The organism is Kitasatospora sp. NPDC056531 (assembly GCF_042794375.1).
In the GTDB taxonomy this organism is placed as follows: Bacteria; Actinomycetota; Actinomycetes; order Streptomycetales; family Streptomycetaceae; genus Kitasatospora.
The window spans coordinates 1-57,671 of the sequence record NZ_JBHTTU010000007.1; the positions used below are offsets into that span (position 1 = coordinate 1).

Below are 57,671 nucleotides of genomic sequence, written 5' to 3' on the forward strand. Positions count from 1 at the left end.
GAACCCCAGCTCCTTGAACACCCGGAACGCCCCCACCGCCTCCGGCCCCGCAAACCCCAACACCGCCGCCGCATGCCCCCGCACCAACTCCAGCAACACACCATCCCGCTCCACCTCCGACAGCCCCACCAGGCGGTCCGCGAGCGTCGAGCGCTCAGTGGTGCTCGCCCGGCGCAGTGCCGCGGGCACGAGGGCGCGGAACATCGGCGGAAGCGTTCCGGCGTTCGCCTGGGCGTGCAGCGCGGCCCGGCTCACGTGGGCCGCCATCAGCGCGGGCCGGTTCGCGGTCAGGGCCGCGTCGAAGAGCGCCAGACCCTGCTCGTTCGGCATCGGCGCGAGCCCGGAGCGGCTGAGGCGTCGTACGGTCTCCTCGCTGAGGTACCGTCTCATGCTGGTGTCGTCCGCCCAGGCGCCCCAGGCGATGCTGGTGGCGGGCAGCCCCAGGTGCCGGCGGTGGTGGGCGAGCCCGTCGAGGAAGGTGTTCGCGGCCGCGTAGTTGGCCTGGCCTGCTGCTCCGAGCGTGCCGGCGATGGAGGAGAACATGACGAACGCCGCCAGGTCCAGCCCGGCCGTCAACCGGTGCAGGTGCCATGCCGCGTCGGCCTTCGCCCTCAGGACGGCGTCGAGTTGACTGTCCGTCATGGTGCTCAGCGGAGCGAGGTCGATGACAGCGGCGGTGTGGATCACGGCCGACAGCGGATGCTCCTCCGGTACCGCCGCGAGCAGCTCCTCCAGTGCCTGCGCGTCCGCCACGTCGCAGGCCGCCAGGGTCACCGTCGCGCCGAGCTCCGTCAGTTCGGCCCGCAGCGCCTCGGCGTCGTCGGCCGCCGGACCGCGACGGCTTGCCAGCAGCAGGCGCCGGACACCATGACGGGACACCAGGTGCCGGGCGACCAGGGCGCCCAGGGCACCGGTGCCGCCGGTGATGAGGACGGTGCCCTCGGGCTCCAGCGGGCGGGCTGCGTCGCCGTCCGGGTCGCAGGGCGCGAGGCGGGGTACGAAGCGCTCGCCCCGCCGGAGGGCTTGCTCCGGCTCGTCCTCGGCCAGGGCTGCCGCGACCGTGTCGGGTCCGGTGGTGTCCGGGTCGGGGTCGAGGTCGAGCAGTGCGAGGCGATGCGGGTGCTCGATCTGGGCGCTGCGGATCAGGCCGAGCAGAGCCGCCTGGGTCGGGTCGGCGTCCTCGGACGCCGTGACGGCAACCGCGCCCCGAGTGAGGACGGTGAGCGGGGTGTCGACGAGACGCTCGTCGCCCAGCCATCCCCGCAGCAGGTCGAGCAGCGCCCGGGCGGCGGTGTGGACCTGCTCCGGTCCGGGCTCGCCGGCCACCGCCCGCGGCTGGACGAGGACCGCGTCATAGGCCTGGGTCCCCGCCGCGAGGGCGTCGACGAGCGCGGCCGCGTCCGGGTACTGCTCGGCGTGCACCCCGAGGCCCTCGGCCCGGCCAAGGACCGCGTAGCGCCGCTCGGCGGGCGTCGGCAGGCCGTGGGCCGGCGTCCATTCCACGGCGAACAGCGCGTTGCGGTGGGTGGGCCGGGGGTCGGGTACGGCCTCGGGCAGGGGACCGCGGCCCAGCGACTCGACCGTCAGCACGGAACGGCCGGCCGGGTCGGCGGCCACCAGGCGCACGGTGTCGGGGCCGGTGTGGCTCAGCCGGACGTGGAGGGCCTCGGCCTCGACCGCGTGCAGCTCGGCTCCGGTGAAGACGACCGGGAGCTCCGGTGTCCCGGTGGCGGTCTCCAGCGCGATCGGCTGGAGGGCCGCGTCGAGCAGTGCCGGGTGGATGCCGTATCCGGCCGGGTCGACGCCCTCCGGCAGGGCCACCTCGGCGTACAGGCACCGACCGTGTCGGCGGCAGTCGCGCAGGCCCTGGAAGGCCGGGCCGTACTCGAGGCCGAGGTCCGCCAGGTCGGCGTACGCCGTGCTCAGGTCGACCGGGCTCGCGCCGGCCGGCGGCGCGGCGCTCTCGTGCTCCGCTTCCGCGGCGCCGGACGGGCCGGTCAGCGTGCCGGAGGCATGCAGCGTCCAGGCGGCGTCGTCGCCGGCCTCGGCCCGGCGGGCGTGGATGCCGATCCGCCTGCCGGCGGCGGTCCCGGGTCCGGCGGACCGTACGGGCTCGACGGTGACCTGGAGGTCCACGGCGCCGGTCCGGGGCAGCGCGAGCGGTTGGTGCACCGTCAGCACGGCGACCCGTGGTGCCTCGGTGCACCGTCCGGCGTAGAGCGCGAGGTCGAGCAGGGTGGTGGGGGGCAGCAGCACAGTGCCGCGGACGAGGTGATCGGCCGTCCAGCCGTGCGCGCTGCCGGAGAGCCGGCCGGTCAGGACGGTGGTGTCGCTGCCGGCGAGGGTGACCGCGGCCTGCAGCAGCGGGTGGTCGGCCGGGTCCAGGCCGAGCCCGGCGGCGTTCCGCGGGCCGGCCGGGGTGTCCAGCCAGTACCGCCGGCGCTGGAACGGGTAGGTGGGCAGCGCCACCGGGCGGCCGGCGGCGGGGAGCGCCGGGCGCCAGTCGACGGCGACGCCCCGCGCGTACAGCTCCGCGGCCGAGGTGAGGAAGCGTGCGTACGAGCCCTCGTCCCGGTGCAGGGTGCCCGCGACGACCGCGCTGTCGGCGCCGGAGGCATCCAGGAAGTCCTGGACGCCGACGGCCAGGACGGGGTGGGGGCTGCTCTCGACGAACACCCCGTAGCCGTCCGCCCGCAGGACGGACAGGGCCGGCCCGAACCGGACGGTCTGGCGGAGGTTGCGGTACCAGTACTCGGCGGTCAGCGCGGCCGTGTCCAGCGGAGCGCCGGTCACCGTGGAGTAGAAGGCGATGGTGGACGTCCGCGGGTTCACGTCGGCGAGCGCGTCCAGCAGGTCCGCACGGATGCTCTCGACGTGCGCGGAGTGGGAGGCGTAGTCGACGGGGATCCGACGGGCCCGGATGCCCTCGGCGGTCATGCCCGCCAGCAGGGCGTCGAGCGCCTGGACGCCACCGGAGACCACGGTGGACGCGGGACCGTTGACGGCAGCGATGTCGAGGTCGGTGCCGTACCCGGGGAGGCGCTCGGCGACCTCGGCGGCGGGCAGCGGGATCGAGACCATGCCGCCGGTCCCGGCCAGGGCGAGCAGCGCCTGGCTCCGCAGCGCGACGATGCGTGCCGCCTCCTCCAGGTCGAGGGCGCCCGCGACGTGGGCGGCGGCGATCTCCCCCTGCGAGTGGCCGATCACGGCGTCGGGCTCGACACCGTGGGCGCGCCAGAGCGCGGCCAGCGAGACCATCACCGAGAACAGGACGGGCTGGACGACGTCGACCCGCTCCAGCGGAGCGGCATCGGGGGCCCCGCGCAGGACGTCGACGAGGGACCAGTCGACGTGCGGCGCGAGCGCGTCGGCGCACGCCTGGATCCGCTCGGCGAAGACCTCGGACCGGTCGAGCAGTTCGGTGGCCATGCCCGCCCACTGCGAGCCCTGGCCCGGGAAGACGAAGACGGTCCGGCCGGCGGTGCCGACGCTGCCCTCGACCAGCCGCGGCATCGGACGACCGCCGGCCAGAGCCTCCAGCCCGGCACGGAACTCGGCCTCGGTCGTGGCCACGACGACGGCGCGGTGGCCGAACTCGGCCCGGCCGGCGGCGAGGGCGAGTGCGACGTCCGCAGGGGCGAACGGCTCGTCGAGCCCGGCGAGCAGGCGTCCGGCCTGGGCCCGCACGGCGTCCTCGGACCTGGCCGAGATCAGCCACGGAACCACCTGGTCCGTCCGCTCCTCCGACGCCTCGTCGGCTTCGTGTGCTTCGTGTGCTTCGTGTGCTTCGTGTGCTTCGGCGGTTTCGTCGGGCTGGGCCTGCTCCAGGATCAGGTGGGCGTTGGTGCCGCTGATCCCGAAGGAGGAGACGGCGGCCCGGCGGGGCCGGTCCACGGCCGGCCACGGAGTCGGCTCGGTGAGTACGGAGACCGCGCCGGCCTCCCAGCGGATCCGGGAGGAGGGCCGGTCGACGTGCAGGGTCTGCGGCAGCTCTCCGTGCCGCAGCGCCATCACCATCTTGATGACGCCGCCGATTCCGGCCGCCGCCTGGGTGTGGCCGATGTTCGACTTGAGCGACCCGAGCCACAGCGGCCGCTCGGCGTCCCGGTCCTGGCCGTACGTGGCGATGACGGCCTCGGCTTCGACCGGGTCACCGAGGCGGGTGCCGGTGCCGTGGGCCTCCAGGGCGTCGATGTCCCGGGTGGCCAGGCCCGCGTTGGCGAGGGCCAGGCGGATGACGCGCTGCTGGGAGGTACCGTTGGGCGCCGCGAGCCCGTTGCTGGCGCCGTCCTGGTTGATCGCGCTGCCCCGGATGACGGCGAGAACCGGGTGCCCGAGGCGCTGCGCGTCCGAGAGGCGCTCGACGAGCACGAGACCGACGCCCTCGCCCCAGCCGGTGCCGTCGGCCGCGTCCGCGAACGACTTGCACCGGCCGTCCGGGGAGAGCCCGCGCTGCCGGCTGAACTCGACCAGGATGCCGGGACGGGCCATCACGGTTGCGCCACCGGCCAGGGCCAGGTCGCACTCGCCCATCCGGAGCGCCTGGCAGGCCAGGTGTAGCGCGACCAGCGAGGAGGAGCAGGCGGTGTCGACGGTCACGGCGGGACCGTGCAGCCCGAGGGTGTAGGCGATCCGGCCGGAGGCGACGCTCGCGGTCGTACCGGTCAGCAAGTAGCCGCCGGCCTCCTCCGAGGACTCGTGCAGCCGGGGGCCGTACTCCTGGGACATGGTTCCCGCGAAGACTCCGGTACGGGATCCGCGCAGGGCCGTCGGGTCGAGCCCGGCGCGTTCGAGGGTCTCCCAGGCCACCTCCAGCAGCAGCCGCTGCTGCGGGTCCATCGCGGCGGCCTCGCGCGGCGAGATGTCGAAGAACCCGGCGTCGAACTCGTCGGCCTCGTGCAGGAAGCCGCCCTCGCGGGCGTAGCTCTTGCCATGCGCGTCGGGATCGGGGTCGTACAGGTTCGCCAGGTCCCAGCCGCGGTTGGTCGGGAGCGGCGTGATGGCGTCGATGCCGTCCCGGACCAGGCGCCAGAGGTCCTCCGGTCCGGCCACCCCGCCGGGGTAGCGGCAGCCCATGGCGACCAGGGCGATCGGCTCGTCCACGGCGGTGACCGGGCCGGTCCCGGAGGCCACCGCCGTTTTCCGGCCGAGGAGTTCGGCGCGGAGGTGGTCGGCGACGGCGAGCGGGGTCGGGTGGTCGAAGACCAGGGCCTCGGTCAGCCGGAGCCCGGTGGCTCGGTCGAGGTTGCGGCGGAACTCGACCGCGGCGACGGAGTCGAAGCCCAGGTCCTTGAAGGTCCGTTCGACGTCCACGGCCTGCGGGCCGAGGTGGCCGAGCACGATGGCCATCTGGGCGCGCACCAGTTCGAGCAGCGTCCGGCGCTGCTCGGCCTCGCCGAGCTCGGCGAACCGGTCGGAGAGGGCACTCGACGGTTCCTGCGCCGGTTCCTGCCGCGGTTCCTGCTCCGGGGTGGTGACCGGCCCGATCGCGAGTGCGGCGGGCACCGCCGACGCCTCGTCGATCCAGTAGCGCCTGCGCTGGAAGGCGTAGGTCGGCAACGGGACGCGACGGGCACCGCGGCCGGCGAGGACCGCTTCCCAGTCGACCGCCGCGCCGCACGCGTGGGCCTGGGCGAGCGAGGCGAGGAAGGCCTCGGCGTCGTGCTCGTCGCGGCGCAGCGAGCCGATCGCCACCGGCCGGCCGGACGCGATGCCGGCGGAGTCGAAGGTCTCCTGGAGGGCGGCCGTCAGCACCGGGTTGGGGCTGGCCTCGACGAACAGGCGGTGGCCGTCGGCCAGTAGCTGCCGGACGGCGGGTTCGAACAGGACGGGGCGGCGCAGGCTCCGGTACCAGTACTCGCCGTCGAGTTCCGTGGTGTCCTGCCGGGAGCCGGTGAGCGTGGAGTAGAACGGCACCGTCGAGGGGCGCGGGCGAATCCCGGCGAGAGCGGCGAGCAGGTCGTCGCGGACGGCCTCGACGTGCCGGGTGTGCGAGGCGTAGTCGATGGGGACCCGACGGGTCCGGATCCCGGCGGCGGCGCACTCCTCGGCGAGTTCGTCCAGCGCCGCCGCGTCGCCGGAAACCACGGTGGACTGCGGCCCGTTGACCGCGCCGATGCACAACTGACCGCTCCAGCGGTCGATCAGTTCCTCGGCCCGGCCGGCCGGGAGCGGTACGAGGAGCATCCCGCCCCGGCCGCCGATGTCGAGCAGCGCCTGGCTGCGCAGGGCGACGATCCTGGCCGCGTCCGCCAGCGTGAGGGCGCCAGCGACGTACGCGGCGGCGACCTCGCCTTGGGAGTGGCCGACCACCGCGGCGGGCTCGACCCCGAGGGAACTCCACAGGGCGGCGATCGAGACCATCACGGCGAACAGCACCGGCTGGACCACATCCGTCCGGTCCAGCGACGGCGTGCCCGCGTCGCCGCGCAGCACCGCGAGCAGGGACCAGTCGACATGGGGGCGGAGTGCCTGCTCGCACTCCTCCAGCCGGCGCCGGAAGACCTCCGAGGAGGTCACCAACTCCCGTGCCATGCCGACCCACTGCGATCCCTGGCCGGGGAACACCAGGACGGTACGCCCCTGGCCGGCCACGCCCGTGGTCACCCCTGGGAAGTCGCGGCCCTCCGCGAGCGCGGCGAGCCGTTCGGCGAACTCCTCGGCCGTACGGGCGAGCACCACGCTCCGGTGTTCGAAGGCGGTGCGGGTGGTTGCGAGCGAGAGGGACAGGTCCGCGAGGTCGGACGCCGGTTCGTCGGCCAGCAGGCCCCGGAGGCGTCGGGCCTGGGCCCGCAGCGCCTGGGGACTGCGGGCGGACATCGTCCAGGGCAGGCGGTCGGTGACGAGCGGCCGTTCGGCGCCGGGCCGCTCGGCCGCGGGCGGCTCGGCGCTCGGCGCCTCGGTCAGCACCAGGTGGCAGTTGGTGCCGCCCATGCCGAACGAGCTGACACCGGCGACCAGCGGCTCGGCGGCGCGGGGCCAGGGGGTGAGCTCGCGCTGAACGTCGAGGCCCAGTTCGGCGAGCGGGATGCGCGGGTTGGGTGTCTCGAAGTTGAGGCTGGGCGGCAGCTCCCGGTGACGGATGCTCAGCGCGGCCTTGAGCAGACCGACGATGCCGGCGGCGCCTTCGAGGTGGCCCACGTTGGTCTTCGCCGAGCCCACCCGTAGCGCCGACCCGGCGGGCCTGGCCGAGCCGAGCGCGGCTCCCAGGGCTGCCGCCTCGATCGGGTCGCCGACCTTCGTCCCGGTGCCGTGCAGTTCGACGTACTGGACCTGGCCGGGCTCGACCCCGGCCCGGTGGTAGGCCCGGCGCAGCACGTCCTCCTGTGCCGCGGCGCTCGGGCGGGTCAGGCCTTCGGTGTCGCCGTCGTTGTTGACGGCGCTGCCCCGGATCACGCAGTGGACGGTGTCACCGTCCGCGAGGGCCTGAGCGAGGGGCTTGAGCACGACCAGGCCGCCGCCCTCGCCGCGGACGTAGCCGTTGGCCCGGGCGTCGAAGGTGTAGCAACGCCCGTCGGGGGACAGTCCACCGAAGAGGCGGGAGGCCCGCGTGGTCTCGGGCAGGATGGCGAGGTTCACACCGGCCGCGAGTGCCAGCGTCGACTCGCCGCTGCGCAGGCTCTCGCAGGCGAGGTGGACCGCGACCAGGGAGGAGGACTGCCCGGTGTCCACCGTGAGGCTGGGTCCGTTGAGGCCGAAGGCGTAGGACACCCGGTTGGCGATGATGCCGCGCTGCACACCGGCCATGGTGTGGCGGCCGATCGCCTCCGAGCCCGGTCGGACGGAGAGGGTCTCGTAGTCGTCCCAGATGGTGCCGACGAACACGCCGGTCCTGCTCGTCCGGACGGAGCCGGGCAGGATCCCGGCGTTCTCGAAGGCCTCCCAGGCCAGTTCGAGCATCAGCCGCTGACGCGGATCCATGGACTCGGTCTCGCGCGGGGAGATGCCGAAGAAGTCGGCGTCGAACGTGTCGATACGGTCGAGGTAGCCGCCGTACCGTGTCTCGGAGTCGATTCCCCGCCGGTCGGCGGGGAGCTCGGTGATCGCGTCGGCGCCGTCGCGCAGCAGCTTCCAGAACGCGGCGGGCTCCGCTGCGCCGGGAAGCCGGCATGCCATTCCGATGATCGCGATCGCGTCCTGAGACGTAGCCGCCGTCACGTTCCATCGCCTCCTGAGTTGGCCCGGCCCTAGCCTGCAACGGGGTCAACTCCGGTGTCTTCGCGCAGATTGCTGACTGTGACGCGTGGTCAGCCTGGTGTGCGGGGCGATGTACCGCAACGATGACGAGCCCGTGCCGCGGGGGTTCGGCACGGGCTCGTCGGTCCTGGTTGCTCAGGCGGCCTGCCCCTCCTGAGCGTTGTTGGTCATGACCACGTTGGACAGGTAACAGGCCAGCGCCACGACGGTCAGGACGGCCATCGACACGGAGGCGCCGCCGCCGCCCTTGTTGACGTAGGCCGCGCCGCTGAAGGCGGCACCGATCATGGAGAGCGCGCCGAGAATCGACGTCGCCATGAACACCGGGCGCTTGACCGCCATGGCCGACATCAGGGTGTGGATGGAGCCGCCCACGATCACCACGCCGACCCAGGCGTGGATCGCGAGGACCACCGGCGTGCTGGTCATCGCGTGACCGAAGGCCGCGAAGATGCCGTCCCCGTTGTGGTCGATCTTACCGGCGGCGAACACTCCCATTCCGATGGCGAACTGAACCATCGTCACGATCGAGATCCCAAGGCTGGCCTGCCGAAGCTTCTCGATCGGCGTGCCACCCTTACGCATCGTCATCATTCCCATTCCCGGCACCTCATCCTCTCAGGGCTTTCGCCAACCTGCTTGCACTGCAAAACGATTGCGCACCGATGCATCAGGTACGCCGACGGTATGCCCACACCGCCGAGGGGGCGAACACCACGAACAGCGCCACCGACCAGATCAGCGTTTCGGCCAGCGGCCGGGCGACCGGTCCACCGAGCAGCAGCCCGCGACAGGCGTCCATGGCGTGGGTGGCCGGGTTGATGTGCACCCATGCCTGGAGCCAACCGGGCATGCTGCTGGTGGGCGTGAGCAAATTGGTGCCGAACGCGAGCGGGAAAAGGGTCAGGACCGCCACCCCCTGGACGCCGCTGGGCTCCCGGATGACCACACCGGCCAGTACATAGGCCCAGCTCAGGCAGAAGGCGAAGCCGATCGCCACGGCGGAGGCGAACACGATGTTCACCGGGTTGGCGTGGATCCGGAACCCGATCGCGTAGCCGAAGCCGAACAGTGCGACCAGAGCGACCACATAGCGGATCATGTCGCCGAGCACCGAACCGATCAGCGGCGCCGAACGGGCGATCGGCAGGCTCCGGAACCGGTCGAAGACGCCCTTCTTGATGTCCGCGTTGAGGTTGATGCCGGTCGCCATCATGCCCGCCATGATGACCGTCATCACCATCGCCGCCGGGAAGATGGTCTGCAGGTACGCCTTCGTCGAACCGGAGACCGCCCCACCGAACAAGTAGACGAACATCGTCAGGAAGATGATCGGCAGGAAGACGGCGTCGGCCAGCCCCTCCGGAGTGCGGCCGATCTTGATCAGGCTGCGCCTGGCGAGCGCCAGGCTGTGCCGGGGCAGTCCGTACGGACGGAGCGGGGGGTGCCGACGCGTGGTCAGGCCCTCCCGGGCGGCGGTGACGGTGTCGGTCATGGGGCACCTTCTTCGAGGCCTTCGTCGAGCTGGTGCTGATCGGTGTGCTGCCCGGTGAGGGAGAAGAAGACCTCGTCCAGGCTGGGCAGCCGCAACGAGATCTCGACCACGCCGATCCGCGCGCCCTGGAGCCGGCGCACCGCTTCGGCGAACATGGCGTCACCGTCCACCGGCGCGGTCAGCATCGTCCGGCCCCGCAGGACGGGCTCACGCCCCGTCACCAGACGGACGATCGTGGCGGCTTCCTCGATCTGCTCCGGGTTCTTCGGGCGGACCTCGATGGTCTGGCTGCCGACCACGCGTTTGAGCTCGTCGGGCGTGCCGTGCGCGATCACCTTGCCGTGGTCGATGACCGAGAGTTCGTCGGCGAGGGCGTCGGCTTCCTCCAGGTACTGGGTGGTCAGCAGCACCGTGACGCCCTCGCCGGTGAGCGAGCGGATCACCCGCCACAGGTCCTCGCGCCTGGCCGGATCGAGTCCGGTGGTCGGTTCGTCGAGGAAAATCACACCCGGCCGGCCGACCAGGCTCGCGGCGAGGTCGAGCCGCCGCCGCATGCCTCCCGAGTACGTCAGCGCGCGGCGGCCGGCGGCGTCCGAGAGACCGAACCGCTCCAGCAGCTCCGCCGCCCGTACCTTCGCCCCCGCCTTGGGCAGGTCGAGCAACTGGCCGATCAGGACCAGGTTCTCCAAGCCGGTGAGGTCCTCGTCGACCGAGGCGTACTGCCCGGTGAGACCGATCATCCGACGCACCCCGGCAGCGTCCCGTACGACGTCCAGACCGCCGACCGTGGCCCGGCCCGCGTCCGGACGCAGCAGGGTGGCCAGAATGCGCACGGCCGTGGTCTTGCCGGCGCCGTTGGGCCCGAGGACGCCCAGCACCGTGCCCTCCCGCGCGGCGAGATCGACGCCGTCGAGCGCGGTCGTCCTGCCGAACCGTCTCACCAAGCCCTCTGCCTGGAACGCGTACTCCATGCCGGTCATGCTCGTTCCCGCCGCTCACAGACCGCACATAAACCGCTCGCACCACGGTGTGGGACGGTGCGAGCGGCGGGCTCGGCCGGCGTCCGCGACAGCGATCGATCAAGCCTCCCCAGCGGAACGGCTGCGCTAAGGTACCGGGTGAGTGGCCGTGGGAGTACAGATCTTGGGGGGGTCTGCTGATGCGGGTCGCAATCCTCGGGCCGCTTGAGGTCGTTGTGGACGGACAGGCCGTCAGGATCGGCGGCGCGCGGCTGCGGACGATGCTGATCCGGCTGGCGCTGGACGCCGGCCGGGTGGTCACCGTCGACTCGCTCACCTCGGCGCTCTGGCCCGACGGTGGGCCGACCGAGCCCTCCCACGCCCTGCAGTCCGTGGTGTCCCGGCTGCGCGTGACCATGAACGGCAGGATGCCGCTGCGATCGGCCTCCGGCGGGTACTGCCTGGACCTCCCGCCCGAGGCGGTGGACGTGCTCCGCTTCGAACTGCTGGCCCGCCAGGGCCGGCAGTCGCTCCGCGCAGGCGATCCGGACGGCGCCGTCCGCCTGCTTCGGGAGGCCCTGGACCTGTGGCGGGGCGAACCTCTGGCGGACGTCGCGGCCGCGCCGTTCGCGGCGGCCACGGTCGTCCGGCTCGAAGAGCTGCGACTCGCCGCGATCGAGGACCGGGTCGAGGCCGAACTGGAGACCTCCACCGGCCACCTGCACGCCGTCGCCGAACTCGATGAGCTGGTGGCCACGTACCCCTTGCGGGAGAAGTTCCGGGTCCTGCTGGTGCGGACCCTGCACGGGGACGGTCGGCAGGCCGAGGCGCTCGCCTCCTACGAGGCGTACCGCAAGCTGCTCGCCGAGGAGCTGGGCACCGACCCGGGGCAGGAGCTCCAGGAGGCTCACCTGGCGGCACTTCGCGACACCCCCGCACCGCCGCAGCGGCCGGCGGCCCGCCGCACCGGCAACCTGCGGGTCGCGTACAGCAGCTTCATCGGCCGGACCGAGGAGCTGTCCCGGGCCACCGAACAGCTCCGCCAGAGCCGTCTGGTCACCCTGGTCGGCCCGGGCGGTGTCGGCAAGACGAGGCTGGCGACCACCGTGCTGGCCGAGCTGGCGGACAGCACGCCCGGCGGGGTGTGGATGGTCGAACTGGCCTCGGTGACCGATCCCGACGGTCTCGTGCGGGCCGTGATGGGGGCGCTCGGGCTGCGCGAGGTTCGTCTGCTGGACGGCCGGGAGGCCTCCCCCGACCCGGTCGGCCGGCTGGTCGAGGCATTCGGCACGACCGAGGCGCTGGTGCTCCTGGACAACTGCGAGCACCTGCTGAGCGCCGCGGCCCGCCTGGTCGACGAGCTGCTCGGGCGTTGCCCCGGCCTCCGGATGCTCGCCACCAGCCGCGAGCCGCTCGACGTGCCGGGCGAGACGCTCTGCGTCGTGCCACCGCTCGGCCTGCCGGAGCCGGACACCTCCGACGCGATGGACTATCCCGCGGTACGGCTCTTCGCCGACCGGGTGGCCGCCGCGCGACCGGACTTCGAGATCACGGCGGACAACGTCGCCGCCGTGGTGGACATCTGTCGGCGGCTGGACGGCCTTCCACTGGCGATCGAGCTCGCGGCGGCCCGACTGCGGACCCTCCCGCTGGAGCAGCTGGCGGTCCGGCTCGACGACCGGTTCCGCCTGCTCAGCGGCGGCAGCCGTACCGCGCTGCCCCGGCACCAGACCCTTCGCGCGGTCGTCGCCTGGAGCTGGGACATGCTGGACGACACCGAGCGGCGTCTCGCGGCACGGCTCGCGGTGTTCCCCGGCGACATCACCCTGGACGGCGCCGAGGGCGTGTGCTCCCGGGGAGGACTGGCCGCCGACACCCTGCTCGACCACATCTCGGCGCTGGCCGACAAATCGCTGCTCCAAGTCCTCGACGGGCCCGACGCGCGCTACCGGATGCTGGAGACGATCCGGGAGTACGCCCTGGAACGGCTGGCCGACTCGGGCGAGATCGTCCAGGCCCGCCGCGACCACACCGCCTACTTCCTGGAGCTGGCCGAGCGCGCCGCGCCGGGGCTGCGCGGACCGGACCAGCTGACCTGGATCGTCCGACTCACCGCCGAGCGCGACAACCTGATGGCCACCCTCCACCGCGCCCTCGGCAGCGGCGAGGCCGACACCGCGGTCCGGCTCGCGGCGGCCCTCGGCCCGTTCTGGACCATCCAGGGCAACCACGCCGAGGCCGCCAACCGGATCTTCCAGGCGCTGCAGGTCCCGGGCCAGCATCCGCCTGACGCCCGAGCGATCGCGACCGCCTTCTACCTCTTCAACCGCCTCCTGGCCGGCGGCGGCGCCTTCAGCAGCCTCGTCATGGAGGACGCCTGGGCGCTGGCCTCGGACGTCTCCCGGGCCGCGCGCTACCCCACCGCCGCGCTGATCGAGGCCTCGCTGGCGCTCACCACCGACGACGCCGACTGGGGTCTGTCGGCGATCGACCGCGACCTTCCGCGCTGCGACCCCTGGGGCCGCGCCATGCTACTCATGCTCCGGGCCTTCTTCCAGAGCAACCACGGCGACATGCCCGGCAGCCGCCAGACGCTGTCCGCCGCGGCCACCGCGTTCCGCGAGGCCGGGGAACGCTGGGGGCTCTCGCTCACCCTGACCGCACTGGCCGACGCCCACTGCGTGCTCGGCGACTTCGACGACGCCATCACCGAGCTGAAGGAGGCCCTGCGGCTCCTGCGCGAGCTGAACCCCAAGGACGAGGCGATCATGCAGCGCACCGCACTGGCCGCGGCCCGGGCCCAGAGCGGCGACATGGATCGGGCCCGCGCCGAGCTGGCCGAGCTGGTACGGCCCGGCACCGGCCTGTCCTCCGCGCGGCATCACCTCATGGTCCGCATCGCGCTCGGCAACCTGGCCCGCCATGCCGGCGACATGGCCGAGGCGGCCCAGCAGTTCGACCACGCGTACCGGCAGCTCGGCCGACTCCCCGTCGCCGCACCGCTGTTCCGGGCCATTCTCGGCGCGGCCCTGGGGCAACTCGCGGTGGCCGAGGACGATCTGGACACCGCCCGGGCGCACCTGGAGGAGGCGTTCACCCTCGCCGCGGCCGTCCCGGACATGCCCGTGGTGGCCGGGGTCAGTGTGGGCGTCGCCGGGTTGCGGGCCGGACAGGGCGCCGCGGACGAGGCTGCGGAGATCCTCGGTGCGACGCACACGTTGCGTGGCGCACCCGACGCCTTCAACCCCGATGTGGTGCAGCTGGTCCGCGAACTGGTCGACCAGCTGGGCCGGGACGAGTACGACCGCGCCTACACGCGCGGCCGCGACCGCGACCGCGGCGCGGCGCTCGCGTTCATCCGGTCCCGGCTCGCCCCGACCGACTGACCGGGTCAGTCGCTCTCGGGCACCTCGCGGGTGATCTGGTCGATCCGGCTGAGCCGGCCGTCGGACGCGAGCTGACCGAACATGTAGATCTCGGTCCCCACCCTCGGCCCCTTCCGCATCTCGGCGAAGAGCGTGTACCTCGCCGCGACCCGGTCTCCCGTGGTCAGCGCTTCGTGCACCTCGACGCGGCAGTCGACGACGTTCTTCCGGGACGGGCGCGCATGGGCGATCAGCTTCGCGCGGTCGAACGGGACACCGTCGTTGTACTGCACGAAATCCGCGGTGAAGTAGCGGTCGAGGATCGCGGCGGGGTCCTCGTCGGTCATCGCCATCTCCTCGGGAAACATGACGAGGAAGGCCGTGAGGTCTTTCGCGGGCGTGCGGTCGGAAACCATGCTCATCAACTTCCTTCGGCACAGGGCCATCAGATGCACCATCAGTCTACCGACGGGCCACGCGAGCACCACCGCCTCGGCGTCAGCACCGGCCGGCGGCTGCCCGCCCAGCGGTCCGTCTTCCGCAGATGCTTGTGCGCCCGAACCGGCGCCAATGCTGTCACGCTGCTCACAGGAGGTCCCCTACCGCCCAAGCTTCTGACAGCCGGTCAGAAACTCGCGGACACCTGCGTCAAGGCCTACGTCGAGCGGCCAGCCTCCCACGCGGAGCACTGGAGCGACCACGCACCCGTCACCACGGTGTTCGACTTCGACAATAACTGACCTACCAGTAAAGGCAGTTGATCAGAACACAGAAGCAGCCCTGGCCGGCGATGTGCCTCCGGCCCAGGGCTGCTCGCATCGGCCAAGGAGGCCTGCACTCTCGCCCACGCTGGTGCACGACCGGCACGTCGCGGCGGAGGCCTCTGCACCGTCCACTGGGATCCCTCCCGCGGGTTTGTCGGCCGCCCTCTGACGCTCGGGGGGCCATTCGTGCCCTTGCGAGCGGGTCTGGGCGCGGGAGACGGTAAGAGCGATCCTTGTGGAAATCCTGTGACTTGCGTCGCGGCAGCTCGAGCCGGCGGCTGGTGCCGGTGACGGCTCGGCTACATTCGGGGACCGCGAAAGGGGAGGGAAAGAGCCCGGCCGGGGGCACCCCTGGCACCGGCGCTTTCACAGAGATCTCACAAGAATGCCTCGTACCGTGCCCGGACCTGCTGGCGTGAGACGGCGGCGCTCACGTCTCGACACGAGTGAGGACAGGTGCGATGGAACCAGGGCACGTCCTGGGCGGGCGGTACATGGTCTTGGCGCTCTTGGGGCGCGGGGGTATGGCAGAGGTGCACCTGGCTCGAGACCAGCGTCTTGACCGCCTGGTGGCAGTAAAAGCCCTCCGACCAGATCTGGCCACCGACCCCACCTCCCTGCTCCGGTTCCGGCGGGAGGCCCTCTCCACGGCTTCGCTCAACCACTCCTCGATCGTTGCGGTCTTCGACAGCGGCGAGGAGGCGCTGGGTGAGGGGGTGCTGCCGTACCTGGTGATGGAGTACGTGCAGGGATGCGCCCTTGACGAGATGCTGCGCCAGGGCCCGCCCTTGCCGGCCGAGCGGGCCCTGGAACTGACGCTAGGCGTGCTGGAGGCATTGGAACGCGCCCATGCCCAAGGCATCGTGCACCGTGACGTCAAGCCCGCTAACGTGATGGTGACTTGGGAGGGGCGGACCAAGGTCATGGACTTCGGCATCGCCCAACTCCTTACGACGGACGCGATGGCCCTGACCCAGGGCTCCGTGGTCATCGGTACGGCGGCGTATCTGTCGCCCGAGCAGGCGCGCGGCGAGTCGGTGGACGTGCGCTCAGATCTGTACTCCGCGGGCTGCCTGCTCTACGAGTTGCTGACCGGGAGGCCGCCGTTCACCGGCGAAACGCCCATCGCGGTGGCATGGCAACACGTCAACGAGGAGCCCCGGCCGCCCTCGGCGTACGCGCCGGAGCTGCCGGACGTGTGCGACGGTCTCGTGTTGCCGGCTTTGGCGAAGGACCGTCACCAGCGGTACCAGACCGCCACCGAGATGCGCATCGCCGTAGCCCACACGCTGGCCGCCGTCGTCGCCCGTACGCACGCGAGCGACGTGTTCACGACCTGTCGGACTCCGCCTGTCTCGGACCATGCCTCGGCACCGGTTGAGCCCGCGCCCGGTCGGGTCCAGCGCACCCGCGGTCCGCAGCGTGGCAGACGGGCGAGACGCGTCGTCCTTGCCGTGGTGCTGTGCGCAGCTGTGTGCGCGGCCGCCGGGGCGTACTCGGCGGCTGGATCGCCACCCGGGGGGCGAGCCGTCCGAATGCCGGATCTGGCAGGCAAGAGTGTCGCCGACGCCAGACTGAGCGCGCAGAGCTCCGGACTGCGGGTGTCCAGGGTGGTGGAGGGCGCCTGCCCCACACCGGGGCTGCCCGTTCGTCGCGTTTGTGGCCAACTGCCCGCCTCCGGCGACGCGGTCACCCGGGGCAGCGCCGTCGTGATCGACGTCCCCGCGCCGTCGAGCCCGGCCGCGCAACGGTGAACCGGGCAGGACGTCGCCCGAGTAGGTATTTTACGTAGGAGCGGCAGGCCGGTCGGCCGATACACCGCTTGGAACCCAACTACCACGAAGGAAAAGGCACACAACGATGCCGACGCACACCTTTCGGAGGCGGATCACAGCCCGCGAGGCGGCAATCCGGCGCTGGCTGCCGATGGCGTTCCGTACGGCGGGCTTCCTGCTGATGCCATGGATCGTCGTGCTCGCGATGTCGGTGAAGGGGCGCTTCGGCGCACGAAACCTCTCCAACTCCTGGGTGTGGCTGGACGTCATAGAGGTGGCGGCGCTGTTCCTGCTGGCCCGGCTGGTGCGTCGCCGCCACCCGGCCACCAGTCCGATGGCCTCGGCCACCGCCGTCCTGCTGGGCCTGGACGCGTTCTTCGACCTGTGGTCGGCACATCGCGGCTCCGACTACCAGCTCGCGCAACTGCTCGCCTACGTCGCCGAGTTGCCGAGCACAGCCGTTCTCGCCACGCTCTCCTGGTACGCGCTGCCGTGGGCCGCGCCCGCCGTGCCAGCCGCAGGCCCCGGCGTTTCGACGCCGCCGCGCCGGCGTGCTGTGGTGTAGTGACCTGCACAGCGCCGAGGGTCGCAGTCGCAACCGGCACCACTGCGCAGCCGGCGCCGCACTGCGATCGGCTGCGCCACCGCGTCGGACGTCGTGGTGAGCTGGTCGGGCTGACACTCCCCGTCACAGGTCAGCGCCAGTGCTACGCCGATCGCATCATCCGCAAGCCCGGGGCCGGCCGTCCTGCGGAACGCTCGGACCACAGCTTCGGGGGGGGGGTCTTTTTTGTGTTTCAGGGGGGATTGTTGGGTTGGGGGGGGTACCCTGGCTTCCCCCCCCCCGGGCACAACCAGCAAACCGGGGCCGGGCGTCCTAGGAAAAGTTAGGAACAAGATCTGCGCGCACCTTCCTGGAGGGGGGAAAAAGCCCCCCCCCGCGGCTGCGGAGGCGCCACCGGTCTCCACTCACACGGGCCCCGACTTCGATGAGAAGACTCTCATCAGCCCGTGCCATCGTGGGGCCCGGCAAACGGCCGGGCGGCAGCGAGGAGAGGGCCGATGGCGGTCGGTGACAGCACCGGGACGGTGCTGGTGGTGGACGACGACAACACGATCCGCCGGTCGCTGGAGCGCGGCCTGCGGCTGAGCGGGTTCACCGTGCGCTCGGCGGACGGCGGGCGGGCGGCGCTGGAGCTGGTGGCCACCGAGCCGCCGGACGTGCTGGTGCTCGACGTCTCGATGCCCGACCTGACCGGCACCGAGGTCTGCCGCCGACTGCGCGACCAGGGCGTCGACACGCCCGTGCTGATGCTCTCCGCACTGGACGAACTGGCCGACCGGGTGGCCGGTCTGCAGGCGGGCGCGGACGACTACCTGATCAAGCCGTTCGCACTGGAGGAACTGGTGCTGCGGCTGCACGCCCTGCTGCGCCGCCGCCCGCCCGCCGGCGCGGGTGCGGGCGGGCGACTCGACGGACCGGGCGGCGAGGTGCTGCGCGTCGGACCGCTGGAGATCGAGCCCGCCACCCGCGAGGTGCGCCGGGACGGCCGGCCGGTGCGGCTGACCCGCCGCGAGTTCGAGCTGCTGGAGTACCTCGCCCGCAACGCCGGCCTGGTACTGACCCGCGACCAGTTGCTGGACCGGGTCTGGGGCTACGACTTCGAGGTCCGCACCGATGCCGTCGACACTTTCGTCAGCTACCTGCGCCGCAAGCTGGAAGAGGGCGGCCGACCCCGACTGATCCACACCGTGCGCGGCGTCGGCTTCGTGCTGCGGATGCCGGAGGCGGGCCGGTGACCGGCGCGACCCCCGCCCTGCGCTCGATGAGCCTTGCCACCCGGATCGCGATCGGCGCCGCGCTGCTCGTCCCACTGCTGGTGCTGGGCACGGGCGCGCTGCTTCTCGGCCTGGTCACCCACGACCTGCGCGCCCAGCAGGACACCAAGCTGCGCGACCGCGCCGACGCCGTGCTGCCCGCCTCCCGAGCGCTGCTGAACGCGACGCAACAGGGCCGGCTCCGGGTCGAACAGAACCAGCGCCGCAACCTGCTGGACGACGCGCTGGACGTCGGCATCCGGGTGGCGGACGCGAACGGCAACCTGGTCACCCAGGGCGGCCCGATGCCGGGCCCCGCCTCGGTGCTGCCGCAGCCCGCCCACGGGAACACCGGCGGCCCGGTCACCGTGCACGCACAGGGCCGCGCCTGGCGGGTGCTGGCCCGGCAGGTGACCGACGTCGACCCCGGCACGCTCTGGGTCGTGGCGCCGGTGTCCGCGACGGACCCGCAAGTGGACGCGGTACGCGGACGGATCCTGTGGGCCGCCGTGCTGGCCGCACCGGTCTCCGGCCTGCTCTCCTACGCCCTGGCCCGGCGCGCCACCGCCCCGCTCAGCCGGCTCGGCCGCCGGGCCGCCGCCTTGGACCCGCGCGCCGGCGCCGCCGACTTCGGGCACCGGCGCAGCGGGATCCGCGAGGTGGACGAGCTCGCGGTCGCGCTGGAGAGCGCACTGGCCCGCTACGACGAGCAGGTCGCCCGCACCGGACAGGCGCTGGAGACCGCCCGCTCGTTCTCCGCCGCCGCCTCGCACGAGCTGCGCACCCCGCTGATGGGCCTGCAGACCAACCTGGACGTGCTCAGCGCGCACCCCGACCTGCCGCCGGGCGACCGTGCGGAGATCACCGCCGACCTGCGCGACGACCACCGACGGCTGCTCGACCTGCTGACCGCGCTGCGCACGCTGGCCCGCGGCGACCTGGTCGAGGAGGAGGCGTTCGGACCGCTGGACCTGGCCGAGCCGGCCGCGGCGGCGGTCGCCGAGCTTCGCCGACGGCGGCCGGAGCCGGCGGTCATCGCCCTGGCCGCTCCCGGCCTCACCGGGCCGGACGGCGGCGGGCTGCGGGTGCACGGCTGGGAGGCCGGGCTGCGGATCGTCTGCGACAACCTGCTGGCCAACGCAGCCGTGCACGGCCACCGACCCGGCTTGCCGGCCCGGATCGTGCTCGGGCTGCACAGGGAGGCCGGACAGGCGGTCCTGACCGTGGACGACGACGGGCCGGGCATCCCGGTCGAGGACCGCGCGGCGGTCTTCGACCGGTTCCACCGCCGCCGGGACAGCCCCGGCTCGGGCCTGGGGCTGACCCTGGTCGCCCAGCAGGTGGCCCTGCACCGGGGCACGGTCACGGTCACCGAGCCGCCGAGCGGTAGCGGCTGCCGCATCGAGATCCGCCTGCCCCTGGTCGCCCCGGACGCCCCGACCCTGCCCCTGCCGACCCGCCGTCACTGGATCAGGTCCACGGGGGCGAGCGGCTGAGCGGGCCGCGGCGGCTCGCGGACCCGGCGACTCACAAGGAGTCCACGGCTCACAAGGAATCCACAAAGAGGCCCTCTACCGTCCTGCTCAGCCGGGTCGCCCGACGGTCCGGCGGGATCTGCCACCCCTGCCAACTGGAGGACTCACCATGCGCTCCTACCGCAAGGCCGCCGCCGCGGCCGGTGCTCTCGCCCTCGGCGGCACCCTGTTCGCGTTCGCCGGCCCCGCCCAGGCGGCGACCACCAACGCCACCCCGGTGGCCACGGTGACCCCGAAGACCCTGCCCGCGCCCAAGGGCGACGGCGCGAAGGACATCTGCAAGCGCCTGCCCAAGACCGAGCAGCGGATCCAGAACGCGCTGAACCGCCTGAACGGCCCGAACACCGAGGTCGGCTCGGTCGCCCGTCTGGAGCAGCGGGTGGACAACGCCAAGGCCGCCGGGCACACCGCCGTCTACAGCTACCTCAACGACCGCCTGACCTACCGCAAGAGCCTGGTGCCCACGCTCACCCAGCGGCAGAACGACCTGAAGGACGTGGCCACCTGGTGCTCCTCGCAGGGCCTCGGCACCTCGACCGCGCAGTGACCGCTCGCACCATGACCGCCCGCGCAGCGGCCGCACGTCCGGCCACCGCTCGCCCGCTGCGGCGGGCCGCCGGTCTCACCGCCGCAGTCCTGCTCGTCTCGCTCGCCCTAACAGCATGCGGCGGGAGCGGCAGCGGGAACACGGGCGGGAAGGGCACCGCCTCCCAGCCGGCCGCCGCGCCCGCCGGCACCGCGGTCGGCGGTGACCAGCTCGGCGAGATGAAGCAGAAGGTGGACGCCGCCGAGAGCGCGGCCGCTGCCGCCGAGTCGGACGCCGCCCAGGACCCCTCGGACACCCCCTCGCCCTGAACCCTGCGGGACCGACCGAGTGCCTGATCCCCCTCCGCCACGCGCCGTCGGGCGCGCCTGGCCCGACAACGGGCCTGCGACGGAGGGGGATTACTCGGGTTGACGCAGTGTCCGCAATAGTGACGTTCTGCGATCGTCGCGGTGTGCCGATGGAAATGCTCCCGAGCTCAACCCGGCCGAGGGCATCTGGTCCCTACTCAAACGCGGCCTGGCGGACTTCGCAGCAGCCGGTCTCACACACCTCACCCGTGTGATCAAGCGCAAACTGAAGAAAATCCAGTACCGGCCTCACCTGATCAACGGCTGCCTGCCGCCAACACGAGTTCAACCTGAGCGACGGGTGAACCTTTTTCGAAAAGGCGTCGCTCCACTGGAGGATCGACCTCATCGTGACGACTCCGGGCATCGCGGGCAAATGCATCGAGGCCGCGTTCGACTTCGGAGATAACTGACCCACAGGCAGCTACAGTTGAGCATGACCCGGAGGCGACCCCGGCCTGCAGGACCCCCGGCTGGCGCGGGTCATCGAGGCCGGCGTCGGCCTCTTCCTCGCCGGTTACGACAAGGCTCCTGGCCGGCACGGCTAACGCGGCCGGATCATGGTGCGGGAAGACGGCCGCCAGCTACCCGACAGCGCGCGCCAGCGCGTCCGGGACGTCAGGGCGGTCGGCGAGGCCGTACCGCGCCGGCACCGGCAGCGGCTCCGCCTCGTGGGCTCGGACCAGTCCGGACCAGTCCGGGCTCCCGGTGGCACCGACGGTAGCGTCCAGCAGCGCCTGCGCGTCGATCTTCCCGCCACTCCCGACACCCCCGCCGCGGGCCTCCCGGGCCGCCACCTGCCGACCGTACGCCACTCTGACACGACGGCGCGGCCACCGGCATTCCGCCTCCGCCCGGGCGCGGGCCGGGGGCACGAAGGCGCGTCGGACGGGTCGTCGATCTGCACGCCGGCCGCGCCCCGTTGGCTGCCGAGCGGCGGTTTACGTCCGGGGCCCGGTGTGCCAGGCTGAAAGCGTGCGTGGGTTCCCCGCGCCCGATTGCGGGAGACCCGGCTTGGTGCTCGGGATTTAGTCACCGTCTGTCACACGGACCGGTGCGGAACAGCGGTGATGCTGTATGTCCGGGCTCCGGTCGGCCGGGCCCGGAAGTGGCTCCGGACGCAGCGGGCAGACCTGGCCCCGCGCTCACGCACCGCAGCCGTCGAGCGGGGCCGCCGGTGAGGTGGTGAGTGTCGTGAGCCTGGTTCAGATCGAAGGCTCCGAGGAGGTCCTGCGCGCCGTGCAGGGCATACCGGAGCTCCACCTGGTGCGTTCGAGCCTGGAGGCCCGCCCCGACCACCAGTACAAGGTCGCGGCGTACGCGTCCGACCAGGCTGTCGAGGCGGCGGTTGCGCAGGGTGCCCAGGTGACGGTGCTGCTCTCCTCCGAGGGCGTCGCCGAGCACCACGCCCGGATGTCGGCCGTGATCGGCCAGGGGTACGCCGAGCGCGGGGAGGTGTGAGCGATGCCCCCGCCCTACGCCACGCCGACCGTGCCGCAGACCCCGGCCCAGATCGAGGCGGCGCTCGCCGACCTCGCGGCGACATTCCCCGCCCTGTGCACGCTCAGTGAGTTCCCGAACCTCAGCGTCGAGGACCGGAAGATCCACTTCCTCCGCATCGCGGACGCACCGCAGAACGGCCGCCCGGCCGTGGTGCTGACGGGCGGTGTCCACGCACGCGAGTACGCGCCGCCGGACGCGCTGGTCCACTTCGCGCAGAACCTCCTGGTGAGCCGCACCACCGGCGCTGACATCGTCTTCCCCGCGCTGTCCTGCCTGCCGCTCCCGGCCGGGCCGGCGGTGGACTACCCCCCGTTCACCATCCCGGCCACCCAGGTGGAGCGGATCCTGAACGGGGTGGACCTCTACGTCGCGCCGCTGATCAATCCCGACGGCCGGCTGTTCGACCAGCTGAACCCGCCGACCGACCCGGTCAAGGCCGGCTGGCGCAAGAACCGGCGGCCCCATCCCGACCCGGCCAAGATGGGGGTGGACATCAACCGCAACCACGACATCGCGTGGAAGTTCGAGGACTACTACGACATGGCGATCTATCTGTCCTTCTACCGGGACGGCCCGGCCTCCACGGACAGCAGGCAGGAAACCTACCGGGGACCGTCTGCGGCGTCCGAGCCGGAAACCGCCAACATGCAGTGGCTCATCGACCACACCCGGGCTACGTACTTCGTCGACGTCCACCAGTTCGGCCGCAAGGTCCTGCTCTGCTGGGGCATCGAGGACAACGGCAGCGACCCGTCCATGAACTTCTCCTCGCCCGCCTGGACGGGCAAGCGCGACGGCCTCCGCCCGGGCAGCCCCGCCCTGCCGCCAGACCGCCTCGACTACCAGGAGTTCGTCACCAACTCCCCGCCGCACTTCGTGCGCAATACCCTCGGCACCATCGCCGGTGAGATGCGTGACGCCATCCTGCGCAGCGCCGGTGTGGACCCGACCGTCACCACCGCGAGCCCCCAGCGTGCACACTCCACCTACGCGGTCGGTCAGAGCGCATCGCTGTACCACCCAGTGGGCGGCCCGGTCACCGGTACCTCCGACGACTACGCCTTCCGCCGGCAGTTCGACGACCCGACCAGAGCGCCGGTCTTCGCCTTCACCATCGAGACCGGGCACGAGGAGGAGTCCGGATTCCACCCCGACTACGGCAGCCCGCCCGGGCATTACGCCAAGATCGAACGGGAGGTCCACGCGGCTCTTGCGGCCCTCTGCAACTTCGCGGCCTGAACGCCGAGTTGCCGGATCCGGAGCTCGCACCAGGCAGACCGCCGACGCATCTGGTGTGTCACCGCCGAGTTCGACTTCGGCGATAACTAACCCGCAGGCAGCCACAGTTGAGGCCACTTCGGATCCCCCAGTGGCACACTCTCACCGACGAGAATGCGCCACTGGGGAACGCCTCTGCTTCACATCACCTTGATCCGGGAGAGGCCGAAGCGCGCAGGTGGCCACGGGGGCGGACGTCGACGACTTCGCGGTTGCGGATCCGGGTGGCGGTCACACCGTGACCGGCAGACGAGTCACACCGCGCAGGCTGACCAGGCCGTTCCACTCGACCTTGCCGTTCAGAGCCATGGCGGGGAAGCGGCGGACGAGTTCGCCGAGGGCGGCTCTGCCCTCGATTCGGGCCAGCGTCGCGCCCAGGCAGTGGTGCATGCCGCCGCCGAAGGAGAGGTGCCGGCGGGCGTTCTCGCGTTCGACCTTCAGTTCCTCCGCGTCGGGGCCGAAGACCTCCTCGTCGCGATTTGCGCCGGCCAGGTTGGCGAGGATGAACGAGCCGGCGGGGATCTCGTGGCCGCCGACCCGGTAGGGCTGGAGGGTGACGCGGCGGCTGAAGTGCACCGGCGGCTCGTGGCGCAGCACCTCCTCCACCGCGTTCGACACCAACTCGGGCCTGGTGTATAGGAGTTCCCGCTGGTCCGGGTGGCGCAGCAGGGCGTGCGCGCCGGCCGAGATCAGGTTGACGCTGGTCTCGTAGCCCGCGACGTAGAGCATGGTGACCTGGGCGACCAGCTCGTCGTGGGTGAGCGTGTCGCCGTCGTCCTCGGCGGCGATGAGGGCGGTGAGCAGGTCGTCGCCCGGCTCGCGCCGCTTGCGGGAGACGGCGTCGCTGACCACCTCGAAGATCTCCGCGTCGGCCGCCTCGATCACCCTCATCACCTCCCGGTCCGGGGTGAGTTCGACCGAGCGCATCAGCAGCGTGGTGAGCATCCGCATGTGCCCGGTGTCGATCGGCGGGATCCCGAGCATGCGCGAGATGACTGTGAACGGCAGCGGGAACGCCAGCGACTCGACCAGGTCCCCGCCGCCCGCCTCGGCGACGCCGTCGAGCGCCTCGGTGACCAAGCCGTGGATCATCGGCTCCAGCGCGTTGACCGCGCGCACCGTGAACGCCTGGGTGACCAGCTTGCGCAGCCGGGTGTGGTCCGGCGGGTCCCGGTCCAGCAGGGCCAGCCCCTTCAGCCGCGGCTTGTCCGTCACCCCCGCCTTCGCGTAGGCGTCGCGGAACGGGCCAGGGACGACGCGGCTCTGCTCGACGGACAGCCCCGAGCGCACCAGCGCGGCCACGTCCTCGTAGCGCGAGACCATCCAGAAGCCGCCCGGGTGTTCGTGCACCGGCGCGTGCCGGCGCAGCTCCGCGTAGTGCGGGTACGGGTCCTCCTGGAACTCCCTGGTGAACGGGTAGAAGATCACGGGTTGGTCCTGCGAAGCGGTGCTCACGGTCCGGTGTCCCCCTTCGTGCGCGGTCAGTTGTCCTGGTTCGTTCGGGTGCCCTGGAGTGTCCGGAGGGCCTGGATCCGGGCGGTGACGTGGGCCGCCGCACCCGCCATCAGGACCTCGCCGACGGCCTCGACGGTGCGCGCCCGCCAGGGTTCCAGCTCGCTGCCGACGACCGCCTGGTTGAAGGCGCCCATCGCCGGCCCGCAGTGGACCAGGTAGTCCACCGTCTGGTCCGGGTCGCCCGCCAGCGCCAGGCGCAGGCCCCGGTCGAAGTAGCGGCGCAGCGGCTGCGCCGCCTCCGAGCGTGCCCAGGTGCCCGGTGCGGGATTCGTCCGCGGACTGGTCGGGAGGCGGTACTCGCCGCCCAGGTAGCGCTCCAGGATCCGGGTCCTGGTCGCCTCGTCCAGGTCGGCCGGCGTGGTGTTGCGGCGCCACAGCTCGTGCAGCGCGGACGCCCGCGCCGGGAAGAACAGGCCGCGCTTCAAGTAGCGCGCCCGCACCCCGAGTTCGAACTGGTACGGCGACGGCGCGGTGTCCACGTCGTACTCGTCCGCCTGCTGCAGGAGGTCCTTGACGCGGTCGCTGGTGGCCGCCTCGACCGAGCACTGGTTCACCGACCCGGTCAGCACGAAGTCCGCGCCCAGCAGGAACGCCGCGGCCGCCGCCTCCGGCGTGCCGATGCCGCCGGCGCAGCCGACGTGCACCCGGGGCCCCGGCGGCGCGATGGCGTCCCGCAGCCGCAGCACGGCCGGGAGCAGCGTCAGCGGGTCCGCGCCCGTGCACAGCCAGCCGCCGTCCGCCGTCACGCACAGGTCGTCGGCCATCGGGCGGGTGGCGGCCGCCGCGGCCTCGGCCTCGGTGACCGCGCCCGCCGCCAGCAGCCGTGCCACCAGGGGCGCGGGCGGCGGGGCGAGGAACGCCGCGGCCACGTCGGTGCGCGACACCTTCGCCAGGATCCGACCACCCTTGAGCCGGAAGCGCACGAGCTGCTCGGTCACCCGGGGGAAGCCGGACACCTCCGCCAGGGTCACCCCGTGGCGCAGCAGCAGGTCGATCAGGGCGGCCTCCTGCTCCGGCGCGTCGGGGCGGTGGAGGACGTTGACTCCGTAAGCGCTGCCCAGGTCCAGTTCGCGCAATCGCCGCTCCACCTCGGCGAGGTCGAGCCCACCGGTCCCCAGAAAGGCGAGCAGGCCGGCTTTCGTCGAGGCACGGACCAACTCCGGGCCCGAGACGCCTCCGAACATCGACCCCAGCACGTAGGCGCGCCGCAGACCGTAGCGCTCACGGAAGCCCCGGGCACCCAGGCCCTCGGCGGTGACGGCGAACTCGGCGCATTCCGGAGAGGCGACGGCCGAGGAGACGGGCGCAGGGGAGACGGGCGCAGCGGAGACGGGCGCAGCGGAGACGGCTACCGGGACGTCGGCCCCGGCCGTCGGCGCGGGCGGGCGGACCGCTGCGGCCTGAGAGAGCGGGGCGGCGGAGGCCCTGATGCGGGTGACGAGCTTGGTGAGTACCTGGCCGGGGCCCAGCTCCACGAACTCGAAGTCGCCCTCGCGCATCAGGGCGCGCACGGTGTCGGTCCAGCGCACCGGGGAGGCGATCTGCGCCGTCAGCCGCTCCTTGAGGGTCGCCGCCGTGTACGGCAGGGCGTCCACGTTGGCGAGCACCGGGACGGTCGGGGGGCGCAGCGTGAAGCCGTCCAGGAAGCGCCCGAACTCCTCGGCCACCGGGCGCATGTAGCGCGAGTGCAGCGGCGCGCTGACGGTCAGGCGCACGGTACGGGCGCCGGCCGCCTCGAACGCGACACAGACCGCTTCGAGCTCCGGCTGCGGGCCGGAGACCACGAACTGGTCCGGGGCGTTGTGGTTGGCGAGGTCCAGGACCTCGAACGCGGGGTCGGCGAGGATGCGGGCCACGTCCTCCTCACTGACACCGACCACCGCCGCCATGGAGCCACCGGGGGCGGCGGCCATCAGCTCGCCGCGCCGGCGCACCAGCCGCAGCCCGGTCTCGAAGTCGAAGACCCCGGCCGCGAACAGCGCGGCGTACTCGCCCAGGCTATGCCCCACGAGGTAGTCGGGCGCCACCGGGTCCTGTGCCGCGCGGTCCAGGTAGGCCAGGGCGCTCACCACGTAGAGCGCGGGCTGGGTGAACTCGGTGCGGCCCAGGCGGCGTTCGGGATCGCGCACGCACAGCTCCTCGATCGAGTAGCCGAGCACCTCGTCCGCCATCGCCGTCTGGGCAGGGAACCGTGCGAACAGCTCCCGGCCCATGCCGCGGCGCTGCGACCCCTGCCCGGGGAAGCCGTAGACCTTCGGCCGACCGGTGCCGTGCATGCCCTGCCCCTCTCGCGGTGCCGTGGCCTCCAACCTGCGCGATGTCGTGCGGGCCGCGCGCACGCGGACCCGCTCGAACAGGGTGGTGTCCTTCTCGAACTGGCTGAGCAGCGGCAGTGACTGCGCCCGGCCCGCCTCGGGAAGGAGCATGCGGGCGAAGTTGTGCAAGGTGCCCGAGGGCCCGAGGTCGAGGTAGAGGAAGTCGTCGCGCGCGCGTAGCCAGGCCATCGCCCGCTCGAACTCGATCGGCCGCCGGGCCACCTGCCGGAAGTGGTCCGCACTGGCCCGTTCCACCGGCTCGCCGGTCACGCAGGACACCCACGGGATCCGTGGCGCCGCGAACGCCACGCCCGCGAAGTCGGCCCGGCCCGCCTCCAGTGCCTGGTCCATCAGCCGGGAGTGGAAGGCGTACTCGACCGGCAGCGGCAGGTGCAGGACCCCGGCTGCGCGCAACGCGGCCTCCGCGCGGTCCAGTTCGGCCTGCGGGGCGGTGACCACGAAGCACTCCGGGTGGTTGCGCGCGGCGATCTCGCAGGCCCCCAGTTCGGGCACCCGCTCCAGCACCTCGGCTCCGGCGAGCACGGCGATCATCCCGCCAGGCGCGCTCGCGCGCAGTGCACCGGCCTGGCGCACCAGCAGCCGCAGGCAGTCGACCGGGTCCAGCGCGCCGGCGACGACGGCCGCCGCGTACTCCCCCAGGCTGTAGCCGAGGACGTAGTCCGGCTCGATGCCCTCGGCGCGCAGGGCGGCGGCCAGCGCGAGCTCGATCATGACGATGCCCGGGTGGGAGACCGCGGTGTCGACGAGGGGGTGGTTCCTCGGCTTCTCCTCGTCGAAGATCCGGGCCAGCACCGACACCCCGGACGCCTCGGCGACCACCGCGTCGTAGCGGCGCAGCTCGGTGCGGAACACCTCGTTGGCGTCGTAGAGCTCCCGGCCCATCCCGTAGTACTGGGAGCCCTGGCCGGAGAACAGGAACACGGTGGGCTGGTGGCCGCTCATCGGTAGCCGTCCCAGAACAGGCCGCCGGCGGCGGAGTCGGCTGCGGTGGTGCCTCGGATGACGATCCTCCGGTTCAGCGCGGGTTCGGGCAGGGGTTCGCGGGTGGGGCGGGCGGCTTCGGGAGCCGGAGCGAGCAGGACGTGGGCGTTGGTGCCGCCGTCGGCGAAGCAGTTGAGCGCCGCCAGTGGCGCGCGGTCCGGCCACGCCACGACCTCCCGGGGGAAGTACAGCGGCGATGACTCCAGGTCGAAGTGCTTGAGCGGTTCCTGTCCGGAGCCGAACGGCACCTGCTCCCCGTGCTGCAGCATCAGGACGACCTTGATGAACGCGGCGATGCCTTCCGCGCCCAGCGGGTGGCCGATGTTGGGCTTGACCGAGCCGAGCGCCACCGGGTGCGCCGGATCGGTGCCGTAGACCGCCTGGACGGCTTTGAGTTCGAGCAGGTCGGTGACGGTGGAGCCGGAGCCGTTGACCTCCACCCATCCGACCTGCCGGGGGGTGTGGCCGCTGCGCGCCAGTGTCTCGGCCATCACCTCCTTCTGCGCCTGGAGGTTCGGGGTGGCCGGGCCGGCGGTGCGTCCGTCGTTGTTGACCGCGATGCCCCGGAGGACCGCGAGCACCCGGTCCCCGTCGGCCTGCGCCTGCGCCAGCGGCTTGAGGACGACGACGCCGACCCCTTCGCCGAGGACGAGCCCGGCGGCCCGGCGGTCGAAGAGGTGGAACTCGGGGCCGGGGTTGAGGAGTCCGCGCTGGGCGAAGATCCGGTGCGCCCGGCCGTCGGCCAGCAGGTTCACCCCCGCCACCACGGCCGCCTCGACGGCGCCCGCCCGCAGGGCGTACACGGCCGTCTCCATCGCCACCAACGCGGAGGAGCAGGCGGTGTCCACCACGATGCTCGGGCCGCGGAAGTCGAAGAACTGGGAGATGTTCGCCGACAGGTAGTTCTGGCCGGTCGCCATCACCGGGTTCTGCGCCCGCTCGACCAGCGTCTCGTCCGGTGTGCCGGTGGTCCGGCCGCCGACGTACACGCCGATCCGCCGTCCCTTGAGCTCGGCGGGTCGGTAGCCCGCGTGGTGCACGGCCCGGTCGACCTCCTCGAGCAGCAGCAGGGCCTGCGGGTCCAGGGCGGCGACGTCCGCCTCCGAGAGCAGGAACGCCTCCGGGTCGAAGCGCAGTTCCTCGGGCAGCAGTCCGGCGTGGAAGCCGCCCAGGCCGGCGATGCGCCGTTCCGGGACGGGCCGCAGCGCGCTGCGGCCCTGCCGCAGCAGCTGCCAGTACTCCTCCGGGGAGCCCGAGTCCGGGAAGCGGCAGGACAGGCCGACCACCGCGATGTCCTCGCCCGCCCGCTCGTACGGTGCGGCGTCCGGGGCGGTGGCACGAGCGGTGATGTCGACCGTGGCCACCGGGGCGGCCGGGGCCTCGGACGCCGGGGTGCCGAAGGCGGCGGCGAGCTCCGCCGGGTGCTCGGCGGCGAGGTAGTCCGCGAACTCCTGAGCCGTCGGGTACTCCAGGAGCGAGGACGGGTCGAGCGACACGTCCAGCCGCTTGCCGAGGGTCTGCAGCAGCTGGGCCACCAGGATCGAGTCGATGCCGAAGTCCTGGACCGGCACGTCGTCGGCCAGCACGGCCCGGTCGAACCGCAGTTCCTCCGCGAGCCGGTCCAGCAGCCACGAGGCCACCGCCTCACGCGCGCCACGGCTGTCCCCAGACGGCGCCGCGGCCCGGTCGGGGGCGCTCTCCGGCGCTCGGCGGGCGGCCTGCGGCACGGCGGATCCCGTCGCCGGCTCGGCGCCGGTCTCCGGGCCGCCGTCCGTCAGCCGCTCCGGACTCCAGTCGGTGTCCGGCCGCACCCCGGCGGCCAGCACCACCCGTTCACCGGCGGCGAGCGCGCGATCGAGCATGGCCAGCCCCTGCTGGTCCGTCAGTGCGACCAGCCCGGTGGCCCGGTAGGCCTCGCTGCGCACCTCCCCCATGCCGGTGTCGCGCCAGCTCGGCCACTGCACGCTGACCAGCGGCAGCCCGTACCGACGCTCCTCGGCCACCGCGTCCAGGTAGGCGTTGGCCAGCGCGTAGTCGCTCTGCCCGACCGCCAGCCGGGGCACCGCGGCGGTGACCGACGAGTACAGGACGAAGAAGGCCAGCGGCTCGTCCCGGAAAGAGCGTGTCAACGCGTCGAGGCCGAAGACCTTGGGGCCGATCACCCGCGCCACGCCCTCCATCGGCTTGCGGACGAAGGCGGGGTTCTCGGAGTCCACGAACCCGGCGGCGTGGACCACCCCGCCCACCGGACCGAGCCGCAACTTGACCTCGGCCAGGGCCTTGGTCAGTGCCCCCTCGTCCTCCAGGTCGACGGCGAGCACCTCCAGTTCCACGCCCTGGGCGGCGAGTTCGGCCAGCGGGCGCAGCTTGTGGCCCAGCCCGGTGTCCGCGGCGATGTGCGCGGCCCACTCGGGCTGCGGCGGCAGCTCCTCCCGGCCGGTGAGGACCAGCTTGCGCACCCCGTACCGGGCGACGAAGTGGCGGGCCGTCAACAGGCCGAGACCTCGCGTACCGCCGGTCACCCAGAGCACGTGGCCGTCCGCGAAGCGTGGCGGGCGCGACGCGCCGTCCGGAATCTCGCGCAGCTGGGCCCGGTGCCGGACGCCGTCCGGATAGGCCACCTCGGCCTCCGGCCCGGCACTGGCGAGTTCGTCGGCCAACCACTCGACCGCCTGCTCGTCCGTGCACGTTCCCAGGGTGACGTGGCGCGAGCGCACGTGGCGGTACTCGCTCTGCAGCATCCGGTACAGACCCGCCCGCTCCGCACCGCCGCCGACACCGGCCGGCGTCTCCCGGGAGACCAGCAGCGCACGCAGGTCGCGCGGGCCCTGGTCGACCAGCCGCTGGAGCCAGCGCCACCAGGTGTAGAGCACGGTCCGGTCCGCCGGCAGCCCCTGCTCGGCGCATCCCGCCAGGTCCAGCACGGCGTCGAAGCGGTCCCAGCGGGTGCCGGCCAGAGCCAGGTCGGCGTCGAGCGCGGCGGTGGTGAGCACCTCGGCACCCGGCAGCGCGGCGGCCAGCGCGGCGGCCAGGGCCTCGGTGCCGGGGACGGCCAGGACGGCCGTGCGGCCGGGCAGGGCCAGCCGCGCGGCGGTCCCGGCGGGGACCCACTGCCTGGTGAGCAGCCGCTCCTCGGTCGCGGGGGCGACCGATACGGCTTCGGCCGACACGGCCGACACGGCCGAGGCGGGAGCGGCCTCGAGCGCGGCCAGTTCGGCGTCCGCGGCCGCGAGCCAGACCCGCTCGCCGCCGAAGGGGTAGCCCGGCAGCGACACCCGGCCGGGCCGCCGCCCACCGTGCAACACGGACCAGTCGACCGGCCGGCCCGTGGTCCAGGCCTCGGCGAGAGCGGCCGGATCGGCCGCCGGGGCGCCGCCCTCGGCCGGCCGGCGCGGATCGACCACGCCCGTCCAGCTCCCGGACGGCACCCGGCCGGCGGCGAACTCCTCCAGGCGGTCGGCCAGTTGGCTCACGTCCTCGAACTCCACCGCGAGCCGGTGGGCCATCGCCTCGCGCCCCGACTGCAGCGTCCAGGCGACCTCGCGCGGCGCCGCGCCGGCGGCCTCGGCGCGCAGCCGCGCAGCCAGCCTCCGGGCCTGCTCGGCCAGTCGGTCCGCGTCCCGGGCCGAGAGCACGGCCAGCTGCGGACCGGCTGCGGCAGCCGACGGTGCCTCGATTCCCAGGTACTCCTGGAGGATGACGTGCGCGTTGGTGCCGCCGGCACCGAACGCGCTGACCCCCGCGGTCCGGGGCCGCTCGGCACCGTCCGCGCCGACCCGGCGCGGCCACGGCTCCGGTTCGCGCTGGACCACGAACGGCGTCCCCGCGAAGTCGATGTTCGGGTTGAGCTCCTGCGCGTGCAGCGAGGGAACCAGCTCGCCGTGCCGCATCTGGAGCAGCACCTTGGTGACCGACGCGATGCCCGCCGCCGACTCGGCGTGCCCGATGTTCGACTTCACCGAACCGATCGGCAGCCGCTCGGGCGCTTCGTCCCCGAATGCCCGCATCAGTCCGGTGATCTCCACCGGGTCGCCCAGTTCGGTGCCCGTGCCGTGCGCCTCGACGTAGTCCAGGTCGCCCGGGCGCAGGCCGGCCCGGTCGAGCGCCGAGCGCACCAGGTCGCCCTGCACCCGGGGGTTGGGCACGGTGAACCCGCGCCCCGTGCCTCCGTGGTTGACGGCCGAGGACTTGACCACCGCGAGGATCCGGTCGCCGTCCGCGAGGGCCGCGTCAAGCCGCTTCAGCAGGACCGCGCCCGAGCCCTCCGCCGGGACGTAGCCGGTACCGCCGGCGCCGAAGCTGCGGCACCGCCCGTCCTCGGCGAGGAAGCCGCGCCACGCCAGCTGGAGGTACTTCGCCGGATGGCTGGTGATGTTGACGCCGCCGGCGACGGCGACCTCGCAGTCGCCGGCGCGGATGGCCTGGCACGCCTGGTGGATGGTGACCAGCGCGGAGGAGCACATGGTGTCCACGGCGACGCTGGGACCCGTGAAGTCGAAGAAGTACGAGACCCGGTTGGCCACCGAGGCGTAGGACGAGTGCGGGGGCAGGCCCTCGCCCCGCAGCGCCTCCTGGACGCCGTACAGCTGGTACTGGCCGTACATCATGCCGACGAAGACGCCGGTGCGGGAGCCGCGCAGCCCCTCGCGGGTGTAGCCCGCGTCCTCCAGCAGGTGCCAGACCGTCTCCAGGAACACGCGTTCCTGCGGGTCGGTGTGCTCCGCCTCGATCTGCGACATCCGGAAGAACAGCGGGTCGAAGCGGTCGGCGCCGCGCACGAAGCCGCCCCACTTGCCGTAGGTCTTGCCGATCAGCGACTTCCGCTCGTCGTGGAACCGCTCGTGGCGCCACCGGTCGGCCGGGACCTCCTCCACGCTGTCCCGCCCGGCGCGCAGGTTGCGCCAGAACTCCTCGACGTCGTCGGCCTGCGGGTAGCGGCCCGCGACGCCGATGATCGCGATGTCGTCGACACCGTCGGCCGGGCGGGTGGAGGGACCGGCCGCCGGGCCGGGCCGGGCCGGTTCGGACTCGGCCGGGCCGGTCTCGACTTCCCGGGCCTCGGGCGCGGTGAACGCCTGCGGGTGCTCGGCGGCCAGGTGGTCCGCCAGCTCACGGACCGTCACGTACTCGAACAGCAGGGTCTTCGACAGCGGGCCGACGACCTCCTCCAGCCGCCGGGTCACGCTCAGCGTGATCAGCGAGTCCACGCCGTAGTGGTCGAAGGGGTCGGTGACGACGATCTCCGCCTCGGGGAGCTTCAGCTCCTCCGCCGTGACCCGCAGCACCAGCCGCTCCGCCCGCGCCCGTGCGTCCACCGGGTCGGCCGCAACTACCGGAGCTGACGCAGCGGCCGCAGCGGCCGGGGCCTCGGGCACCGGACTCGGGCCGCCGCCCAGGGCGGCCAGGATCCGGGCCTGGTCCCCGGCGGCGAGCAGCAGCCTCGGCCGGTCGTCCGCCAGCGCCCGCTCCAGTCCCTCCAGCGCCGCCCGGCTGCGCAACGGGCGTAGGCCCGCCACACGGGCCGCGTACTGCTGCGTGGCGGCGTCGATGTGCATGCCTCCGTCGGCCCACACCGGCCAGGCCGCCGCCAGGGTGCGGCCGTGCCGCTGCCCGGCGCGACGCAGCGTCTCGCGCTGCTCGGCGAAGTGGTCGAGGAAGGCGTTGGCGAACGCGTAGTCGCTCTGGCCGGCGTTGCCGAGCGCGGCGGCGGCGGAGGAGAAGGCCACGAAGTAGTCGAGCGCGTCGTGCCGGGTCTCCTCGTCCAGCAGCACCGTGCCGTGCACCTTCGCGGCCAGCACCGCCTCCGCGTCGGCCCGCTGCTTGCCGTGCAGCAGACCGTCGCGCAGCACTCCGGCCGCGTGCAGCACGCCGTTGATCGTGCCGTGCGCGCTCCGGGCCTCGGCGAGCAGGGCCCGCACGTCGGCCGCCTCGGCCACGTCGGCCCGGACAACGCGGGCGCCGATGGCCTCGATCCGGGCCAGGGCCTGCGGTGTGGGGGCGGTCCGGGCGGCCAGCACGATCCCGCCCGCGGTGACGCCCGCCGCGCGCCGTACGGCGGCGATGTGCTCCGCCGCCAGCAGGCCCAGCGCGCCGGTGCCGCCGGTGATGACGTGCGCCCCGCCGCCCAGGAAGGCGCTGCGCGCGACGGCACTCGGCAGGCTGACCCGCCGCCAGGCGCGGCGGCTGCGGCCCGCCGCGGTCACCCTGGTCTCGGACTCGCCGGTCTCGGCGAGTTCGGCCGCCACCGCCTCGGGCAGCGGGCCGTCCGCCACCGCAAGCACGCCGATGTCGATCGCCGGGTGCTCCTGGCGCACGGAGCGGGCCAGGGCGGCCATCGCCGGGTGGGCCGGCGAGGACACGGGGTCGCGGTGCACGTACAGGTAGCGCAGCGCACCGCGCCGCGCCCGCTGCCAGGCCTGCAGGAACGCCACGGCCGTGTGGAAACCGTGCTCCACGGCGCGGGCGGGAGCACCGTCCGCACCGCCCAGGTGGACGACGTGCACCGGCCCGGGGCCGGCGGCCCGGATCGCCGCCGCCGGGTCGAACCCGGCGTCCAGTGCGACGACCCGGGCGGTCAGGCCCGCGCTGGCCAGGGTGGCGGCCACGGCCGGACCCTCGTGGCCGGCGTCCAGGACCAGCGCGGTGCCGACCAGCGCGGTGCCGACCGGCCGGTGCCCGGCCGCCGGGGCGGCCTGCCAGACCGGTTCGAACGCGGCCACCTCGTCCGTCCCGGCCTGTGTGCCCACCGCGCGCAGCGTGAAGGACTCGATCGCCGCGACCACGCCGCCGGAACGGTCGAGGAGCAGGACGTCGAAGCAGAGCGTCCCGGCCGCCGCCGGGCGGGCGCTGGGGGTTGCGTAGGCGTGCGGCTGCTGCGGCAGGTCGCCGTACAGCCGCACCGATCCCAGGGAGTACGGCAGGTAGTCCGGCGACGCCGCTGAGTCCCCCGCACCGGGCGCGAGACGGCCCGCCGTCTGGAGCGCCGCGTCGAGCAGCGAGGGGTGGAACAGGTACGCGTCCCGGTCGGCGAGCCGCGGCTCGGGAAGCCGCAGCTGCGCGAGCGCCTCCCGCTCCCCCACGGCGATCTCCTCGACCGCCCGGAAGCTCGGACCGTAGTCGAAGCCCAGCCGGGAGAAGGCCTGGTAGCAGCTCTCGCCGCTGCCCACGGTGGTGCAGCGGGCGCGCACGGCCGCCAAGTCGACCGGCGCGGGCCGGCGCCCGGGCTCGCCGAACATCAGGGTGCCGCGGGCGTGGGCGGCCCCGTCGTCGCCGGCCGTGACGACCTCGAACGAGGTGCCGGTGAGCCGGACGAGCAGTCGGCGCGAGGTCCCGGCGGGGAGCCGGACCGGTGTGGCCCACACCAGGCCGTCGACACCGCACACCGGCCCGCCCTCGGCCAGCTCGCCGGCCAGCCGGGCCATCTCCAGGTACGCCACCCCGGCCAGCAGCATCTCGCCGCCGGCCACGTGGTCGCGTAGGAAGAACTCCTCGCCGGTGAGCGTCTTGGCGTACACCCGCTCGGCGCCCGTGGACAGGTCGGCGTCCAGCAGGGTCGGGTGCAGCCGGGCCGCAGCCGGCCCCGACGCCGTACCGGCGGAGGGCGCCGCGGCTGTGGAGGACGCCGTACCGGTGGAGAACCAGTGCCGGGATCCGCCGAAGCGGTAGGCGGGCAGGTGCACCCGGCGCCGCCGCGCTCCCCGGTGCAGCGCCGTCCAGTCCACCTCGGCACCGGCCACCCAGGCGTCGGCGAGCAGCGCCAGGTCACCGGTCCCGGTGGCCGCGCGCGGGGCCGTCCGCTCCGCCTGCCCGGTGCGCACCCGCGAGGGCCGTCCTTCGAGGTGGGCGGTCAGCTGGGCCCTCAGTCCGGCGGCCCCGTCCGCCACCACGGCCAGACGGTGCGCCATCGGCTCACGGCCCAGCTGCAGGGTGTACGCGAGGTCACCCGCCGGGACCGGGTGGTCCGCCAAGTGGCCGGCGAGCTGCTCGGCGGCGCCGCGCAGCGCCTCGGGGGTGCGGGCGGACAGCACGAACAGCTGCTCGCCCGTGTCCTCGTCACCTGCGTCCGGCATGTCCGACTCCTCCAACACGACGTGCGCGTTCGCCCCGCCGAAGCCGAAGGAGCTGACCCCGGCTCGACGCGGCAGCTCGCCTCCCTCGGCAGCGCGGAGCCGCGGCCAGGGCCGGGCGGTGTCGGCCACCTCGAACGGACCGCCGTCCAGCTCCAGATACGGGTTCAGTTCCTCGATGTGCAGGCCGGCCGGGATGACGCCGTGGCGCACGGCGAGTACCGCCTTGAACAGTCCGGCGATGCCCGCCGCGGCCTCCAGGTGGCCGATGTTGCTCTTCACCGAGCCGATCGCGCAGGCGGGCCCCGGCTGCGCCCCGCGCTCGGCGCGCAGCCGGCGGAAGGCGGCGCTCAGGCCGGCGGTCTCGATCGGGTCGCCCAGGGCGGTGCCGGTACCGTGCGCCTCGATGTAACCGACGGTCTCCGCGGGGACGCCGGCCGCCCGGTAGGCGTCGACCAGCAGGTCCGCCTGGGCATCCGGGCTCGGGGCCGTCAGCGAGGTGGTCCGGCCGCCGTGCCCCGCGACCGCCGCCTTGATCACCGCGTGCACGGCGTCGCCGTCGTGCCGCGCCCGCCCGCCCGGCTTGAGCAGCACCACGCCGACGCCCTCGCCGCGGACGTAGCCGTCGGCCCGGCTGTCGAAGGTCTTGCACCGGCCGTCAGGGCTGAGCATCCGGCTCTCGGTGAGCACCTCGTACACGCTGGGCGTCAGGATCAGGTTGACGCCGCCGGCGATGGCCAGGTCGCAGGTGCCGTCGCGCAGCGCGGCGCAGGCCTGGTGCACGGCGGTGAGCGAGCCCGAGCAGGCGGTGTCCACCGCGACGCTCGGGCCGCGCAGGTCCAGCAGGTAGGAGACCCGGTTGGGGATCATCGTCAGTGCCGCGCCGGTTGCCGTGTGTCCCTGGGGCGGGCAGCCTTCGGCCCGCTGCGCCTCCAGGTAGTCGGAGTTGGCGACGCCGATGAACACCCCGACGCGCTTCCCGGCGAGGTCGGAGGGCCGGTAGCCGGCGTCCTCGACGGCCGACCAGACCACCTCCAGCAGCAGCCGCTGCTGGGGGTCCATCAGTTCGGCCTCGCGCGGGGAGATCCCGAAGAAGGCCGCGTCGAAGCGGTCCACGTCGGTCAGGAAGCCGCCCCGGAGCGGGCCGGGGCCCGTCCGGTCCCGCAACCCGCGGCGGTCCGCGGGCGCCTCGCCGACCAGGTCGTGCCCGGCAAGCAGGTGGGTCCAGAACTCCGCGAGGTCGGCCGAGCCGGGCAGCCTCCCGGCCATCCCGATGATCGCGACGTCCTCGCCGTGCGGCGGGCCGGCCGGCGCCTGCGCCGCCGGGAGCAGCGGCGCGGCGGTGGACTCCCGGGGCTCGGCACCGAAGTGTGCGGACAGTTCGGCGGCGTGGTTGTCCCACAGGTACGCGGCGAGCGCGGCCAGGGTGCCCCGGCTGTAGAACACCGTCGGGTAGACCTCGATGCCGTAGGCGGCGCGCAGCTCCACGCTGAGCGCGGTGAAGCCCACCGAGTTCATGCCCGCCTCGCCGAGCGGGACGTGCCGGCCGATCTCCTCGGGGGCGGTCCCCGCCAGGCGGCCGATCGTGCCGGCCAGTTCGGCGATGAGTGCCTCGGTACGGCCCGCGGTCCGCGCCGGGGCCTCGGACCGCGCCGGGACCGCCTCGGACCCGTGCCCGCCCGCGGCGCCGAAGCGCGCGCGCAGTTCGGCGAGCGGCAGCGCGGCCAGCGTGGTGCGGTCCACCTTCCCGTTCAGGGTGTGCGGGAAGCCCGTCACCCGGACCAGCGCGTCCGGGACCATGTGGGCCGGAAGCCAGAGCGCGAGCTGCTCCCGGGTGGGTTCGGCGGCCCCGTCGGCCAGCACGTAGCAGGCCAGCAGGGAGCGGTCGCCGCCGTCGCGGCCGGGCGCCACCACGACGGCCTCGCGCACGCCGTCCAGCCGCCGCAGGGCCGCCTCGATCTCCTCGGGCTCGATCCGGAAGCCGCGCACCTTCACCTGCTCGTCGATCCGCCCCAGGTACTCGTACCGCCCGTCGGCGAGTCGGCGGGCCAGGTCGCCGGTGCGGTACAGGCGCGCGTCGGCATCCGCGAAGGGGGCGGGCAGGAAGCGCTCGGCGGTGAGCTCCGGGCGGTTCAGGTAGCCGTCGGCCACCCCGTGCCCGCCGATGTACAGCTCGCCGGCCACCCCGGTGGGCAGCGGGCGGCGCGCGCCGTCCATGACGTGCAGGGTGGTGTTGGCGATCGGGGTGCCGAGGGTCACCCGCTCGCCCGGCGCGAGCCGGCTCGCCGCCGACCAGATCGTGGTCTCGGTCGGGCCGTACAGGTTCCAGACCTCGCGGTTGCCGGCGAGCAGCGCCTGCGCGAGGTCCTCGGGGAGCGCCTCGCCGCCGCACAGCACGGTGAGGCCGGCGTTGCCCCGCCAGCCGGCGGCCAGCAGCATCCGCCAGGTGGCGGGCGTCGCCTGCATCACCGTGACGCGGCCGGATTCGAGCAGCTCGCGCAGCCGCAGGCCGTCCCGGGTGGTCTCGCTCGGCGCGATCTCCACGGTGCCGCCGCTGATCAGCGGCAGGTACAGCTCCAGCCCCGAGATGTCGAAGCACACGGTGGTCACGGCCAGCAGGGTGTCCTGCGGTCCGAACCCGGGCTCGCGGGCCATCGACCAGAGCAGGTTCACCAGCGCCCGGTGCGGGATCCGGACGCCCTTGGGCAGGCCCGTCGAGCCGGAGGTGTAGATCACGTAGGCGGCGTCCGACGGTCCCGCGGGCCCCGGGGAGGGCGCGGCGGGCGCGGCAGCGTCGTCGTCCAGCAGCAGGCGCGGCACGGCGGCGTAGCCGCTGGGGAGGCCGGAGCGGGTGAGCATCAGGTGCAACCCGGCGTCCTGCGCCATGTGGGCGAGCCGCTGCTCCGGGTAGGCGGGGTCGAAGGGCACGTAGGTGCCGCCCGCGGCCTGCACGGCCAGCAGCGCCACCGGCAGCTCGACGTCGCGCGGCAGCAGGACGCCCACCGTACGGCCCCGGCCCACGCCGGCGGCGGTCAGCCGGGCCGCCAGGTCCGTCACCCGCGACCACAGCTGGCGGTAGGTCAGTTCTGCTCCGGCGCAGCGCACCGCCACCGCGTCCGGGCGCGCCTCGGCCTGTCCGCGGACCAGCTCCCAGACCAGCGTGTCGGCCGGGTAGTCGACGCGCGCGGCGGACGCGGCCCGCTCGTCCTCGGCCCGCTCCTCCTCGGTCCGCAGCTCCAGTTCGCCGACCGGCGTCCCCGGGGCGCTGACCGCGCGGGCCAGCAGTGCGGCGAAGTGCCGCCCGAGCCGTTCCACCGTCCCGGCGTCGAACAGGTCCGGGTTGTACTTGAGCGTGTACCGGCAGCCCTCGGGCGAGTCCACCAGGTCCAGGGTCAGGTCGAACTCGCCCTCCTGGTGCACGCCCTCGACCCGGCCCCGGACCGCTCCGGCCTCGGTCAGGTCGCGGGCCCAGTTGTGGAAGTAGTAGGCCACGTTGAACGGCGCCGCCGACGCCGCCGGGTCCAGCCGGCGCAGTTCCTCGGCGAGCGTGAGCAGCGGGTAGCTGCCGTGCTCCAGCGCACCCAGCACCGTCCGGTGCAGCCGGTGCGCCAGGGTGCGGAATGCCTTCTGGGCGTCGACCCGCTCGGCCAGCACGACCATGTTCATGAAGTAGCCGAGCACGTCGTCGAAGCCGCTCGGCGGGCGGCCCGCCGTCGGAGTGCCGACGGCGATGTCGTCCTGGCCGCCGTAGCGGTGCAGGAGGGCGAAGAAGGCGGCCAGCATGACGCTGGAGAGCGAGGTGCGCTCCGCGGCGGCCAGCGACCGGGCCTGCTCCGACACCTCCGCCGGGATCCGCCCGGTCACGCTCGCGCCGCGGAAGGTGGGCCGGGCCGGGCGCGGGCGGTCCAGTGGCAGCGGCACCCTCGTCCGCCGGCCGCGCAGACGCTCGACCCAGTACGCGCGCTGCCGTTCCCCCTCCGGCCCGGCGAGCTGTTCGCGCTGCCAGGCCGTGAAGTCACCGAAGGTCCGGGCGGGGCGCTCGGTCGGCAGCGGCCGGCCCCCGGCGACGGCGCGCAGCCCGCGCTCCACCTCGTGGAGCAGCAGCGGGATGGACAGGCCGTCGAGCACCAGGTGGTGCACCGTCAGCAGCAGTGCCTGGCGGCCGTCGCCCAGGGTGTAGACGGTGGCGCGCAGCAGCGGGCCCCGGGCCAGGTCGAACGGCCGCCTCGCCTCGGTGTGGATCCGCTCCCGCAGGGCGTCGTCGGCCACCGAGGTCAGGAAGACCTGCTGGAAAGGCAGTTCGGGCTCGGCCGCGATCCGGACGTACGGTTCGCTCCCGTCCGTGCGGATCGTGGCCCGCAGTTCCTCATGCCGGTCCAGCACGTCCTGGAGGACCAGGCGGAGGGCGGGCACGTCGACGCCGGGGTCGAGCCAGAAGGCGAGCGGGAGGTTGTAGGCGTAGTTCCCCGGGGCGATCTGCTCGATCACCCACAGCGCGCGCTGGCCCGGCGAGGCCGGATGGGTGCTCAGCGTGGTGTCGGCCCGGGGGCGCAGCACCCGCGCCACGTGCGCGGGGACCGGCGGCCCGGACGGCTCGGCGGGAACGGGAACGGGGGCAGGCTCGACGGGGACGGGAGCGGGCTCGACGGGGACGGGAGCGGGCTCGACGGGGACGGGAGCGGGCTCGACGGCGGGCGCCTGCACGGTGGGCGCCTGCACGGTGGGCAACCAGCCCTCCACCAGGTACGCGGCCAGCTCGCGCAGCGTCGGCTTCTCGAAGAACTCCTCCAGCGGCACCGAGACGCCGAACGCCTCGTCCACCTCGGCCACGATCTTCATCCCGCTGAGCGAATCGAAGCCGTAGTCGGCCAGCCGGCGGTCGGGGTCGATGCGCTCGTCCAGCTTCAGGACCCGCTCCAGCAGCCCCCGCAGCCGCTCGGCGGCCACTCCGGCCGCATCCGGCCGAGCCGGCACCACTGCCGGCTCGGCGGCAGCGGCGGCGGGCACCGCCGTACTCCGGTCGCCCGCCGTGTCGGCGCTCTCCGCGACCAGGACGTGCTGTCCCAGCTCCGCCGTGCCGTCGTCGAGGATCCGGGTCCGGGCGAAGCCCTCCTCGGCCAGGAGCCGGCTCCAGGTCTCGGGGGCGATCAGCGGGGAGCCCGGAATACGCAGCTCGGCGTCCTGGAAGGCCCACCAGCCCTCCATCACACCGCCGGTGACGGTCAGATAGGGCCGGATCGCGGTGAGCTCGTTGAGGAGCAGCACGCCGCCGGGCTTGAGCATCGCCCTGGCCTTTCGCAGGGTGGCCCGCAGGTTCCTGGTGGCGTGCACCACGTTGGTGGCCACCACGATGTCGGCCGTGCCGTCGGCGAAGCCCTGGTCGGCCAGGCCGCGTTCCAGGTTGAGCAGGTCGAAGCGGACGAACGGGTAGCGGGCGGCGAACCGCTCGCGCCCGTGCTCCAGGAAGCGCGGCGAGACGTCCGTGAAGGTGTAGCCGACCCGGCCCGGGGACCCGGCCAGCACCGGCAGCACCCGCTCGCTGGTGGCGCCGGTCCCGGCACCCAGCTCCACCACATGGACCGTCTCCCCGTCGGCGAGCCGTGGCAGACGGGCGGCCAGCACGTCGCGGACCTCGTCCGCGACCAGCAGGTTGAAGAAGTCGGTGAGCGCGTTGCCCTTGTAGAGGTTCTCCACCAGCTGCATCGAGGTGCCGGGGAACATCACCTCCGTCCCCACCAGTTCGCCGCGCAGGAGCTGCGGATAGACCCGCAGGAACTCGCGGTTGAGCGTGACGGTGGGCGCGATGTCCGGGTAGGTGTCCGCGATCCGGTCGAGCTCGGTCTCCCAGCGTTCCGTCCCACCGGCCGTGTCCGTCCGGTCGGCCGGCGCGGCGGTGGTGACGAGTTCGTCGCCCTCCCGGACGAGGAACCCGGCGCCGACCAGCAGGTCGAGCAGCGCCTCGTGCAGTCGCCGGAACTTGTCCCTGATCCGGAGCCGGGCGCGCAGTTCCTCACTGCGGTACCGCTCACCGGCGCTCAGGAAGACACCCATCCGCCGGTAGGCGCCGAGCACCCCGGACTTCGAGGCCTCGTCCAGCTCCGCGAAGCCGGCCAGCACCTGGGCGATGTCGGAGCCGCGACCCGACGGGGCCTGGGGGCCGGGGGCCTCGACCGCGGCGGTGGCGGTGCGGAGGGGCTCGGGCCGCTCCGGCAGGGCCGGGATCCAGTGACGCTTGCGGGCGAACGGGTAGCCGGGCAGCTCGATGCGGCGGGAGGTGGCGGGGGTGATCCGCGACCAGTCGACCTCCGCGCCCGTCACCCAGTGTTCGGCCACCGCCGTCAGGTCGCGGCTGGTCAGCGCCGCCTCCAGGGCCTCGGCCGCGGCGGCACGCAGCTGCGCCGCGGTACGGGTCACGGTGCTGGTGACGACCCGGTCGTCGGCCTCGCCCGCCGCGTACTCGGCCAGCAACCGGGCCGCCTCGGCGACCGAGCCCGCGGGCAGCGCGAGGCGGAACTCGTGGGCGGTACGGCCCGACTGCAGCGTGTGGGCAACATCGGCGAGCCGCGGGTGGCGGCGGAGAGCTTCCTTCTCCTCGGCCCGGCGCCCGAGGCCGGCCACCGCCTGGGCCACCGCGCCGATGGTGTCCGCCGTGGTGGCCACCGTGGGCAGCCTGGTGCCCAACTCCTCGGACAGCAGGGCGAAGTAGCGGGCGCGCTCGGCCAGGCCGAAGCCGCAGTCGATCAGGTCGGTGGTGAGGTCGAGGGAGTCCGGCGCCACCCCGGCCAGCTCGGCGGCCAGCCGGAGGCACCGGCTGCGGGCGTCGGCCAACCGGTCGGGGAGGGCGGCGTCCGCGCTCACGGCGCCGGCGCCCGCACCCACGCCCGCCGGAGCCGGTGTGCCCCGGCGCAGGTAGTCCGCCAGGTCACCGGCGTAGGCACGCAACCGGTCCTCGGACCTCGCGGACAGCACCAGGAGCTGCTGCGCCCCGTCCTCCGGCTGCTCCGGCTCGTCGGCCATCGGGTATTCCTCCATGATCACACAGGCGTTGGCGCCACCGGCTCCGAACGAGCTCACCAGGGCCCGCAGCGGGAGGCCGCCCGGCACGCCAGGACGCTCCGGGCGGGCCCAGGGCCGCACGGTCTGCGGCACCTCGAACGGCGTGGTGGTGAAGTCGATCTCCGGGCTGGTCCGCGCCGAGTTCAGCGACGGCACCAGCGTCCGATGGCGGAACTGGAGCAGCACCTTGGTGAGGCCGGCGATCCCGGCGGCCGACTCCAGGTGGCCGATGTTGGTCTTCACCGAGCCGACCGCCACCGTGGGCCGCTGGGCGCGCTGCGCCGGGTCGATCGGTCCGCCGAACGCGTCGACCAGGCCGGCGATCTCGATCGGGTCGCCGAGCATGGTGCCGGTGCCGTGCGCCTCCACATAGCCGACGGTGTCCGGCTCCACCCCGGCGCGCTCGAGCGCGGTGCGGATCAGAGCACTCTGCGCGGCGGGGTTGGGCACGGTGTAACCACCGCTGTTCCCGCCGGAGTTGACGGCCGTGGCCCGGATGACACCGAGGACGCGGTCACCATCGGCGAGCGCCGTCGCCAACGGCTTGAGCAGCACCGCGCCGACGCCCTCACCGTCCACGAAGCCGTCCGCGTCCGCCCCGAAGGCCTTGAGCCGGTCGCCGCGCGAGAGCATCCCCGCCCGGGCCAGCCCGTGCAGGTGCTCCGGGTGCAGGATCAGGTTGACACCGCCCGCGATCGCGGCGACGCACTCGCCGTCGCGGATACTCTGGCAGGCCAGATGAATCGCCGTCAGCGAGGCCGAGCAGGCGGTGTCCACCGCCAGGCTCGGCCCGGTGAAGTCGAAGAAGTACGAGACCCGGTTGGCAGCCGACCAGTGGCGGGAGTGCGCCCCGGTGCTCACGCCGAACGCGTTCGCCTGACCGCCCAGCCACTCGTAGTCGCTGTTCATCACCCCGACGAACACCCCGACCGGGCCCTGGGCGGCGAGTCGGGCCGCCGGGTAGCCGGCGTCCTCCAGGGTGGCCGCCGCCGTCTCCAGGAACAGCCGCTCCTGCGGGTCCATCTCCTCGGCCTCGGCGGGCGAGATGCGGAAGAACAGCGGGTCGAAGGCGTCGACGTCGCCCAGGAAGCCGCCCCATTTGCTGTAGACGCCGCGCTTCCCCTCCGGGTCGTAGTGCGCGTCCGCGTCCCAGCGGTCGGCAGGCACCTCCCGGATGCAGTGCCGTCCTGCGGCCAGGTTCTCCCACAGCTCGCCGACCGTCCCGGCCAACGGGTAGCGGCCGGCGACGCCGACGATCGCGATCCGGTCGTCGGCCCGCTCCTGCGCGGCGGCCACCGCCGCGACCTCGCTCGCGCTCTCGTGCACGGGCCCGGAACCGGGAGCGTCTGCGAACAGCCGGCCGGTCAGGTAGGCGGCCAGCGCCCTCGGGGTGCGGTGCTCGAAGACCATCGTCGCCGGCAGCCGAAGGCCGGTACGGGCGCTGAGCCGGTTGCGCAGCTCCAGCGCGGCCAGCGAGTTGACGCCGAGCCGGAGGAACTCCGTGCCGGGGTCGACCTCGGCCGCCGAGCCGTGCCCCAGCACCGAGGCGCTCTCGCGCAGGACCAACTCCGCGACGGCCTGCTCGCGCTCGGCCGCCGGCACGGCGTCGAGGCCGACGCCAGGACCGGCGGACGCGGGCCCGCCGTGCGGTGCGTCCGGTCGGCTGCGCCGGGCCGGAGCCGGCTCGCGGGACAGGTGTGGCGGCGTCCCGCCGGTACGGAGCGGGAGCAGGTGGGCCCGGTCTGCGCCGAGGGCAGCGTCGAACAGGCGCAGGGCGTCTCCGGTCTCCAGGGGAAGCACCCCGACGTCGGTGAGGCGGGCCAGGTCAGCGCCGTCGAGCCGGCCGGTCAGGGCACTGCGCTCGGCCCACAGGCCCCAGCCCAGCGACAGGGCGGGCAGGCCCGCGCCTCGACGCAGCCGCGCCAGCCCGTCGAGGAACGCATTGGCCGCGGCGTAGTTGCCCTGCCCGGCGGTGCCGAGTGTGGCGGCGACCGAGGAGAACAGCACGAAGGCCCCGAGCTCGAGGTCGCGGGTCAGCTCGTGCAAGTGCCAGGCACCGTCGGCCTTGGCCGCCAGCACCGACCGCAGGCGCTGCGGCGTCAGCGAGCCGACCACTGCGTCGTCCAGCGTCCCGGCCGCGTGGACCACCGCCCGCAGCGGCCGTTGCGCAGGGATCGCCGCGAGCAGTTCGGCGAGCGCCGCGCGGTCGCCGACGTCGCAGGCCGCGGAGGTCGCCCGCACACCCGCCGCGGTCAGCTCGGCGGCGAGCTCGGCCGCGCCGCGGCGGCTCACCAGCAGGAGGTCGCGCACGCCGTACGCCTCGACCAGATGACGCGCCACCAGGGTGCCGAGGGTGCCCGAAGCACCCGTGATCAGCACCGTGCCGTCGGTGGGGAAAGCGGGTGTCCCGGACGCCTTCGACCGCACCAGCCGGGGCACCCGGATCTCGCCGTCGCGGATCAGGAACTGGTTCGCGTCGCCGGCCGGCAGTGAGGGGAGCAGTTCGGACAGGCCCTGCGGGTCGTCGGTGTCGACGAGCACGATCCGGTCCGGGTGCTCCGTCTGCGCCGAGCGCACCAGCCCCCACACCGCGGCCTGGGCGGGATCCGCCTCGGTGTCCGTCGCCACGGCCCGCTGGGTCACGACCACCAGGCGACTGTCGCCGGTGTCCTCGTCGGCGAGCCAGGCCTGCAGGTCCGCGAGCACGGCGGAGGTCGCCGCCAGGGCCCGGGCGGGTGGCTCGCCGTCGACGGCCGGACAGGACAGCAGGGTCACGCCCGCGCCTTCGGCCATGGGGGTGCCCGGCCGCGCGGGGACCCAGTCCAGCTCGTAGAGGACGCCGCCGCCCTGGCCGCTGAGGAGCGCGGCGTCGAACGGACGCAGCGTCAGGGACTCGGCCGACAGCACGGCGCGGCCGGTGTCGTCCGCGATCCGCACCGCCACCGAGCCGTCGCCCAGCGGGGTGAGCCGGGCGCGTACGGTCGACAGCCCCTCGGCCGCGTCGGCGTCCAGCCACCGCACGCCACGCCAACAGAACGGCAGCCCCGGCTCGGTCTTCAGGTCCAGGGCGTGCAGGGCAGCATCCAGCAACGCGGGGCGGACCGCCTCCGGCAGCGAGACCTCGGCGAACAGCTCGCCCTCGTGGCGCCACAGCCCCCGCAGCCCCCGGAAGCCGGGCCCGTACTCCAGGCCCTGCGCGGCCAGGTCCCCGTACCAGGAGGCCAGGTCGACCCGCTCGGCGGCCGGCGGCGGCCACGGCCCCGCCTCGATCGCGGTGTCCGGCTCACCGGCCGCGACGAGGGTTCCCGTGGCGTGCAGCTGCCAGTCGGCCTGCGGCGCGCGGGCGTACAGCCGCAGTGGCCGGCCGCCGCCGTCAGTCGGGTCCACCACCAACTGGATCTCGACCACGCCCTGCTCCGGCACCACCACCGGGGTCTGCAGGACGAGCTCGTCCACGGTGTGACCGCTCTGGAGCGCCATCTCCAGCAGGGCGGTGCCCGGCACCACCATCCGGCCGAGCACGCGGTGGTCGGCCAGCCAGGGGTGGGTGCGCCGGGACAGCCGGCCGGTGAGCACCGTCCGCTCGCCGTCGGCCAGTTCGAGCGGGGCGCCGAGCAGCGGCTCCGGCGCGCGCAGCCAGTAGGGCTTCGACTGGAAGGCATAGGTGGGGAGTTCGACGATCCGTGCGTCGGTGCCGTCGAACGCCCGCGTCCAGTCCACCTCGACGCCCTGGACGTGCAGCGCGGCCGCGGAGAGGGCGAACCGCCGGGTCGCGTCCTCATCACGGCGGAGCGTGTCCGCCACCACGGCGTCGCGGTCGGCGGCGTCCACCGTGTCCTGGATCGCCATGGTGAGCAGCGGGTGCGGGCTGACCTCCAGGAACACCCCGTACCCGTCCTCGGCCAGGGCACGGACCGTCTCCTCGAACCGCACCTGCTGCCGCAGGTTGCGGTACCAGTAGGCGGTGTCCAGCTCCGGGCCGTCGAGGCGGCCCGGGCTCACGGTCGAGTGGAAGGCCACCTCGGCGGCCCGCGGCCGCACCCCGGCGAGCGACTCCAGGAGCTCCTCGCGCAGCTCCTCCACCTGGGCGGAGTGGGAGGCGTAGTCCACCGGCACCCGGCGGGCCCGCACGCCGTCCGCCTCGCAGGAGGCGAGCAGCTCGTCCAGGGCGTCCGGATCGCCGGAGACGACCACGGCGGAGGGTCCGCTGACGGCCGCCACCGAGATCCGCTCGCCGAACGGCACGATCCACTCCCGCACCCGCGTCTCGGGGGCGACGATCGACACCATCCCGCCCCGGCCCGCGAGCGCCGTCAGGGCCCGGCTGCGCAGCACGGACAGCAGCGCGCCGTCCTCCAGGGTGAGTGCGCCGGCCACGCAGGCGGCGGCGATCTCGCCCTGCGAGTGGCCCACGACCGCCGCCGGCTCGACGCCGTAGGAGCGCCAGAGCGCCGCCAGCGACACCATCACCGCCCAGAGCGCGGGCTGCACCACGTCGACCCGTTCCAGCGCGGCCGCGTCGGTCAGCACCTCACGCAGCGACCAGTCGACCAGGCCGTCCAGCAGCCGTTCGCACTCGGCCATCCGGTCCGCGAACACCGGTGCGGAGTCCAGCAGTTCGACGGCCATCCCGGCCCACTGCGCGCCCTGCCCCGGAAACACGAACACCACCCGGCCATCGGCCCGCCGGTCCGCACCGGCCACCACCGACGAACCGTCCCCGCCGGCCGCCAGCGCCGCCAACCCCTCCAGCAAACCGTCACGGCCGTCCGCGACCACCACGCCCCGGTGCTCCAACACCGCCCGCGAACGCACCGACGACAAACCCACATCCAGCACACGCACCGACGGATCCGACTCCACCCGCACCCGCAACCGCTCGGCCTGCGCCCGCAACGCCGCCGCACTCGCCCCCGACACCACCACCGGCACCGGGCCCGGCTCCGACCCCGACTCCTCCGCCCCGGACTCCACCGGCGCCTGCTCGAGGATCACATGCGCATTCGTGCCGCTGATCCCGAACGCCGACACCCCCGCCCGACGCGCCCGACCCACCTCCGGCCACACCCGCCGCTCCCGCAGCAACTCCACCCCACCCGAGGACCAGTCCACATGACGCGACGGCACCTCCGCGTGCAGCGTGCGCGGCAGCACCCCCGCTTCCAGCGCCATCACCATCTTGATCACACCACCGACACCCGCAGCCGCCTGCGCATGCCCGATGTTCGACTTCAACGACCCCAACCACAACGGCCGTTCAACCGACCGCCCCTGCCCGTACGTCGCCAACAGCGCCTGCGCCTCGATCGGATCCCCCAACCGCGTCCCCGTACCGTGCGCCTCCACCACATCCACATCGACACCCGACAACCCCGCACCCGCCAACGCCGCCCGCACCACCCGCTGCTGCGCAAGCCCGTTCGGCGCCGTCAACCCACTCGACGCACCATCCTGATTCACCGCCGAACCCCGCACCACCGCCAACACCCGATGCCCCAGCCGCCGCGCATCCGACAACCGCTCCAGCACCACCACCCCCACACCCTCAGCCCACCCCGTACCGTCCGCCGCATCCGAGAACGCCCTGCACCGCCCGTCGGGCGAGAGCCCGCCCTGCCGGGAGAACTCGACGAACATCCCGGCAGTCGACATCACCGTGGCCCCGCCGGCCAGGGCCAGCGAGCTCTCCCCCGAACGCAGCGACTGCACCGCCAGATGCAGCGACACCAACGACGACGAACACGCCGTGTCCACCGTCACCGCCGGCCCCTCGAACCCGAAGGTGTACGAGATCCGCCCCGACGCCACACTCGGCAGGCTGCCGTTGAACAGGTGGCCCTCGAGGGCACCGGTCTCCGGGCCCAGGCGCGACGCGTAGTCGTCGTACATCACGCCCGCGAAGACGCCGGTCCGGCTGCCGCGCAGCGAGGCCGGAGCGATGCCCGCGCGCTCCAGCGCCTCCCAGGAGACCTGGAGCAGCAGCCGCTGCTGCGGGTCGGTGGTCAGCGCCTCGCGCGGGGACATGCCGAACAGGCCCGCGTCGAACTCCCCCGCGTCGTGCAGGAATCCGCCGTGCCGGGTGTAGGTCGTGCCGAGGCGGTCCGGGTCGGGGTCGTACAGCCCCTCGACGTCCCAGCCCCGGTTCGCCGGGAACTCGGTGAGCGCGTCCACGCCGTCGAGGGTCAGCTGGAACAGGTCCTCGGGCGAGGAGACCCCGCCCGGGTACCGGCAGGCCATCCCCACGATCGCGATCGGCTCCCGCCCGGCCGTCTCCTCCAGCTCGGCCAGTTGACGGCGGGTCTGGCGCAGCTCGGTGGTGACCCGCTTCAGGTAGTCGAGCAGCTTCGCCTCGGTCATCTTCAGGGCCTTCCAAGCTCATCGTCGATCAAGGAAAAGAGCTCGTCCGCGCTTGCCGCGGTGATCTCCTCGTCGTGCACCGGCTCCGCCCCGCCCGCTCCGGCGGTCAGTACCGACAGCAACTCCCACACCTGTGCGGTGACGTCCAGGCGCAGCCCGGCGTCGAGGGTGGCCGCGCCGGCCACCAGTCGGGCCAGTGCGGCGAGCGCGGGCTCGGCCGGCGGTTCGGGGGCCGGAACCGGGGCCGGATCCGGGGCGAGCTGCTCAAGCAGGTGCCGGGCCAGGGCGATCACGCTCGGGTAGTCGAAGGTCACCGTCGCGGTCAGGGTGAGCCCGGTGAGGCCGGCCAGCCGGCTGCGCAGTTCCAAGGCGGTGAGCGAGTCGAAGCCCATCTCCATGAAGCCGCGGTCGGGTGCGACGTCGCCCGGTCCGGAACGGCCCAGCACGGTCGCGATCTCCGCTTGGACGAGTCGGCGGAGCGTCAGTTCGCGCTCGTGCTCCGGCAGGAACCGCAGCTGCTCGTCCAGGGACCGCGCACCGTCCGCCGTCCGGTTGGTCGGTGCGACAGGGGCGCGGACCAGTGCGCGCAGCACCGCGGGCGGTGCGCTCTCCCGCAGCTCGTCCGGGTCGAACCAGGCGGGCACCAGGTGCGGCCGGTCCGCGTCGAGGGCGAGATCGAGCAGCGCCAGCGCCTGGTCGGTGGGCAGCGGCCGCAGGCCGGTCCGGAGGATCCGCCGCCGGTCGGCGGGGCCGAGCGCTCCGGTCAGGCCGGTGCTCTGCTCCCACAGGCCCCAGCCCAGCGACACCGCGGGAAGTCCCCGCTGGTGCCGGTGGTGGGCGAGCGCGTCGAGGAAGGCGTTGCCGGCCGCGTAGTTGGCCTGCCCGGCCAGGCCGACGGTGGCCGAGACCGAGGAGAACAGCACGAACGCGGACAGCTCGATGCCTTCGGTCAGCTCGTGCAGGTGCCAGGCCGCGTCCGCCTTCGCCGCGAGGACGGCGTGCAGTCGTTCCGTCGTCAGCGAGGAGATCGCGCCGTCCTGCAGGACCCCGGCCGCGTGCACCACGGCCCGCAGCGGGGCCGACGCGGGGACGGCCGCGAGGACGTCGGCCAGCGCGGACCGGTCGGCCACGTCGCACGCGGCCACCGAGACGGCTGCGCCGCTGGCGGTCAGCTCCGCCACCAGGTCCGCCGCGCCGTCGGCGGCGGAGCCGCTGCGGCTGACCAGCAGCAGTCGGCGGACGCCGTGCCGCTCCACCAAACGGCGTGCCACGGTGGCGCCGAGGCCGCCGGTACCGCCCGTGATCAGCACCGTCCCGTCGGGGCCGGCGAGCGACCGGTCGGCGGCGGGCCCGGGGACGGAGCCGCGGGCGAGCCGGGGGATGTGGATCCGTCCGGCGCGCAGGGCGACCTGCGGTTCGTCGACGGCGAGGGCCGCCCGCAGCAGATCGGCCGCGGGTTCCCCGTCGCCGTCGTGGTCCAGCAGGACGATCCGGCCCGGGTGCTCCGTCTGGGCCGAGCGCAGCAGGCCCCACACGGCGGCGGCGGGCAGGTCGAGCTCCTCGCCAGGTGCCACGGCTACGGCCCGGCGGGTGGTGACGACCAGTCGTCCGAGGCCCTCGCCGTGCTCGGCCAGCCACGTCTGGACGTCCCTCAGCACTTGCTCCGCCATCACGTGCACGGCTGCGGGCAGCTCGGTCGCGCTCGACGGAACCGGCAGGACGACGGTCGGGGCGTCCGGCGCCCCGGTTCCGGCGGGGACGCCGACCTCGCGCCATTCGACCTGGAACAGCTTGGGGTCAAAGCGGCGGGCGTCGAGCGGGCGCAGGGTGAGGCAGTCGACCGAGAGCACCGGGGCGCCGTTGTCGTCGGTGGCGGCCAGCGCAGCCCGCTGCCCGCCGAGCAGGCCGATCCGTACCCTGAGCCGGGAGGCCCCGGTCCGGGCGAGCCGCACGCCTTCCCACGAGAACGGGGCCACCGGCCCGGTGCCCTCCTCCAGCACCAGCGGATGGAGGACCGCGTCCAGCAGCGCGGGATTCGCGCGGAACGGTCCCGGCTCCTCCGCTAGCGCCACCTCGGCGAGGAGGTCGTCACCGTGCCGCCACGCCGCACGCAGGTTGCGGAAGGCCGGCCCGTACTCCAGACCGCGCCGGGCGAGCTCGTCGTACCACCCGGCGGGGTCCAGCGGGATCACACCGCTCGGCGGCCACTCGGTCGGCGCCGGGTCGGCAGCGACCGCCTCGGCCGGGCCCACCCGCCCGGTGGCGTGCAGCCGCCAGTCCTCCTCGGCCTCGCCGCACAGGCGACCGTGGATGCGCAGTTCCCGCCGGCCGGACGCGTCCGGTGGCGCCGCCGTCAGCTGCACCTCGACCTCGCCCCGTTCCGGCACCACCAGCGGTGCCTGGAGGGTCAGTTCGTCCACCGTGTGGCCGATGCGCAGCGCCATCTCCAGCAGGGCCGTTCCTGGCACCACTGCCTGGCCGAGCACGCGGTGGTCGGCCAGCCAGGGCCGGCTGCGGAGCGAAAGGCGTTCGGTGTGCACGGTGCCGCCGTCGGCGAGTTCCACGGGCGGCCCGAGCAGCGGCCGGTCGGCGAGCGGGTGCAGCCAGTGGCGGCGCCGCTGGAAGGCGTAGGTCGGCAGCTCGACGCGGCGCGCGCCGGTCCCGGCGTAGGCTCCGTTCCAGTCCACTGCGGCACCGTTCGTCCAGAGCCTCGCTACCGAGGTCAGGAACCGGTCGAGTCCTCCCTCGTCGCGCCGGAGCGTGCCGGAGACCACGGCGGCGCCCGGCTCGGGCCGGCCCTCCAGGACCTCCTCGAGGTTCATGGTGAGCACAGGGTGGGGGCTGACCTCGACGAACGTGCGGTACCCCTGCTCGGCGAGTGCCGCCACGGCGGAGTGGAAGTGCACCGGTTGCCGCAGGTTGCGGTACCAGTAGCCAGCATCGACCGGCCGTTCACCGAGCCAGTCCCGCTCGACGGTCGAGAAGAGCGGCACCCGCGCGGGGCCGGGGCGCACGTCCGCGAGTACCCGGGCGAGCTCGTCCTCGATCCGCTCCACGTGGGCGGTGTGGGAGGCGTAGTCCACCGGCACCCGGCGGGCCCGCACGCCGTCCGCCTCGCAGGAGGCGAGCAGCTCGTCCAGGGCGTCCGGATCGCCGGCGACGACCGTGGCGGACGGACCGTTCAGGGCCGCCACCTCCAGCCGGCCCGGCCACGTGCGGAGGCGGGCCTCCACGCCGTCGGCCGGCAGTGCCACCGACATCATCCCGCCGTGGCCGGCCAGTCCTCGGGCGATCGCCTGCGAGCGCAGGGCGACCACCCGTGCCGCGTCCTCCAGGGTGAGTGCGCCGGCCACGCAGGCGGCGGCGATCTCGCCCTGCGAGTGGCCCACGACCGCCGCCGGCTCGACGCCGTAGGAGCGCCAGAGCGCCGCCAGCGACACCATCACCGCCCAGAGCGCGGGCTGCACCACGTCAACCCGTTCCAGCGCGGCCGCGTCGGTCAGCACCTCACGCAGCGACCAGTCGACCAGGCCGTCCAGCAGCCGTTCGCACTCGGCCATCCGGTCCGCGAACACCGGTGCGGAGTCCAGCAGTTCGACGGCCATCCCGGCCCACTGCGCGCCCTGCCCCGGAAACACGAACACCACCCGGCCATCGGCCCGCCGGTCCGCACCGGCCACCACCGACGAACCGTCCCCGCCGGCCGCCAGCGCCGCCAACCCCTCCAGCAAACCGTCACGGCCGTCCGCGACCACCACGCCCCGGTGCTCCAACACCGCCCGCGAACACACCGACGACAAACCCACATCCAGCACACGCACCGACGGATCCGACTCCACCCGCACCCGCAACCGCTCGGCCTGCGCCCGCAACGCCGCCGCACTCGCCCCCGACACCACCACCGGCACCGGGCCCGGCTCCGACCCCGACTCCTCCGCCCCGGACTCCACCGGCGCCTGCTCGAGGATCACATGCGCATTCGTGCCGCTGATCCCGAACGCCGACACCCCCGCCCGACGCGCCCGACCCACCTCCGGCCACACCCGCCGCTCCCGCAGCAACTCCACCCCACCCGAGGACCAGTCCACATGACGCGACGGCACCTCCGCGTACAGCGTGCGCGGCAGCACCCCCGCTTCCAGCGCCATCACCATCTTGATCACACCACCGACACCCGCAGCCGCCTGCGCATGCCCGATGTTCGACTTCAACGACCCCAACCACAACGGCCGTTCAACCGACCGCCCCTGCCCGTACGTCGCCAACAGCGCCTGCGCCTCGATCGGATCCCCCAACCGCGTCCCCGTACCGTGCGCCTCCACCACATCCACATCGACACCCGACAACCCCGCACCCGCCAACGCCGCCCGCACCACCCGCTGCTGCGCAAGCCCGTTCGGCGCCGTCAACCCACTCGACGCACCATCCTGATTCACCGCCGAACCCCGCACCACCGCCAACACCCGATGCCCCAGCCGCCGCGCATCCGACAACCGCTCCAGCACCACCACCCCCACACCCTCAGCCCACCCCGTACCGTCCGCCGCATCCGAGAACGCCCTGCACCGCCCGTCAGGGGAGAGCCCGCCCTGCCGGGAGAACTCGACGAACATCCCGGCAGTCGACATCACCGTGGCCCCGCCGGCCAGGGCCAGCGAGCTCTCCCCCGAACGCAGCGACTGCACCGCCAGATGCAGCGACACCAACGACGACGAACACGCCGTGTCCACCGTCACCGCCGGCCCCTCGAACCCGAAGGTGTACGAGATCCGCCCCGACGCCACACTCGGCGTGCCTCCGGTCAGGGCGTAGCCGCCGAAGCTCTCCGAGGTCTCGTCCAGCGGGGGGACGTAGTCCTGGTTCATGACACCCATGAAGACGGCCGTCCGGCTCCCCCGCAGCACGGCGGGGTCGGCTCCGGCGTGCTCCAGCGCCTCCCAGGACACTTCGAGCAGGAGCCGCTGCTGCGGGTCCATCGCCCGCGCCTCGCGCGGGCTGATCCGGAAGAAGTCGGCGTCGAGGTCCAGGGCGCCCGCGAGGAAGCCGCCGGTACGGACCTCTCCGGTGCGCTCCGGGTCGAGGCTCCAGCCGCGGTCCTCGGGGAACGCCGCGACGGCGTCCACCTCCTCCTGGACCAGGCGCCACAAGTCCTCGGGCGAGGCCACCCCGCCCGGGAAGCGGCAGCCCATGCCCACGATCGCGATCGGGTCGTCGTCCAGGGCGGAGCCGGCGGCGGCCGGGTGCTCCTCCGGGGCCTCCCCGGAGAGCTCCTCGTCGAGGTGGCCGGCCAGCGCAGTGATCGTCGGGTAGTCGTACAGCAGGGTGGTGGGCAGTCGCAGCCCGGTCGCCCTCCCAAGCCGGACGCTGAGCTCCACGGAGGTCGCGGAGTCGAAGCCGAGGTCCGGGAACGCGTGATCGGCCGCCATCGCGCCCGGGTCGGTGCGGCCGAGCACGGCCGCCGCCTGGGCCCGGACCAGGGCGTGCAGGTCCTCCGACCCCCGCGCCGTCCGCCGCGGCAGGGCGACGGGTTCGGCCCCGGGTGCCGACGACGGAACCGCCGGCACCGACAAGGCAGGCAGCGCGGTGCCGGAGAGCCAGTAGGGCTGGCGCTGGAAGGCGTAGCCTGGCAGCTCCACGGTACGGGCGCCGGTGCCTTCGAACACCGACTGCCAGTCCAACTCGACGCCCTGGACGTACAGTTCGGCCATGGACAGCAGCAGCCGCCGCAGCCCGCCCTCGCCGCGGCGCAGGGTGCCCTGGACCACCGCGCCCGAGGCGTCGCCCAGGGTCTCCTGGACGGCCGTGGTCAGCACCGGGTGCGGGCTGGCCTCCACGAACACCCCGTGTCCGTCCGCGGCCAGCGCCCGTACGGCCTCCATCCAGCTCACCCGCTCGCGCAGGTTGCGGTACCAGTACCCGGCGTCCAGGCCGTCCGCACCGAGGAGGCCGCCGGTGACGGTCGAGTAGAACGCGGTGTCGCCGGCCCGGGCGGTGACTCCGGCGGCCGCTCGCAGGACCTCCTCGCGGACGGGCTCGACGTACGGCGAGTGCGAGGCGTAGTCGATCGGGACCGTCCGGGCCCGGACGCCCCGGGCCTCGCACTCGGCCATCACCGCTTGCACGACCTCGACGGGACCGGAGACGACGACCGAGTTCGGGCCGTTCACCGCGCCGATCGCGACCCGTTCCCGGTCCACCTCCTCGACCGGCATCGCCAGCAGGGCCATCGCGCCGTGGCCGGACAGCCGGGCGACGATGGCCCGGCTGCGCTCCACCATCAGCCGCAGGGCGTCCGGGAGCGGGACGATCCCCGCCGCGCAGGCCGCGGTGATCTCCCCCTGGGAGTGGCCGACCACGGCGGACGGCCGCAGGCCCACGGCCCGCCACACCTCGGCGAGCGAGACCTGCACCGCGAAGAGCGCGGGCTGCATGACGTCCATCCGCCTCAGCGCCGCCTCGTCCGCGAGCACCTCCCGCAGCGACCAGTCGACCTGACCGTCCAGCAGTCGCGCGCACTCCGCCATCCGGGCGGCGAACACCTGCGACGAGTCCCACAGCTCCAGGGCCATCCCGGCCCACTGCGGGCCCTGCCCGGGGAACATCCACACGGCCCGGGAGAGCGGCCCGGACACGCCGGCCGCCACGTGCGGGGACGGCTCGCCCTCCGCCAATGCCGCGAGTCCGGCCAGGAGTTCGGCACGGTTCGCGGCGACGACAACCCCGCGGTGCTCCAGGACCGTACGCGTGGTGGCGCTGGCGTACCCGACGTCGCGCGGGCGCAGCCCCGGGTCGGCGTCGACGTGTTCCAGCAGCCGGCGGGCCTGGGCCCGCAGTGCCGCCTCGCTCCGGCCGGACACCAGCACCGGCACCGGCACGGCCGGCCCGGTCTCTGCCTCTGCCTCTGCTACTGCCTCCGTCTCACCGGGGGCGTCGCCGACCACGACGTGGCAGTTGGTGCCGCCGATGCCGAAGGAGCTGACGCCGGCGAGCCGGGCGCCCTCGGGCCAGGGGCCGGCCGTGTCGTTGACCCGGAGCGCGAGCCGCTCGAACGGGATCGACGGGTTGGGCTCGGCGTAGTTGAGGCTGGCCGGGAGGACCCGGTGCCCGATGGAGAGCGCGACCTTGATCAGCCCGACCACGCCCGAGGCCCCGTCGAGGTGCCCGATGTTGGTCTTCACCGATCCGACGAGCAGCGGCCGTCCGGCGGGCCGTTCCCGGCCGAGGACCTCGCCGAGCGCCTCCGCCTCGATCGGGTCCCCCGCCCTGGTCCCGGTGCCGTGTAGTTCGACGTACCCCACCTGCGCCGCCGCCGTCCCGGCCCGTTCGTAGGCCTCGCGCAGCAGTTCCTTTTGTGCCGTGCCGTCAGGGGTGGTGAAGGAGTCGCCCCCGCCGTCGTTGTTGACCGCGCTGCCGAGCAGGACGCAGTGGATCCGGTCGCCGTCGGCGACGGCGTCGGCCAGGCGCTTGAGCACGACCAGGCCGCCGCCCTCGCCGCGGACGGCGCCATTGGCGCGCGCGTCGAAGGCGTAGCAGCGGCCGTCCGGGGAGAGGGCTCCGGCCCGGGCGAAGGCGAGCGTGCTGTCCGGGGTCAGGTTGAGGTGGACGCCGCCGGCCAGCGCCAGGTCGGTGGCGCCGGAGCGCAGGCTCTCGCAGGCGAGGTGCACGGCGACCAGCGAGGAGGACTGCGCGGCATCGACGGTGAGGCTCGGACCGCGCAGGCCGAGGTGGTAGGAGATCCGGTTGGCGATCACGCCCCGGCTCAGGCCGGTCAGCGTGTA

General features: G+C 73.8%; 17 protein-coding genes and 1 pseudogene (1 of these 18 running past the window's edge). 8 read left to right on the forward strand and 10 right to left on the reverse strand.

Features of this window, described 5'->3' with window-relative positions; all coding sequences use genetic code 11:
- The 4 genes from ACFQ87_RS10100 to ACFQ87_RS10115 form a co-directional block, all read right to left on the reverse strand.
- Positions 1–8,157: type I polyketide synthase (locus tag ACFQ87_RS10100; protein ID WP_380610164.1), on the reverse strand; the 8,157-nt coding region annotated here is incomplete at its 3' end.
- 174 nt (positions 8,158–8,331) lie between these two features.
- A complete protein-coding gene (locus tag ACFQ87_RS10105) occupies positions 8,332–8,721 on the reverse strand; it encodes a hypothetical protein (RefSeq protein ID WP_380610165.1) in 390 nt (129 codons plus the stop codon).
- 145 nt (positions 8,722–8,866) lie between these two features.
- The gene (locus tag ACFQ87_RS10110; RefSeq protein WP_380610166.1) at positions 8,867–9,691 is read right to left on the reverse strand and encodes an ABC transporter permease; all 825 of its coding nucleotides are present in this window, start codon (positions 9,689–9,691) and stop codon (positions 8,867–8,869) included.
- Entirely contained in the window at positions 9,688–10,662 is a 975-nt protein-coding gene (locus tag ACFQ87_RS10115) for an ATP-binding cassette domain-containing protein (RefSeq protein ID WP_380610273.1), read from the reverse strand. Before ACFQ87_RS10115 ends, ACFQ87_RS10110 begins: the two co-directional genes overlap by 4 nt.
- A 188-nt stretch (positions 10,663–10,850) precedes the next feature.
- Between ACFQ87_RS10115 and ACFQ87_RS10120 the strand changes: the two genes are divergently transcribed.
- A complete protein-coding gene (locus ACFQ87_RS10120) occupies positions 10,851–14,036 on the forward strand; it encodes a BTAD domain-containing putative transcriptional regulator (RefSeq protein ID WP_380610167.1) in 3,186 nt (1,061 codons plus the stop codon).
- A 5-nt stretch (positions 14,037–14,041) separates the two neighbouring features.
- On the opposite strand, the gene ACFQ87_RS10125 is transcribed toward ACFQ87_RS10120, so the two are convergent.
- Positions 14,042–14,503, reverse strand: a complete 462-nt coding sequence (locus tag ACFQ87_RS10125) for a nuclear transport factor 2 family protein (RefSeq protein WP_380610168.1) — start codon at positions 14,501–14,503, stop codon at positions 14,042–14,044.
- Between the two features lie 770 nt (positions 14,504–15,273).
- Here ACFQ87_RS10125 and ACFQ87_RS10130 point away from each other — a divergent pair.
- From ACFQ87_RS10130 to ACFQ87_RS10150, 5 genes are all read left to right on the forward strand, one after another.
- Entirely contained in the window at positions 15,274–16,533 is a 1,260-nt protein-coding gene (locus tag ACFQ87_RS10130) for a protein kinase (RefSeq protein ID WP_380610275.1), read from the forward strand.
- A gap of 106 nt (positions 16,534–16,639) precedes the next feature.
- On the forward strand, positions 16,640–17,119 hold the full coding sequence (locus ACFQ87_RS10135; RefSeq protein WP_380610170.1) for a hypothetical protein: 480 nt from the start codon (positions 16,640–16,642) through the stop codon (positions 17,117–17,119).
- Positions 17,120–17,616: 497 nt separating this feature from the next.
- Positions 17,617–18,354, forward strand: a complete 738-nt coding sequence (locus ACFQ87_RS10140) for a response regulator transcription factor (protein ID WP_380610171.1) — start codon at positions 17,617–17,619, stop codon at positions 18,352–18,354.
- Complete coding sequence (locus ACFQ87_RS10145) at positions 18,351–19,868, forward strand: sensor histidine kinase (protein ID WP_380610172.1); 1,518 nt, start codon at positions 18,351–18,353, stop codon at positions 19,866–19,868. The genes ACFQ87_RS10140 and ACFQ87_RS10145 overlap by 4 nt, the downstream gene beginning before the upstream one ends.
- A gap of 148 nt (positions 19,869–20,016) precedes the next feature.
- Positions 20,017–20,454 carry a hypothetical protein gene (locus tag ACFQ87_RS10150; protein WP_380610173.1) on the forward strand — a complete coding sequence of 146 codons (438 nt, stop codon included), beginning with the start codon at positions 20,017–20,019 and terminating at the stop codon, positions 20,452–20,454.
- Positions 20,455–21,385: 931 nt separating this feature from the next.
- Here ACFQ87_RS10150 and ACFQ87_RS10155 read toward each other — a convergent pair.
- Complete coding sequence (locus ACFQ87_RS10155) at positions 21,386–21,598, reverse strand: hypothetical protein (RefSeq protein WP_380610174.1); 213 nt, start codon at positions 21,596–21,598, stop codon at positions 21,386–21,388.
- 397 nt (positions 21,599–21,995) lie between these two features.
- On the opposite strand from ACFQ87_RS10155, the gene ACFQ87_RS10160 reads away from it, so the two are divergent.
- Together ACFQ87_RS10160 and ACFQ87_RS10165 are read left to right on the forward strand one after the other, a co-directional pair.
- Positions 21,996–22,262: a hypothetical protein gene (locus tag ACFQ87_RS10160; protein WP_380610175.1), complete on the forward strand. Its 267-nt coding sequence runs from the start codon at positions 21,996–21,998 to the stop codon at positions 22,260–22,262.
- Positions 22,263–22,265: 3 nt separating this feature from the next.
- Positions 22,266–23,543, forward strand: coding sequence for a M14 family zinc carboxypeptidase (locus ACFQ87_RS10165; protein WP_380610176.1), 1,278 nt, complete (start codon positions 22,266–22,268; stop codon positions 23,541–23,543).
- A 270-nt stretch (positions 23,544–23,813) separates the two neighbouring features.
- Here ACFQ87_RS10165 and ACFQ87_RS10170 read toward each other — a convergent pair whose 3' ends face one another.
- From ACFQ87_RS10170 to ACFQ87_RS10185, 4 genes and pseudogenes are all read right to left on the reverse strand, one after another.
- Positions 23,814–25,037 carry a cytochrome P450 gene (locus ACFQ87_RS10170; protein ID WP_380610177.1) on the reverse strand — a complete coding sequence of 408 codons (1,224 nt, stop codon included), beginning with the start codon at positions 25,035–25,037 and terminating at the stop codon, positions 23,814–23,816.
- Between the two features lie 26 nt (positions 25,038–25,063).
- Positions 25,064–28,375 (reverse strand): ACP S-malonyltransferase, encoded by a 3,312-nt coding sequence (fabD, locus tag ACFQ87_RS10175; RefSeq protein ID WP_380610179.1) that lies wholly within the window; start codon positions 28,373–28,375, stop codon positions 25,064–25,066.
- A pseudogene (locus tag ACFQ87_RS10180) lies at positions 28,372–49,881 on the reverse strand (amino acid adenylation domain-containing protein); the annotation flags it as partial. The gene fabD and the pseudogene ACFQ87_RS10180, both read right to left, overlap by 4 nt.
- Positions 49,882–49,895: 14 nt before the next feature.
- Positions 49,896–57,671, reverse strand: partial view of an SDR family NAD(P)-dependent oxidoreductase gene (locus ACFQ87_RS10185; RefSeq protein ID WP_380610180.1) — the 3' portion only. 432 nt of this gene lie beyond the right edge of the window; the window shows 7,776 of its 8,208 coding nt (coding positions 433–8,208); its start codon lies off the right edge, out of view; its stop codon occupies positions 49,896–49,898.

Bases quoted from the DNA above. Each gene is read 5' to 3' on its own strand.
- ACFQ87_RS10120 (WP_380610167.1), top strand. From the start codon at position 10,851: ATGCGGGTCGCAATCCTCGGGCCGCTTGAGGTCGTTGTGGACGGACAG.
- ACFQ87_RS10165 (WP_380610176.1), top strand. From the start codon at position 22,266: ATGCCCCCGCCCTACGCCACGCCGACCGTGCCGCAGACCCCGGCCCAG.
- ACFQ87_RS10150 (WP_380610173.1), top strand. From the start codon at position 20,017: ATGCGCTCCTACCGCAAGGCCGCCGCCGCGGCCGGTGCTCTCGCCCTC.
- ACFQ87_RS10110 (WP_380610166.1), bottom strand. From the start codon at position 9,691: ATGACCGACACCGTCACCGCCGCCCGGGAGGGCCTGACCACGCGTCGG.
- ACFQ87_RS10135 (WP_380610170.1), top strand. From the start codon at position 16,640: ATGCCGACGCACACCTTTCGGAGGCGGATCACAGCCCGCGAGGCGGCA.
- ACFQ87_RS10115 (WP_380610273.1), bottom strand. From the start codon at position 10,662: ATGGAGTACGCGTTCCAGGCAGAGGGCTTGGTGAGACGGTTCGGCAGG.
- ACFQ87_RS10140 (WP_380610171.1), top strand. From the start codon at position 17,617: ATGGCGGTCGGTGACAGCACCGGGACGGTGCTGGTGGTGGACGACGAC.
- ACFQ87_RS10130 (WP_380610275.1), top strand. From the start codon at position 15,274: ATGGTCTTGGCGCTCTTGGGGCGCGGGGGTATGGCAGAGGTGCACCTG.
- fabD (WP_380610179.1), bottom strand. From the start codon at position 28,375: ATGAGCGGCCACCAGCCCACCGTGTTCCTGTTCTCCGGCCAGGGCTCC.